This is a genomic window from Bradyrhizobium sp. S3.2.6 (assembly GCF_040546885.1).
Taxonomy (GTDB): domain Bacteria; phylum Pseudomonadota; class Alphaproteobacteria; order Rhizobiales; family Xanthobacteraceae; genus Bradyrhizobium; species Bradyrhizobium cytisi.
The window spans coordinates 390,931-448,601 of the sequence record NZ_JBEPOS010000001.1 but is presented as its reverse complement, the minus strand read 5'-3'; the positions used below and the strand labels follow the sequence as shown (position 1 = coordinate 448,601).

The following is a 57,671-nucleotide window of genomic DNA, read 5'->3' as shown; positions in this document are numbered from 1 at the left end:
CCGGGCTGTGTCCGACGATGGTCTCGCTCGAGGTCGCGCCATTGCGGAAACCCTGATGGCAGGAACTCTGCATGGCGCTCACAACGCAACCTTATCTCTCAAGAAAAGTTCTCAAATGATGACGACATCGGAACAGGATCGCTGGTCACGCGTGAAGAGCCGGCTGCGCTCGAACGTTGGCGAAGACGTCTATACGAGCTGGTTTGCGCGCATGGATCTCGAAGGCGTGCAGGAGGAGAGCGTGCGGCTCTCGGTCCCAACCCGCTTCCTGAAGAGCTGGATCCAGGCTCATTATGCCGAGCGCGTGCTGTCGTGCTGGCAGGCCGAGATGCCGGAAGTGCATCGCATCGATCTCACCGTTCGCTCCGCGGTGCGCCCCGTGGTGCAGTCGAAGGAAGCGCCGGCGCCGATCGAAGCGCGCCGTGCGCCTGCGCCCGAGCTACGCTCGACGGCGACCGCGCCGGTGTCCGCCAATCATGATGCGCTCGGCGGCTCGCCGCTCGATCCGCGCCTGACCTTTGCGAGCTTCGTCGTCGGTCGGTCCAACACGCTGGCGCACGCAGCCGCGCGTCAGGTCGCCGAGGGACGCCGCGGCGATCCCGTCATGTTCAACCCGCTCTACATCCATGCCGGCGTCGGCCTCGGCAAGACGCACCTCTTGCAGGCGGTGACCTGGGCCGGCAATTCCGGTAACGAGCGCAAGGTGCTCTATCTCACCGCGGAAAAATTCATGTACGGCTTCGTCGCCGCGTTGAAGACGCAGACGGCGCTCGCCTTCAAGGAAGCGCTGCGCGGCATCGACGTGCTCGTCATCGACGATCTCCAGTTTCTGCAGGGCAAGTCGACGCAGGCCGAGTTCTGTCACACGCTGAATGCGCTGATCGATGCCGGCCGTCAGGTCGTGATCGCGGCCGACCGTCCGCCGTCCGACCTCGAAAGCCTGGATGACCGCGTCCGCTCGCGTCTGGCCGGCGGTCTCGTGGTCGAGATGGGCTCGCTCGGCGAAGAGCTGCGCCACGGCATTCTCAAGTCGCGCGTCGCAGCCGCCCGCACCCATCACGCGACCTTCGAGGTGCCTGAGGAGGTGCTGACCTATCTGGCGCGCGCCATCACCCATAACGGCCGCGACCTCGAAGGCGCCATCAACCGCCTGCTGGCGCACTCGAAGCTCAACAACCGGCCGGTGACGCTGGAGATGGCGGAGCACGAGGTGCGCGACCTGATCCGGCCGCAGGAGCCGAAGCGGATCAAGATCGAGGACATCCAGCGCGTGGTGGCACGGCAGTATAATGTCAGCCGCTCCGACCTCTTGTCCTCGCGCCGGACCGCCAATGTGGTGCGTCCGCGCCAGGTGGCGATGTACCTCGCCAAGACGCTGACCCTGCGCTCGCTCCCCGAGATCGGCCGCCGCTTCGGTGGCCGGGACCACACCACGGTGCTGCACGCCGTGCGCAAGATCGAGGCACTGGTTTCCAAGGACAATGCGCTGTCCGAGGAGGTCGAGTCGCTCAAGCGCCAGCTTCAGGAATAAACGCCTAGGTACCCCTCTCTCCACCTCCCGCCGCCCCGGCCATGCCTGGGCGGCGGTCGCGTTTTTGCCTGTAAATCGTGGGGAACTGCCCCCCGATCCCTTGAATCCCGGGGCCATCCGCGCCACCTTGCGCGACCCTGACGGCTTTGGTCATATCGGCTGGATGATCCGGCTTTCCGGGGTCTTCGGTGCCGCGGCGCGCTTTCCTCCGCCCGGCTTTTTCCTTCTTTTGGGGATCGGGCGAGTAGTGCAATGAAGGTTACGGTCGAACGCGCGCAACTCCTGAAGTCGCTGGGCCATGTCCATCGCGTGGTCGAGCGCCGCAACACGATTCCGATCCTGGGCAACGTGCTGGTGCGCGCCGAGAACGCGAAATTGTCGCTGAAGGCAACCGACCTCGACCTCGAGGTCACGGAGACGCTGCCTGCGGAAACCGCCACGGCCGGCTCGACCACCGTGCCGGCGCACATGTTCTACGACATCGTGCGCAAGCTGCCGGATGGCTCGCAGATCGTGCTGGAAGCCGACGGCGACCGCGCGGTGCTGGCGATCCGCGCCGGCCGCTCGCGCTTCACGCTGCAGACCCTGCCGGAGAACGACTTCCCGGATCTCGCCACCGGCGAGCTGTCGCATTCGTTCTCGCTCGCCGCCAAGGACGTCAAGCGGCTGATCGACCGCACCCAGTTCGCGATCTCGACGGAAGAGACGCGCTATTATCTCAACGGCATCTATCTGCACGCCGCAGGCTCCGCGAACGCCGCGACCCTGCGCGGCGTTGCCACCGACGGCCACCGCCTCGCCCAGCTTGACCTGATCCAGCCCAAGGGCGCCGAGGGCATGCCCGGCGTGATCGTGCCGCGCAAGACCGTCGGCGAGGTGCAGCGCCTGATCGAGGACAACGAGGCCGAGGTCACGATCGAGCTGTCGCCCGCCAAGATCCGCTTCACCATCGGTAACGTGGTGCTGACCTCGAAGCTGATCGACGGCACCTTCCCCGATTACGGCCGCGTCATCCCGCAAGGCAACGACAAGGAGCTCGTCGTCGACAAGAAGGATTTCGAGAACGCGGTCGACCGCGTCTCGACCATCTCGAGCGAGCGCGGCCGCGCGGTGAAGCTGTCGCTGTCGCCGGGCAAGCTGGTGCTCTCGGTGACCAATCCGGATTCCGGCAGCGCCACCGAAGAGCTCGAGGTCGAGTACGCCTCCGACGCGCTCGATATCGGCTTCAACTCCCGCTATTTGCTCGACATCGCAGCCCAGATCGAAGGCAACGTCGCCACGCTCAAGCTCGCCGACCCGGGCTCGCCCACCCTGGTGCAGGACAAGGACGACAAGAGCGCGCTGTATGTGCTGATGCCGATGCGGGTGTGAGGGGCTACCAGCCTCTTCACGCATTGACTACATCCGTCATGGCCGGGCACAGCCGTCCGAAGGGCGGCGCCGCTGACGCGCGCCAATGACAAAGACCGCATGACCCCCTCGCGCATTCATCGCCTGACACTGACGCATTTTCGCAATTATCGGGCGGCGGGGCTCGAGACGGCGGCTGACATGGTGGCGCTGGTCGGGCCGAACGGGGCGGGCAAGACCAATTGCATCGAGGCGATCTCGTTCCTGTCGCCCGGACGCGGCTTGAGGCGCGCCACGCTGGAGGACGTCGCCGACAACCAGGGCGACGGCTCCTGGGCGGTGTCCGTGCAAGCCGAGGGCGCGCTGGGGCTGGCCACGCTCGGCACCGGCATTGACGCACCGCGACCCGACACCGCGGTCAGCCGGCGCTGCCGCATCGACCGCGAGCCGGTGAATTCGGCCGCCGCCTTCGGCGACCATATCCGCATGGTATGGCTGACGCCGGCGATGGACGGGCTGTTCATGGGCGCTGCTTCCGAGCGGCGGCGCTTCTTCGACCGCCTGGTGCTCGCGATCGACAGCGAGCATTCCAGCCGCATCAACGCGCTCGAACGTTCGCTGCGCTCGCGCAACCGCCTGCTCGAGACGCGCAATTATGACGACCATTGGTGTGACGCGATCGAGCGGGAGACCGCCGAGCTTGCGGTCGCGGTCGCCGCAACGCGCGGCCAGACCGCGGCGCGGCTGACCGGCATGCTGAACGCGCGCGCACAACAATCGGCGTTTCCGTCGGCGCAGATCGCGCTCGACGGCTGGATGGAGAACGCGCTGCTGACCGAGACCGCGACCTCGGTCGAGGACCGCTACCGCCAGATCCTGCGCGACAACCGCCCGCGCGATGCGATTGCCGGCCGCACCACCGACGGCCCGCACCTCACCGATCTCCAGGTCATCTATGCGCCGAAGAACATGCCGGCGCGCGACGCCTCGACCGGCGAGCAGAAGGCGCTCCTGATCGGCCTCGTGCTGGCGCATGCAACGCTGGTCGCCGAGATGACCGGCATTGTGCCGCTGCTCCTGCTCGACGAGGTCGTCGCCCATCTCGATCCGAACCGCCGCGCCGCGCTGTTCGACGAGCTGCGCAAGCTCGGTGCGCAGGTGTGGCTGACCGGCGCCGACCCGGCCGCCTTTGCCGGAATCGGCGCCGGCAGCGAAGTCTTTGACGTCGAGAGCGGACACGTTTCCGCGCGGCGATAGCTGCGTCGTTGAACCCGAACATTTCCCGTCGCGACTAGCTCCCTGAGGCCGCACCGACGGTGTCGCAGCCGTTGCAATCGCGGCGATCTCACAGCGCGCGATGTCCTTGAGGGTGACCATGCGGACGGTAAGGCTCGGGGTGAAAGCTCCGGCACGATGGCGGGCGTTTGCGTGCGGCCTCGCCTTCCTCGCAAGCTGCCTGCTCGCGGCCACCGCCAGCGCCTGGATGCCGCATGTCTCAGTGCTGTTCTCGCCCGGGCTCACGCCGGATCCCGAGGCCCGGCTGCCCGCACCGACCCGTTACAGCTACCGGGGAATCCACACCACCGTCGTGCAGGGCGTTGCAACGCCGCTCCGCACCAAGTTAGAGGCGACCGTGCCCGCCGAGCTCGGCAACGTGCTCGCCTTCTACCGCAGCGAGCTCGGAAAGCTCGGCTGGCAGGAACAGCGCGATGGCGCGGTGGTCTCCGCCGATCACGTCCAGCTCGCCTTCGTCTCCCCGGTCGGGCCCGGCATGCTGGCGCTCGACCGCAAGGACAGCAGCACCAGCGTCGATCTCGTGCAGAAGAACGCATCTGTCGCGACCAGCGCGAACGTCATGCCCGAGCCCGGCCAGGCGAAGCTGGTGTTCTCCAATATCAGCGGGACCGACGCCGAACTCACGATCAACGACCAGACCGTAAAGCGCGCCGCCGGCACCCGTGCGGTGTCGCTGGATCTGCCACCCGGCAAATATTCCTACGAACTGGGTGTGCCCGGCCATCCGGCCACCACGCACGTCCTTAACCTCGTCGCTGGCGACACCTGGGAGCTCACGATCGGGCGTGACGGCGAGGCATGGTCACCGCTCCTGCTGTATTGATCCCTGCATCATCCTGATCGGGAGCGCCTCGGAACCAGCTCTCGTTCCCCCCGCAAAATCCACGTCTTTCGGGCTCCCAAAACACCCCTCGAATCGGGCTTTTCGCGAGCCCCCAAATCGGCCTTCGCGCGCCTTGAAAACCGGCCCAAAAATCCTATCTCATCAAAGGGTTGCCACAGGATACTTTGCGCTAGGCGCAATTGGTCTTTCATGGCACAAATAGCCTGCAAATCAGCGCCTTTTGCGCGGCTGATTCGGGCGACATCTCGAAGGCCTCTCATGACAGAACCTGCTCGGCAGACGCCTGCCGAAAACGAGCTCTCAAATCCAAGCGATTACGGGGCGGAATCGATCCGCGTGCTCAAGGGGCTCGATGCCGTCCGCAAGCGCCCCGGCATGTATATCGGCGACACCGATGACGGCTCGGGCCTGCACCACATGGTGTACGAGGTCGTCGATAACGCGATCGACGAAGCGTTGGCGGGCCACGCCTCGCGCGTCGACGTCGTGCTCAATGCCGACAATTCCGTCACCGTGCGCGACGACGGCCGCGGCATTCCTGTAGACATCCACAAGGGCGAAGGCATCTCCGCGGCCGAGGTCATCATGACCCAGCTGCACGCCGGCGGAAAATTCGACCAGAACTCCTACAAGGTCTCCGGCGGCCTGCATGGCGTCGGCGTCTCCGTCGTCAACGCGCTGTCGAGCAAGCTCGGCTTGCGCATCTGGCGCGACAACAAGGAGCACTACATCGAGTTCGCCCATGGCGACGCGGTGGCACCGCTGGCCGTCGTCGGCGATGCGCCCGGCAAGCGCGGCACCGAGGTGACGTTCCAGGCCTCCCCCAACACCTTCAAGAACATCGAGTATGATTTCGCCACGCTCGAGCACCGGTTGCGCGAGCTCGCCTTCCTCAATTCCGGCGTCAACATCGCACTTTCCGACATGCGTCATGCGGTCGAGAAGCGTGAGGAGATGCACTATTCCGGCGGCGTCGAGGAATTCGTCAAATATCTCGACCGCAACAAGAAGGCGATCGTGCCGGCACCGATCATGGTGCGCGCGGAGGCCAACGGCATCGGCGTCGAGGCCGCATTGTGGTGGAACGACAGCTACCATGAGAACGTGCTGTGCTTCACCAACAACATCCCGCAGCGTGACGGCGGCACCCATCTCGCCGGCTTCCGCGGCGCACTGACGCGCCAGGTCAACGGCTATGCTGAGGCCAATGCGAAGAAGGAAAAGATCGCGCTGACCGGCGACGATTGCCGTGAAGGCCTCACCGCCGTGCTGTCGGTGAAGGTGCCGGACCCGAAGTTTTCGTCGCAGACCAAGGATAAGCTGGTGTCCTCGGAAGTGCGTCCCGTGGTCGAGAACGTGCTCAACGAGGCGCTCCAGGCTTGGTTCGAGGAGCATCCGTCTGAAGCCAAGATGATCGTCGGCAAGGTGATCCAGGCCGCCGCCGCCCGCGAAGCCGCGCGAAAAGCGCGCGAGCTGACCCGCAAGAGCCCGCTCTCGGTCTCCTCGCTGCCCGGCAAGCTCGCCGACTGCCAGGAAAAGGATCCGGCGAAATCCGAGCTCTTCATCGTCGAGGGCGACTCGGCAGGCGGCAGCGCCAAGCAGGGCCGCAACCGCGAATTCCAGGCGGTGCTGCCGCTGCGCGGCAAGATCCTCAACGTGGAACGCGTGCGTCCCGACAAGATGCTGCACAGCGAGCAGATCGGCACGCTGATCACCGCGCTCGGCACCGGCATCAGCGACGAGTTCTCGATCGAGAAGCTGCGCTATCACAAGATCATCGTGATGACGGACGCCGACGTCGACGGCGCCCACATCCGCACCCTGCTGCTGACCTTCTTCTACCGGCAGATGCGCGACATCATCGACGGCGGTTACCTCTATATCGCACAGCCGCCGCTCTATAAGGTTTCGCGTGGCAAGTCCGAGCAATATCTGAAGGACGAGCGGGCGCTCGAAGATTATCTGATCGACACCGGCCTCGACGACTGCGTGTTCATTCCCGGCGTCGGCGGCGACCGCACCGGCCGCGATTTGCGTTCGCTGGTCGACGATGCCCGGACTGTCCGCAGCGTCCTCCGCAATTTGCACAGCCGCTACAATCGCAAGGTGATCGAGCAGGCCGCGATTACCGGCGTGCTGAACAAGGCGATCTACGGCGATCCCGAGAAGGCTGCCGCAGCCGCGCAATACATCGCCGGCCGCCTGGACAATCAGTCCGAGGAGGTCGAGCGCGGCTGGCTCGGCCAGTACGTCGAAGGTCAGGGTTTCCAGTTCGAGCGCACGGTGCGCGGCGTCAGGGAAGCCGCCGTCATCGACGACGCCTTCCTGGGCTCGGTCGAAGCCCGCAAGCTCGACGAATACACCGTGAAGCTTCAGGACGTTTATGCCCGCCCCGGCAAGCTGCGGCGCAAGGACGTCGAGCACATGGTCTACGGCCCGGTCGACCTGTTCGAGGCGGTCACCGACGCCGGCCGCAAGGGCGTCACGCTGCAGCGCTACAAAGGGCTGGGCGAGATGAACCCGGAGCAGCTCTGGGAAACAACGCTGGATATCAATGCGCGCTCGCTGCTGCAGGTGAAGGTCAAGGAGGTCGACGAGGCCGACGACATCTTCACCAAGCTGATGGGCGACGTGGTCGAACCGCGCCGCGATTTCATCCAGGAACATTCGCTGAGCGCGACGATCGATATCTAGGACCGGTTGCGCGCCTGGGAAGCCTGCCGCTCACGACTGCAACAGAACATGGTCCACAGTGTCCGTGCGCCCGATCTTCGAGACGCCGGCCTTGGCTCTTCGGGATGAGATCCCGTTTTGCGGCGACATGCTGGACAGTCTCGGCTGCCGTGCCGGAGTTGAACGGCCCATCAGCACCCTATTTCAGCCCGAGGGGTACCGATATCGGCGGGTTCGCAAACGTCGTTGAAAGACTGCGCAGGAGCTCCGTGGCATCGTTCCGCTCAAGTCCCGCTCGCGAGCAAACATAGGCGTTGAGGGCCGGTAATGGCGGCAAATAATACTCTTTCGCCTCTACCAGATCGCCAGGCGCGATCGATAAAGGAACGGCTCCCAGCCCTATCCCGGCTCTCACTGCCGTCATGCGCGCCTGATAATCCGGACTATAAAATACAATCCGATACGAGAGCCCTGCCTTTACGAGCGGACGGATCATGTAGTCGTCTTCAGGGAGGGTCACCAACGGGATTGGGTCGCCCGGTCTGATGACAAAGCCATTTGCACGAATCCAGACCAGCGGCACGCTGAACTGGTGGACAATCGTGTCCCTGAATTCGTGGTCCGAGTCCGGCGCAAAAACGCAGGCGATGTCAATGTAACCTTCCAAAAGGCCTTTCCTGATCGCGCTCGAATGATCAGCATGGACGAATATATTGGATAGAGCATCCGGAGGCCTGTCGTGCATGAAGCGTTCAACGAACGCGGTGCTAAGGCCGAGCCGCAGCGCAGTCGGCCCACCTTCCTTGCCCCCGAGTTGCAGCACCTGGTCGTTGGCATCCAGAATCTTACGAGCTTGAATCAAGACTAGCTTGCCCAGCTCCGTCGGCGTTGCGCCACTCGAGCTCTTCTGGAAAACTGCACCTCCGATCAGATTCTGCAAACGCTTTACCTGAGAGCTGACAGCCGGTTGCGAGAGCCCAAGACGCTCGCCAGCCTTGCTCAGGCTGCCAAGCTCTGTGATTGCGACAACCGTGCGCATAATCTCAATCGGGATAATGGTACCGTTCTTGCTTGACATTCTCCCCACCAGCGTGCGCTTGATCATCGCCAAGGGACTGATCGACTAAACAGCGGTCCTGGTTGATTACGATCAAGGGAAAATCTTTTTAGCGGACAAAGCGCCGGCGTCGGACACGACAGCGCATAGCTCGTCCAATCCGTCATTATCCCATGCTGCGACACATGCGCCGACGCGCAAAATGCATATCAAAGCAGCCGTCGGTAACCGCTTTGAGCTTTATGAGCTCGCGCGTCAGGAGCGCAACCGAGCCAAACGCGATCTGCCCAATGGTTGAATACGTTGCAAACGTCGGTTTAGAAACATCGCAAGCTTCCTTGCGCGCTCTATCCTAAGTTTCAATCTTGAGCTTGGCAAGTTCCCGCCGATCCAATTCGAGACTGCTACCCTGTCGTACCCCCATTCAAACAGTGTCTCCCGTGCAGCGCTGACGTTTGGCTTTGCTCGAACTCCCGTCGGCTGATCTTACCTGGTTCACTCACACAAGTTGCCGCCGGATTGCGAACCCTCACGCCAGTTCCGCCGCAGCGCGCTGCATGCTCGAGGCAATGTCGTCGGTGACCGCGCTCTGCTCCTCGACCACCGCGGTGGTATTCGCGACATACTCACTGACGTGTCCGATGGCGGATCGGATCGCTGTCATCGCGGTCGCGACGTCACCGGAGACGACATTGAGAGATTCGATTGAGCTTCCGCTAGAATTCGGCGCACCTATGCGCCTGATCCGGTTCAGCAGGTTACGCACAGTCCCGCGGCTCACGTCTAATTGACGAGCACTGCGCCGTCACAGCGGACGCCCGTGACCCAGACGTCGGCCTGGCCGACTCGCACACCAAGCGTTGACAAGGTCGAGGCGATGAGCTGATCGATTGACGTAGTCGCCCCCGACAGGATCCCGGCCACCGTCGATGTCAAACCCGGGATCGGAAGACCTGCGCCATTGATGCTGAGCGACAGGTCGCCCAACAGGCTCGACGTCAAGGACGACGCAAAGTTCTGGGTCGAGACCGTCTTTGCCAGCTGAGACTGGATGTCGACATAAGTGAAGGTCACCGGCGTCGCCGACGTATTTCCCATCGCCGCGTGCGCTCGGCCGGATACGTTCAGCCCGCCTACGCCAACCAGCACGGCTGGCGGAGGATTGGGCTTGCTGGTGACGTTCGTCATGTCAGCCATGGAAACATTGCCGATCCAGGCATCGACAATGCCCGGCGTCACGCCGAGCCTGACCGTCGAATTGCTGACGTCCGGATGGCTGCAGGAGATGGCATCGAGCGTTGCCGTTCCCTGGGCGATCTCGATGTAAATCGGAAGATTGAGAGCGGGGACGAGACCACTTCCTCCGAGCTGGACCGTGAGCAGGATTCTGGTTTGAGCAGTATGCACGCTCGCGCCCTGTGTCCCAAGCGTGACCCATCCCGATCCGACCGGTCTCTCCCCGATCGTCACAACCAGGCTTGCGTTCAAGACGCCGGGAAGCCCGAGATTGACTGACGTTGCGATTTGATGAGTACCGTTGGCCACTTCGGCAATCGCCGAGACGAGACTGTAGACCGAGAGGCTGACGCCGACTTTGGGTTTCTGGCCCACCGTGAGGCCGTTATATGGCCCCAGGTCAATCAGTGAGGCGAGGCTGAGCTTGTTCGAGAGACTCGATACCGCTTGCGAAATAGTCGACAGGGCAATTGTCGCCGAGCTTGCGCCGTTGGCGGCCTGTTGTGCAGCAAGCGCCGCTGCGATGGCATCGGACATCTTGACGTTGCCCGTCAAAAGGCTGTCGTAGGTCACTCCCGTCAGGTTCACGCGTGTCGCAAGGGCCGCCAGGAAATCGAAGGCATCGATCTTGGCATTGATCAGCGACTGATAATCCATCGCAGATAGCGAGAGGCTGGTGCCGAGCATGCCGCCAAGAATGGCGTTCAAGAGACCGCCATTGATCGATGCCAGCCGCGAGCCGATCGCGAATGACGCGAGAGCGGTGCTGGACGCCGTCGCCGTCGTATTGATCGTGAAGTTGCTGCTGCCGGTAAAGTAGCGCGCGAAGTAAAGCGGCGTCTGAGTATTCAGGGTGACCCGCGCAGCGTTCGCCACGCCGGTCGCTGGCGTTACAAAGCGGGCCTGTGGCGTCACCGCCGAATTCGGCGTGTAGGTGCCGAGGTTCACCGCGACAAGCGAATTGGCAGGAAAATTGTTCTTCACGACGGTTGCGGCCGCCGCATTATAGGCATTGGTGAGATTGCTCGCCGCGACGACCGCGGCAAGATCGGCGGCGCTCTGCGCCTTTCGCCTGTCGGCGAAGATCGCGCCGACGTCGACGGCAAGGGCGGTGCAGCCGATGACCAGCGTCATCAAACCCGCGCCCATGATCGTGAAGTTGCCCGAAATGTCGGCACGAAAGCGATCAATGAGCGATTTGTGCCGCATCTCAAAAGCCTCCGTATGGGATCACTGCCGACCGGGTGATCGGAAATGGCAGGCGTGGCGTGAATGGAAGCGCAAATATGAAGTCGGAAGACGCGTCGTACTGCACCGTTACGATGTAGATATTTGCGTCCGCGCCCGATGGCGCTGCAGTCACGTTGACCTTTGTTGCGTCCAGCAGAGGATAACTTCCAAGGTTCGTCGTGACGTAGGAAGTGGCGAGGCTGTTGCGCTCGCTGTCATTCAAGCCGGCGATCGATGTTCGTGCCGCCTCGGCTGCGAGTTGCTGAACACCGTGGACCATCGTGAGATAGGATCCGAATACCACGATACCGAAGATGATCGTCAGGAACACCGGAAGCAGCATTGCGAATTCGACCGCCGATGCACCACTCTCATTTCGCATGAAACGCATTAGAGGAGCCCCTGCTGTACGAACTTCTCCATAGTTTGCCCGATGCCTGTCTTACAAAGCGTATAGGTGACGCAAGCTTAGGTTGAGGGGTTCATAAATGTTGATGGTGCCATAAGATTCGGCTCGTGACCGGCCCCTGACCCGATCGCGGTCACCTATGCCGGGCAAGGCTCATCGTTCTAATTTGCCCTCTAGGGGCGCCACCGGATCCGATCCGTTCTCCTGCTGGGCGCAACATCCGGTCGATTTCCGCAACAAATGAGCCGCAGACGGCGGGGCACAAAATTGATATTGGCGGCAATTCCCTATAGTTTCCGCCATGATAGCGGCCCAGCCCAACTGAAACAGGAAGCGAGAACCCAAGTGGCGCCCATCCAATATATCGTCGAGGGCGGTCACCGGCTCTCGGGCTCGATCGAGCCGGCCGGCAACAAGAATTCGGCGCTGCCGATCATCGCGGCCGCACTGCTCACCGAGCATCCGGTGACGCTGGAGAACGTGCCGCGGATCCGCGACACCGAGACCCTGGTCGAGCTGGTCCGCTCGGTCGGCGCGGCCGCAGAATGGACTGCCCGCAACACTCTTCACATCCACGCCAAGAGCATCCGCGCCGCCGATCTCGATCCCGAGCTCTGCGTCCGCATCCGCGCCTCGATCCTGCTCGCAGGCCCCCTGCTCGCCCGCTGTGGCGAGGTGATGCTGCCGCCGCCCGGCGGCGACATCATCGGCCGGCGCCGGCTCGACACCCATATGCTCGCGTTGGAGCAACTCGGTGCCAAGGTCACCGCGACCGACCGGCTGGAATTCCGCGCGCCAAAGCTCACCGGCGCCGACGTGTTCCTGGACGAGCCGAGCGTCACCGCGACCGAGAATGCGCTGGTTGCCGCAGTCGCGGCTGACGGCGTCACCCATTTGCGCAACGCCGCCTCCGAGCCGCATGTGCAGGACCTCGCCAACTTCCTGGTCGCGCTGGGAGCGAAGATCGAGGGCATCGGCACCAACACCATGATCGTTCATGGCCCGGCGACGCTGGGGGAAGCGACCTACAGGATCCAGCCCGACCATATCGAGGTCGGCTCGCTGATCGGTCTCGCCGCCGTGACGCGCTCGCCCCTGCGAATTGTCCGTGCCGGCGTCGAGCATCTGCGCTCGATCCGCATGGGTTTCGAGCGGCTCGGCATCGTCTGCCGCATCGAGGGCGACGACCTCATCGTGCCGTCGAACCAGACGCTGAAGATCCAGGACGATTTCGGCGGCCACGTGCCGAAGCTGGAGGACCAGCCCTGGCCGGCTTTCCCCGCCGATCTGATGTCGATCGCGATCGTCACCGCCACGCAGTGCGAAGGCGTGATCCTGATGTTCGAGAAGATGTTCGAGTCGCGGATGTTCTTCGTCGACAAGCTGATCGGGATGGGCGCGCGTATCGTGCTATGCGATCCGCATCGCGCCATCATCGCGGGGCCGAGCCGGCTGCACGGCGCGACGCTGAGCTCGCCCGACATCCGCGCCGGCATGGCGATGCTGCTCGCCGCCGTCTGTGCCGAGGGCACCTCCACCATCAACAACGCCGACCAGATCGAGCGCGGCTATGAGCGCATCGACGAACGGCTGAACGCGCTGGGCGCGAAGATCCGGCGCGTGCCGGAACGGAAGGGGTGAGGCTCTTTCAATCTGGCACTGGTCTCGTGCCCCGGACGCAGCGCAGCACGTCAGTGATGCGCTGCTGAGCCGGGGCCCATGTCACGGAGATCAGCGCCTGTGGCTTCTGGGTCCCGGCTCGCGCTTCGCGCGTCCGGGACACGAGAGCCATGTTTTCGTCGCCCTGCGATGCTACTGGATAGCCATGCTCGACACTGTTCAACCTCATTCGCAGCCGCAAGCCGGCGCGCAAAGCCATCTCGCGGCGGAGTTCGTCGAGACGTTGCGGCTGGCCGTGCCGATGATGCTGACGCAGCTCGGGCAGATCGCGATGATCACCAGCGATCTCGCGCTGATCGGCAGGCTCGGCGAGGATGCAGTCGCCGCTGCGGCACTTGCGCACACCGTCTATTTCGTCAGCTTCACCTTCGGGCTGGGATTGATGGCCGCGGTGTCGCCGCTGGCCGCGCAGGCGTTCGGCGCCGGCGACGTCAGGCGCATCCGCCTGTCCTTGCGCGTCGGCCTCTGGGTCGCGCTGCTGATCTCGCTGCCGATGATGGCCTCGCCGCTCTATGGCGAGCGCATCCTGATTGCGCTCGGACAGGCGCCGCATTCGGCGAACCTCGCCCAGCGCTATCTGAATGGCCTTGCCTGGGGCATCGCGCCGGCACTCGGCTTCATCGCGCTGCGCAGCATGATGAGCGCGGTGAACCGGCCGCAAGCGCCGCTGTGGATCACGCTCGCGGCGATCCCCGCGAATTTCGCGCTGGTCTACTGCCTGATCCATGGCCTGTTCGGCCTGCCCGAGCTCGGCCTGTTCGGCGCGGGACTGGCGACGACGCTCGTCAATCTCGGCACCTTCATTGCGGCGCTCGCCATCGCGGCGTGGCGCAAGCCGTTCGCCGACTATCATCCGCTGGCCCATCTGTGGCGGATCGACTGGCCCTTGATGCGTCAGCTGATCGTGATCGGCGCGCCGATCTCGTTCTCCCTCCTGCTGGAATACGGCCTGTTCTCTTCGGCCGCGCTCTTGATGGGGCTGATCTCGACCACTGCGCTGGCCGCGCACCAGATCGCCCTCCAGGTCACGGCCGTGCTGTTCATGGTCCCGCTCGGCATCGGCATGGCCGCGACGGTGCGGGTCGGTCATGCCTATGGCCGTAACGAGCCGGCCGGCGTCCGACGCGCGGGCCTCGTCGCAGCCGTGCTCGGGATCGCGTTCGTCGCAGGCCTGACCGTTGCCATCATCCTCGGCCGCTATGAGCTGGGGCGGCTGTTCCTCGGCAGCAGCGAGGCCAGCGCCCCGACCGTCGAGCTCACCGCAACACTTTTGCTGGTCGGCGCAACCTTCTTCATCGCCGATGCGCTGCAGACCATCATGGGTGGTGCGCTGCGCGGCATCAACGACACAAGGATGACATTGGTGTTCGCGGCGATCGGCTATTGGTGCGTCGGCTTCCCGATTGCCTGGGCGCTGGCCTTCCACGCCGGCCTCGGCGCGGTCGGCGTCTGGATCGGACTGTCGATCGGATCGTTCGTCTATGCCGGCCTGTTGATCTTGCGATTCCGGATGTTGACGCACAAGATTGCGGGATGACCAGACCCGTTCGCGAAGTCGCCCCGAATGTCGATGCCGGCAAGGGAGGATTTTGGAGCCGGAGCGATGACGCCGTCGGTCGAGCTGTTCTGCTCCTTGGCGGTCCCTTCAGCTGTCTCGACACAGCCGCTTGTCAAGTTCGCACCGGCTGCCCGATCCCCAGCAAGTTACCTTCGCTATCGCGGAACCAGACGCCCCGCTCCCCAACCCCCTTGCTGGGATAATTCCCGGCAATCTCTGCAATTCCATTGACGGTCTTCAAGCCGGGCAGGTCGTACTCCTCGAACTCGACTCCCCGCGCGCGAAGCTCGCGCACCGTTGCCTCGATATCCTCGACCTCCCATCCCATCTGCGTGTGCGTGCCGGATTGTGTTCCGGCCGAGACGAACAGCGCAAACTCGCTCCCCCCGCAGACATAGCGAAGCCCGCCCGCACGCTCTTCAACCGGCTCGAGCCCGAGTTTCTCGGAGTAGAACGCCCGCGCGCGGTTCAGGTCCTTGGCCGGAAGCCGGGTTGCCACCTTCGCGTTTCCTAACATGCTCTCTCCTTCCTTCATTACGCATTGCTCACGCTCTATTCCGCGACGCGCGCGGGCTTGTCACCCGCGGCCTCCGACCATTCGCCGATGACGCGGTCGAGATCGCAGAGGTTCTGGTGCATCTGCTCCAGCGAGAAGCCGAGCGCGAAGAAGCGCTCCGCGGTGTCGCCGGCATGGCCGCGGATCAGCCCGTCCTGGCGCACGGCCGCGACGGCCTCCGAATAGTGCTGAAGCGCGACGTGCACGGGATGGATCGGCGGCGCGCCGCCGCCCTCGCGCAGGGCTTCGGCCGCGGATTTGAGGAAGCGCAGGATCGCCGCGCTGACTTCGGCCAGCGGGCCGGCGAGCCTGACCTGCACCTCGACCGGCAGCGGCACCACGGTGGCGCGGCCGATCATCACGACGTCGTGGCGCAGCCGCAGAATCGTACGCAGCAGCGGGCCGGTGTCGGGACCGCTCGACAGCCGCGCCGAACGCTCGCGCTCGGCCTCCGCGCCGATCGCATTCATGCCCACCATGGCGGTGCCGATGCCATCCTGGATCCGATGCAGCGCATCGTTGTCGCGGCCGCGGGTGAGGCCCGCGAGCAGCTCCGTAAAAGCCTCAGCAATCAGCTCGAGCAGTTTTGCCGCGCTGGCGCGGATCTGCCGCACCGCGCGCGACGGCAACACCAGGAACGAGACCAGCAGTCCGGTGATGGCGCCGACCGAAACCTCGCTGACGCGATCGATCGCCGATGCCAGCGGATCGGCATGATGCATGGTCGGGACCAGCAGCACGATCACCGCGGTCACGGTGGCGGTGCTCAGGGTCGGATAGATCGACGCGATGAAGGCCAGCGGCGCGACCGCCAGCACCAGCAGCCCCAGCAGGCCGGCTTCGCTGGAATAGGGGATCGTGATCGCGATGGCGCCGCCATAGATGGCGCCGCCGATGGTGCCGAGCATGTAGTCGCGCGTCGCCTTCAGCGAACGGCCGACGCTCATCTGGGTCACGATCAGCGAGGTCAGCACCGCCCAGAGCGGCAGCAACAGATGCAGCGCGGTCGCGATCGCATAGGCGGCCGTCGCCGCCACCGTGACCCGGAGCGCCAGCCCCAATTGCGTCCGCCGCGACCGGATGCGGTCGAACAGCTCCTTTGCGCCTGCCATCGTCGAATGTCCCGATCCTCGTTGACCAGCCAGAAGCATAGCTGATGCCCGCGGCTCCAAGGCCGCTTGAAAGGCAAAATCAGCCCGCCTAATTTGCCGGCCAAAACGAGGAAACACGATGGCTCACGAAACCGCAACGCTCGCCGCCTACGTCGCCGACCTGAAATTCGCGGATATTCCGGCGGAGGTGCTGGATCGCGCCAAGGTGCTGACGCTGGATTTCCTCGGCAGCGCCATCCGGGCGCGGAGCGAGGCGGAATCGACCCCATCGATCTTGAAGATGCTGGAAGCGCTCGCGCTCGACACCAAGGGCTCTTCCACCGTGTTCGGCGACAGCAAGACCTGGACACCGGCGGTGGCGGCGCTGCTCAACGGCGCGCTCGGCCATTCCCTCGACTTCGACGATACCCATGCCGATTCCTCGCTGCATCCGAGCGCGCCGGTGGTTCCGGCCGCGTTTGCCGTCGGCGAGATGGTCGGCGCCTCCGGGCGCGACGTGCTGACCGCGATCGTGGCGGGCTACGAGGTCTGCTGCCGTCTCGGTAACGCGCTCGACCCGACCTCACATTATGCGCGCGGCTTCCATCCGACCGCGACTGCCGGCACCTATGGCGCGGCCGCTGCGGCTGGCAAGCTGTTCGGACTCTCCGAGACGCAGATCATCGCCGCCTTCGGCGTCGCCGGCAGCCAGGCGGCGGGCTCGCTGCAATTCCTGATGAGTGGCGCCTGGAACAAGCGCTACCAGGTCGGCGCCGCCGCGATGAACGGCGTGATCGCCGCGACGCTGGCGCGCAACGATTTCGTCGGCGCGACGGAATCGATCGAAGGCAAGCACGGCCTGCTCGCCGGCTACACCGACGACGCGCATCCCGACAAGGCGGTGGCCGGGCTCGGCAAGAGCTATGAGACCATGAAGATCGGCGTGAAACCGTATCCGAGCTGCCGCTACACCCATGCCGCGATCGACGCGCTGATCGCGATGCGGCGCGAGCACAATCTGACGCCCGACCAGGTCAAGCGCGTCGAGATCGGCTTGCACCGCAACGGCATCACCCTGACCGGCGATGCCGCGACCAAACGGCACCCCACCTCGATCGTCGGCGGCCAGTTCTCGATGTTCTTCACCGGCGCGCTAGCGCTCGACCAGGGCTCGTTCGGCTGGGACGATTACAGCCGTCTCGGCGACGCCGCGATCGACGCGCTCGCCGACAAGTTCGACGTGGTGCAGGACGACCGGCTCGAGGTCGGCCGCACCCATCCCTTTGGCGCCCGCGTCAGCATCACCACCGATGACGGCGTGCACGAGCGCCTCTACGCCGATCCTTCCGGAGAGCCGACATCGTTCCCGGATGCGCAGGCGATGCAGCAAAAATTCCTGACGCTGGCGCGGCCCGTGCTGAATGCGCGGGCCGACAAATTCGCTGACGCCATCATGACGCTGGAGCGGTTCGATCGCGTGGCGAAGGCGACGGAATTGGGGCGGCAGTAGCCGCCTAGTTCGCCCCCGCCAGCTTCCCCTTCTCGCGGGTTGTCGCCACCACGTCCCGCACCAGATCGAACACGCCATCGGCTTCTGGCGGCGCGTTCGGCGAACGGCCGAGGCGCACGATCACCAGCCGCTCCGACGGGATCACGATCGTGTACTGCCCGATCGTGCCCTTGGCGAAGAAGGCATCGCGCGGCCAGCCATGCTTGATTCGAAACTTTGCGCCAAAGCTGTCGCCCTGGTTGGTCCAGAAGCCGGCGCCGATGCCGACCCACGCGTTTGGCGTGGCAGTCGCGGAATAGTTCACCCAGCCCTCGGGGAGGATGCGCTTGCCGCCAGCGACGCCGTCGTTGAGATAGAGCTGGCCGAAGCGCGCCCAGTCGCGCGCGGATGCCAGCATCTCACCGGAGCCCTCGATCGTGCCGGCACCGTCGAGCTGAAGCGTGACGTTGTTCATGCCGAGCGGGGCAAACAATTCGCGGCGCGCGAAGGCAAGCGCATCCGCGGGCTTGCCGCCGGCGGCGTTGCGGATCAGATGCGCGAGAATGATGGTGTTGCCGTCGTGATAATTCCACACTGTGCCCGGCGCGGTCGCGAGCGGCGCGCGCTCGGCAAAGCTGGCCATATCGTCTTCGGCGTATTTCATGGCATTAACCGGCTCGAGCGCGGAGCCGAGCCAGGCCTCCAACGAGCTTCCGAGCGCAATGCCGGCGGTGTGACGCAGCAACTGATCGACGGTGATGACATGCCGCGGATCGTCCGGATTTTGCCAGGCGGCAATTGGCGCGGGCCCGTCGAGCTTCAACTTGCCCTGGCGCACGAGAATGCCTGTCAGCGCCGACATCACCGACTTCGTCATGGAGAAGCCGAGCAGCTGCGTCTCCGGCCCGACACCGTCAGCATAGCGCTCGGCAACGATGCGCCCGGCCTTCATGACGACGATCGCGCGGGTGCGGCGATAAGGCGGTTGTGCGGGCTCGGCGAAGGCGCGGTCGAGCGCGGCGGATAGCCCCTGGCTTTGCGGCGGCACCAGTCCCGGACCGGCGATCTCGGGGAGCAACGCCGGCTGCTTGTCGTCAGGCGGCACCGCGACGTCGACGAGCCCCTGGTCGTGCTCGAGCGTGCAGCCGAGCCCCTCGCGATAGACGGCATGGCTGCGGCCGATGCCGAACAACGTCACGGTGACATCCTTGCGGGCGCGATCGACCCGAACATCCATCGCCCAGGTCAGGAGACCCGCACCCGGCATCGCATCGGTGGTCTCGGCGAGGTCGCGCATGGGGTCGAGGCCGGAGACGAACGTCTCCGAGCAGAGCGTGTCGGCGATGAAGCCGGTGGCAACCTTCGGCACGTCGCGGGCCCGCGCCGCGCCGAGGGCGAGGCCGGCAAAGGCGATGGCGGTGGCGGTGGCGGTGGTAGCGAGGATGATCTTGCGGCAGCGGGTCACGGGCTTTCTCCTGCTTCGGGGCGAATGGCGGAGAAGGAGCCGGATGCGGGCGAAGCGTGCTCGCCGGATTTGAAATACGACCTCGTCGAAACTGACCGGCGCTAGCCGAACTTGAAATTCTAATATGATTCCAACGAGATAATAATCTAGACCGCATCAACCTTGAGCCGCCGATACTCCGTCGGCGTCACGCCCGTGACCGCCTTGAAGGCGCGATTGAAGGGGCCGAGCGACTGGAAGCCGGCGTCCATCGCGATGGTGATGACGGGAACCTCAGCCTGGGTGGGATCGGCGAGCGCGGCCTTGGCCTCCTCGATCCGGTGATTGTTCAGAAACACATTGAAGTTGCGATAGCCGAGCCGCTGGTTGATCAGCCGGCGCAGCCGGTATTCCGGAATTTTCAACCGGCCCGCCAGCGCGCCGATGGTGATGTTCTCCTGACGATAGACCCGCTCGTCCGCCATCAGCCGCATCAGGGCGTCGATGAGCTTTTGATCGGCGGCGTCATCGGCCGCAGGCTGACTGAAAACAATCGGCGGTGCGGGCTCCGTCGCGGCCGGAAACAGATCCGCCCCGTCAACCCGCATCATGGCATAGACGATCGCCGCGACGGTGCAGGCGAGCACCCCGGCATTGATGGTTTCGGCGACATCGCCGACGTGGTGCCCGGCGACGGCGATCTGGAGCACCGCGTTCAGCCCGCCATAGAGCGCGGTTGCGCAGACGATGAAGACTCGAGCGCTGCGGCGGCGCTCGACCAGGTCGGCCGGCCAGGAGGCGATCGTCTGCCCGATCGCAAGCGCAATGAATCCGAGCACGATCAGATTGACCACCGTCACCGAGAACCGCACATGGCCACTGGGTGCAATCCAGACGCAGCCCGCGAAGCTGAAGGCCGTCACCAGCGCCCAGACCGATCCGTGCCACCAGCGGAGGCGAAACTCGTCGTCGAACAGGGAGCGTGTGAACAGCCAGAACACCACCATGGTGCCGGTCGACAATGCGATCAACGGTGCATGCCAGAGCGGGATCCGCGACGTGACATCCAACGAATAGCTCACAGCATGCGCGGCCGCGCCCAGCGCGAAGGCCGCGCCGAGGCGGGCGGCCAGCACATTGCGGAAGTCGGCGAGCAATGACGCCGCCAGCACCAGCAGCAACGCAACGCTGGCGGCGCGAAAGGCGAGATCGATTGCGGCAAGTGTCATCGGGCGATGCGATCGGGCGCGGTTGAAACCAGCCAAACATCGTTCGTTGCGCCAGCTTTTTCAAGGACCATCCTCATCTACAGATGTCATCGCCCGCGAAGGCGGGCGAACCAGTACTCCGAGGCGGCAATCATTGAACCGAGAAGCCTCGGCGTACTGGATTCCCCGCCTTCGCGGGGAATGACAGCGAGTTTGTGGAACAGCCTTTGTCGCGACGGCGATGCGAAATTCTGCTACCATCGCGTCCAAGAAAGTCAAAAGGAGTCCACCATGAGCTGGCAACCCTCCAACGATCCCGTGCTCGGCGATCCCATGTCCTGCGACGCGCTCGATCTCGTCATCGTGCCGCGCACCCGCGATCTCGGCGACGGATTCTCGGTGCGGCGCGCATTGCCGCATGGCAAGCGGCAGATGGTCGGGCCGTTCATCTTCTTCGATCATTTCGGCCCGGTGCAGTTCGTCTCCGGCAAGGGCATGGACGTACGGCCGCATCCGCATATCGGGCTTGCCACCGTCACCTATCTGTTCGACGGCGCGATCATGCATCGCGACAGCGAGGGCAATGTGCAGGAGATCGCGCCGGGTGCGATGAATTTGATGACGGCAGGCCGCGGCATCGCGCATTCCGAGCGCACGCCGGATGCGCAGCGCGCCTCGGGCCAGCAGATGCTCGGCCTGCAAAGCTGGATTGCGCTGCCGGCCGGCTCCGAAGAGATCGATCCCACGTTTCAGCATTATGCGGCCGGCGAGCTGCCGATGATCTCCGAGCGCGATTTTACCGCGCGGGTGATCGCCGGATCCGCCTTCGGCATCGCCTCCCCGGTGAAAATGGTCTCGCCCTGGTTCTACACCGAGGTCACGGCTGTTGCGGGTGCTAGTGTGCCGCTCGATCCCGACCATGAGGAGCGCGCGATCTACGTGGTTGACGGCGAGGTCGAGATCGCGAACGAGCGCTACGAAGGGCCACGGCTGCTGATTTTCCGCCCCGGCGACCGCATTACCGTGAAGGCGCTCAGGGCCACGCGGATGATGTTTCTCGGCGGCGATGCATTGGAGGGCCCGCGCCACATCTGGTGGAATTTCGTCTCCTCCAGCAAGGAGCGGATCGAGCAGGCCAAGCAGGACTGGAAAACCGGCCGCTTCACCGCGGTTCCGCAGGAACATGAGTTCATTCCGCTGCCGGAATAGGCTAATCCGGTTTCCGTCGGGCGCGGCCGGATGTGCTCCTGAAAGCCAAGTCTGCAAAAAGCCAAGTCTGCCCTGAAAGCTAAGTCTGCGAAAGCTTTGCGATGACCACGATGCTCTCCAGCGACCTGCCCCTAACCAAGATCGGGCGTGGCAAGGTGCGCGATATCTACGCCGTCGACGACGACCGCCTGCTGCTGCTGACCACCGACCGCATCAGCGCCTTCGACGTCGTGATGGGCGAGACCATCCCGATGAAGGGCGCGGTGCTGACCCAGATCAGCGCGTTCTGGTTCAACAAGCTCGAAGGCGTGGTGCCGCATCACATGATCAGCGCCGACACCGACGAGATCATCGCAGCCGTGCCGGCGCTTAAAGCCCATCGCGCCGAGATTCTCGGCCGCGCCATGCTGTCCCGCCGCACCACCGTGTTCCCGATCGAATGCGTGATCCGCGGCTATCTCTCCGGCTCGGCCTGGAAGGAATATGCCGGCTCCGGCACGCTGGCGGGCGAAAAACTGAAGGCCGGCCTGGTCGAGAGCGAGAAGCTCGAGCCCTCGATCTTCAGCCCCGCAACCAAGGCCGAGACCGGCCATGACGAGAACATCACCATCGCCAAAATGCGTGAGGTCGTCGGCAACGAGGTCGCCTACACGCTCGAAAGCATGACCCGCGCGATCTACACTCTCGGCGAAGAGCTGGCGCGCGAGCAGGGCATCATCATCGCCGACACCAAGTTCGAGTTCGGCCGCGACAAGGACGGCCGCATCATCCTGATCGACGAAGTCATGACGCCGGACAGTTCGCGGTTCTGGGCCGTCGACGCCTACAAGCCCGGCCAGCCGCAAGCGAGCTTCGACAAGCAGCCATTGCGCGACTATCTCGACGTCGAGCGCCGCGCCGGCCGCTGGAACGGCGACGCCCCGCCACCGCCGCTGCCCGCGAGCGTGGTGGATGCAACCAGCAAGCGGTATCTGGAAGCGTATCGGCGGGTGACAGGACGAGAGCTGAAGATTTAGCTCCGTCATTGCGAGGAGCTCTTGCGACGAAGCAAATCCAGACTGCCGCCGCGAGGAGACTCTGGATTGCTTCGCTACGCTCGCAACGACGCGGAAGGGCTGCTGCGCCCCTCCAGCACTGTCAACCTAGCTCCATCACCGCCGTCATATGATCGCCTATTCACACGCCGTAGGCCGCATCCTCTCCGGATGCCCGAAAACTGTCGGCTATCTCATACTTGCAAGAATTCTGTTGCGCTAGGCTCGCAGTCGTCTACCTCTCCGGGCGGGTATTTTCATGAGCGAGTGTGACGGCGTGACAGATCCTGCAATTGGCTTCGATCCGGTCACCGGGGTCAGTCCGTCCGTCAAGCGTGCGCTGAATGATATGCTGGGCGGGGGTGCTGCAAGCATCCTCACCCTCACGTTCGGGCTGTCCTATGCGCTGCTGATCTTCGCCGGTCCGCTCTCGCCCTATCTGTCCTACGGCATCGCTGCGACCTTCATCAGCTCCGCGGTGCTTGCCGCCGTGATCGGGCTCGGCAGCTCCCTGCCCTTCGCAATTGCCGCCCCCGACAGCTCGACCGCGGCCGTAACAGGAATTCTGGCGGCCTCGCTGGTCGAGCATATCGAAGCGGCCAATCTGTCGGCACCGCTGCTCTCGCCGGTCCTGATCACGCTCGGCCTGTCGACGGTGCTCACGGGAATCGTGCTGTGCGGGCTGGGCCTGACGCGGATGGGCCGCGCCATCCGCTACGTGCCCTATCCCGTGGTCGGCGGCTTTCTCGGCGCCACCGGACTTCTCATCGCCCTCGGTGCGATCAGGGTCATCACCGGTTATCCGGTGCAGCTCACGACGCTGCCGCGCTTCGCCAACGGCACCACGCTGCTGGAAATCGGCGCCGCCTGCGCCATGGCGCTGGTGCTGTATCTGACCTGGCACCGCTCGCGGACTCCATTCGGGCTGCCGATCATCCTGGTCGGCGGCGTGCTCACGGCACATCTGGCGTTCTGGATCTCGGGTGTCTCGCTCGACCAGGCACGGAGCATGGGCTGGACCTTTCAGCCGCCGCCGCAGGCCGCATTCATGCTGCCCTGGCACGCCGACGACCTCGCCCGCTATCCCTGGTTTGCCGTGCCGGACCTGCTCGGCAATCTCGTCGCAGTCATCTTCGTCACCGCGTCGAGCACGCTGTTCAACACCACCGGCATCGAGGTCGCCGTGCACCGCGAGGCCAATCTCGAGCGCGAGCTGAACGTCACGGGCGCGGCCAACATCCTTAGCGGCGTGCTCGGCGGCTACACCGGCTGCAGCTCGATCAGCCGCTCGATCCTCAATTTATCCAGCGGGGGCCGCGGCCGGCTCTCCGGCCTCACCGCCTCGGCGCTGTCGCTGCTGATGCTCGCGATCGCGCCAGAGCTGCTCGGCTTCATTCCGAAATTCGTGCTCGGCGGCCTGCTGCTCTATCTCGGCGCCGACCAGCTGCACAAATGGATCATCGAGTCGCGCAAGCGGCTTTCGAAGCTCGAATATCTGTCGCTGGTCGCCATTATCGTCATCATCGTGGCCTGGGGTTTCGTGCCGGGCATCCTGATCGGCGTCATCATCGGCTGCGCGACCTTCGCCTTCAGCGCGGCGAGGGTCGAATCGATCAAGTACAGTTTTGACGGCTCCGAATATCGCTCCTCGCTCGACCGCTCGCGCGACGACCAGGAGGTGCTGCTGGCCCATGGCGGCAAGATCCAGGGGCTCAACCTCCAGAGCTATCTGTTCTTCGGCTCCGCCAACCGGCTCTACCAGCACGTCAAGCAATTGCTCCAGCAGCGCCCGGAGTGCCGCTATCTGCTGTTCGACTTCAAGCTCGTCACCGGCGTCGACTCCTCCGCCGCCTACAGTTTTGCCCAGATCAAGCGCAGCGCAGGCGATCTCGGCGTCGAGCTGATCCTGGTGCATCTGTCGGCGGCGGCCGAGAAGGTGCTGCGCGCCAGCGACTTCGTCGGCGAAGGCGTCACCATCATCGGCGAGCTCGATCACGCGCTCGAATGGTGCGAGAACGAGCTGATCTCGCAGCACCAGGGTCTGGCGCAGGAAGAGGCGAGCCTGCGCGACTGGTTCGCCCGCATTCTCGACAGCGAGGACGACGCCGATGAGCTGATCCGCCGCTGCCAGCGCATCGAGGTCGAGGCCGGCGAGGTTATCGTGCAGGCCGGCGATCCCGCCGATTCCATGCACTTCATCCTCGACGGCCGCGTCGGCATCATGATCCCCGCCGACGACGACCGCACCACGCGCGTGCGCAGCCTGGGGCGCTACACCACGATCGGCGAGATGGGCCTGGTGTCACAGACGCCGCGCAGCGCCACCATCCAGGCCGAGGTCGACAGCGTGCTCTACGTGCTGAACACTCACCAGTTCGACGCGATCAGGAAAGAAGACCCCGCGCTCAGCCACAAGCTGCTGACCTATTTCGTGTCGGTGATGGCGGAGCGGCTGACGTTCGCAAATAGGACGATCGCAGTGCTGCGGCGGTGATCAATACGTAACCCAGAAGGTCGTCATGCCCGGGCTTGTCCCGGGCATCCACGTTCTTTGTACCGCGGGACAGGACGTGGATGGCCGGGACATGCCCGGCCATGACGAGGAGGAAGCAGCAACTGCCTCACACCCCCGCCATCATCACGTATTTGATCTCGACATATTCTTCCATGCCGTGACGCGAGCCTTCGCGCCCCAGGCCGCTTTCCTTGACGCCGCCGAAGGGCGCGACTTCCGTCGTGATCAGGCCGGTGTTGACGCCGACCATGCCGGATTCCAGCGCTTCGGCGACGCGCCAGACGCGGCCGATATCGCGGGAGTAGAAGTAGGACGCGAGGCCAAACGGCGAGGCGTTGCACATCGCGATCACGTCGGCCTCGTCCTTGAAGCGGATCACCGGCGCGAGCGGGCCGAAGGTTTCCTCCTGCGCCACCAACGAGTCCGCCTTGACGTCGGCAAGCACGGTCGGCTCGAAGAAGGAACGTCCAAGCTCGCTGCGCTTGCCGCCGGTCACGACCTTGGCGCCGCGCTTGACGGCATCGGCAATGTGACGCTCGACCTTGTCGATCGCCTTCATGTTGATCAGCGGCCCTTGCGTCACGCCGCTCTCGGTGCCGTCGCCGATCTTCATCGCCACGACCTTCGCCGACAACTTCTTGACGAACTCGTCATAGATCTTGTCCTGGGCGTAGATGCGATTGGCGCAGACGCAGGTCTGGCCCATGTTGCGGTATTTCGAGACGATCGCGCCTTCGACCGCCGCGTCGATGTCGGCGTCGTCGAACACCACGAACGGCGCGTTGCCGCCGAGCTCGAGCCCGAGCCGCTTCACGCCGACGGAAGCCTGCTGGTAGAGGATCTTGCCGACCGCGGTCGAGCCGGTGAAACCGACGAAGCGCACGGCCGGATGCTCGCACAGCACCTTGCCGATCGGCGGCGCGTCACCGGTGATGATGTTGAGCACGCCCTTGGGGATGCCGGCCTTCTCGGCGAGCACGGCCAGCGCCAGGGCCGAGAGTGGCGTCTCGTTGGCGGGCTTGAGCACCACGGTGCAGCCCGCGGCCAGCGCCGGCGACACCTTTCGGGTGATCATGGAGTTCGGGAAGTTCCATGGCGTGATCGCGCCGCAGACGCCGATCGGCTGCTTGATCGCGAGCAGCCGTGCATCGGGCCGTTGCGTCGGGATGGTCTCGCCATAGACGCGGCGGGCTTCCTCTGCGAAGAACTCGATATAGGCGGCGCCGATATCGACCTCGCCGAGCGCTTCTGAAAGCGGCTTGCCCTGCTCGGAGGTGAGGATCAGCGCGAGGTCCTCGCGGTTGGCGGTGATCAGCTCGAACCATTTGCGCAAAATATTGGAGCGCTGCTTGGCGGTGTGCTTGGCCCAGGCCGGGAAGGCGCGCTGAGCGGCTTCAACCGCCTTGGTGGTGTCGTCCGCGCCGAGCTGCGGGACTTTCGCGATCTCGACGCCGGTCGCCGGATTGTTCACGGCAAAGCCCGGCGTGCCGACCCAGGCGCCATCGATGTAGCAGGCCTCCTTCAGGAGCGAAGGGTCCTTCAACCGGTCACGCAGGGTGGCGGTGGCGTGCTGGGCGCGTGCTGCGGCGGGCGGCGTCATGGCGTTACTCCTCGAACGATCATTTGGGGGCGATCGGATCGGCCGGAATATAGGGACAGACGGCGCGCAATGCACCGTCCCGCAACGCACATCTGCCGGGAGCTAAACTCGGAGCGGGAAGGTTACGCCGCGCCGCTCATATAGGTCTCGCGCCGGCCGATCATGCGCTCGGCGGCGGCCTTGGCGCCGGCTTTCGAGGAGGTCGCACAGGTGCGATATTCGAGATCGGGCGCATCGGAGGTGTCGCGGCGGCCGAACCAGGATTTAGAGCCGACCGGCAGCAGGGCCAGCGCCTGCGCCAGATTGTCGACCGCGCCGAAGGAATAGAGCGCACCGGTGCCGGCGGTGCGGACCTCGTAGATGCCGGGCGAAATCGGAGCTTCGAGATTGTCGCCCCGTCCGGGACGGGGATAACGCTTCCATTCGCTCCAGGTCGAAATCATCTCGGGTCCTCTCGCGGCCGGTAGACAGCCGCCAAATTTGCATCAAGTCTTAACGTCAGCTGCCGATCGGGCCTTAAGCTGAGCGCCGCAACGCACAAAATGTTTCAAGTGCTCCAAACGTTCGAAACATATCGCCTGAGCCTATCCATGGTCACGGCGAAGTGCGGCCTTCCACCGCAGATTGTGAAGAAGTGTTGCAGATCAGTCGTCCCGCGCCGGGCCGGGACCGTCAAGTCACGACATCGCGACCGCAAGGTGGTTATGGCCACGCTTGCCGCGCAGCGGATGCGGGAGGACAATCGATCGCTTCCAACAATAATCAAACCGGAGGAAACGCGCATGCAAGGCAAAGCTGAGATCGACGGGATTCTGAGCAAGACAAGCGACGCCAAGGAAATCCCCGGCGTTGTCGCGATCGCCGCAAGCGGTACTGAGGTCCTGTATCAGGGCGCGTTCGGCAAGCGCGATCTGTCCAAGCCCGATGCGATGACCGCGGACAGCGTGTTCTGGATCGCCTCGATGACGAAGGCGGTGACGAGTGCCGGCGCGATGCAGCTGGTCGAGCAGGGCAAGCTCTCGCTCGATGCGCCGATCGGATCGCTGCTGCCAGATCTCGCGCAGCCGCAGGTGCTGGAAGGCTTTGATGCCAAGGGCGAGCCAAAACTGCGGCCGGCGAAGAGCGCCATCACGCTGCGCCAGCTGATGACCCACACCGCCGGCTTCGCCTACAACATGTGGAACGGCGATCTCGCGGTCTATCTCGAGAAGACCGGCATCCCCGCCATCACCACCTGCCAGAATGCCGCGCTGAAGACGCCTGTTATGACCGATCCCGGCACGCGGTGGGAATACGGCACCAATATCGATTTCGCCGGCAAAGCCGTGGAAGCCGTCACCGGCAAGCGTCTCGATGCGTATCTGCGCGACAATCTGTTCGCACCACTCGGCATGTCCGACACCGGCTTCAAGATCACCGACGACATGCGCAAGCGCCTGGTCGGCATGCATGCCCGCGGCGAGGACGGCCAGCTCGCCGCGATCCCGTTCGAGCTCGAGCAAGAGCCGGAATTCCACATGGGTGGCGGCGGGCTCTATTCGACCGCGGGTGATTACATCAAGTTCACCCAGATGATCCTGAACAAGGGCCGCGGCAACGGCAACCAGGTGCTGAAGGCCGAGACGATCGCCATGATGGGGCAGAACCAGATGGGCGATCTCAACATGACCAAGATGACCACGGCGGCGCCGATCTACACCAATGACGTCGATCTCTATCCGGACCAGGTGAAGAAATGGGGCCTCAGCTTCATGATCAACACCGCCAAGACCGTAGAGGGCCGCAGCGCAGGCAGCCTCGCCTGGGCTGGCCTCGCCAACACCTACTATTGGATCGACCCCGCGCGCGACGTCACGGGCGTGATCCTGATGCAGCTGCTGCCGTTTGCGGACGCAAAATGCCTGCAGGCGTTCGCGGGATTCGAACGTGGCGTCTATGCCGGGCTCGATGCGGGGAGCGGACAGAAGGCGGCCTGAGGGGCTGAGAACTCTCACCAAACGTCATGGCCGGGCTCGTCCCGGCCATCCACGCCTTGCCTTGCTGCACGGAGAACGTGGATGCCCGGGACAAGCCCGGGCATGACGACTGAGAAAGATCACGCCGACCATCTTTGACGAGAGGATTTCGATTTGGCGGATAAAAGTGACAGTTACGTTTGCGGCATTTCGGATACGCCGCTGCTCGGCGACACCATCGGGCGCAGTCTCGACCACGCCGTGCGGCGCTGGGGCACGCGCGAGGCGCTGGTCTCGCCCAGCCACGGCGTGCGATGGACCTGGATTGAATTCGCCGAACGCGTCGACGCGCTCGCCGCGGGCTTTCTCGCGCTCGGCCTCGAGCGCGGTGAGCGGATCGGCATCTGGTCGCTGAACCGTCCGGAATGGACACTGACCCAGTTCGCCGCCGCCAAGGCCGGCCTGATCCTGGTCACGATCAATCCGGCCTACCGGCTCAGCGAGCTGGAGTTCGCGTTGAAGAAAGTCGGCTGCGCAGCGATCGTCACCGCGACGGCATTCAAGACCAGCCAATACATCGAGATGCTCAACACGCTGCTGCCGGAGCTGGCGAGCGCCAAGCCAGGACAGCTGCGGGCGGCACGGCTGCCAGCCTTACGGATGGTGATCCAGATCGGCGGGCCGTCAGCACCCGGCACGATCCCCTTCGAGGACGTCGCGCGCATGGGTGGCGCCGGGCATCGCGAGCAGCTTGCCGCGCTCGGCGCGGCGCTTCAGTTCGACGATCCCGTCAACATCCAGTTCACCAGCGGCACCACGGGATCGCCCAAGGGCGTGACGCTGACTCACCACAACATCCTCAACAACGGCTATTTCACCGGCCGCGCGATGCGCCTGACCGAGCAGGACCGCATCTGCATTCCCGTGCCGCTCTACCATTGCTTCGGAATGGTGATGGGCAACCTCGCATCCGTCACGCTCGGCACGACCATGGTCTATCCCGGCGAGGGCTTTGATCCGCTGGCGACGCTGCGCGCGGTCGAGCAGGAGAAGTGCACCGCGCTTTACGGCGTGCCGACCATGTTCATCGCGGAGCTCGACCATCCCGAATTCGCGAGGTTCAACCTGAAATCACTCCGCACCGGCATCATGGCCGGCGCGCCCTGCCCGATCGAGGTGATGAAGCGCGTCAACACCGAGATGAACATGCGCGAGGTCACGATCGCCTATGGCATGACCGAGACCAGCCCCGTCAGCTTCCAGAGCGCAACAGACGACCCGCTCGAGCGGCGCGTCTCCACCGTCGGGCGGATTCATCCGCATGTCGAAGTGAAGGTCGTCGATCTCGAAGGCCGGATCGTCAAGCGCGGCGAACGCGGCGAGCTCTGCACCCGCGGCTACAGCGTCATGCTGGGCTATTGGGAGGAGAAGGAAAAGACCGGCGATGTGCTCGACGCCAACGGCTGGATGCACACCGGCGATCTCGCCACCATCGACGACGAGGGCTATTGCAACATCGTCGGCCGCATCAAGGATCTGGTGATCCGCGGCGGCGAGAACCTCTATCCGCGCGAGATCGAGGAGTTTTTGTACCGTCACCCGAAGATCCAGGACGTGCAGATTTTCGGCGTGGCCGACACCCGTTATGGCGAGGAGCTCTGCGCCTGGATCCGTGTCCGGTCCGGCGAGACACTGACGGCAGAGGAGGTCCGCGCTTTCTGCGATGGCCAGATCGCCCACAACAAGATCCCGCGCTATGTGGAGTTCGTCGACGAATTTCCGATGACCGTGACCGGAAAGATCCAGAAATTCGTGATGCGCGAGGCGGTCGAGCAGCGGCTGGGGCTGAAGGCGGCGAAGACGGCGTGATGCGGTGAGTGCTCTCACCACACCAACACTGTCATTCCCCGCGAAAGCGGGGAATCCAGTACGCCGTGGTTTCTCCGTATTCCACTAGCGTCTCTGGAATACTGGGTCGCCCGGTCGAGCCGTGCGACGACAGCGGAGAGTGAGGCTCGCAATGACGGAGAGAGAGACGACGACTAAACCGTCAGCCCGCGCTGCTGCGCCAGCTCCTTCAGCGACACCTGCGGACGGGCGCCGATGTGCTGGATCACTTCGGCGGCGGCAAGCGCACCGAGCTCGCCGCACTGCTTGTGCGACAGATCGCGCGAGAGGCCGTACAGGAAGCCGGCCGCGAACAGATCGCCGGCGCCGGTGGTATCGACCAGCTGCTTGATCGGCGAGGCTGGAGCTGCGACGGCGTCGGTCGGCGTCACCACCACGCAGCCCTTCTCGCTGCGGGTGACTACGCCGAGCTTGACGTCGTTGCGCAGCTGCTTGAGCGCGGTGTCGAAGTCGGAGGTCTCGTAGAGCGAGCGTAGCTCGGATTCGTTGGCGAACACGATATCGGCAGTGCCGTTGCGCATCAGCCCCAGAAACTCGTCGCGGTAGCGGCCGACGCAGAAGGAGTCCGACAGCGTCAGCGCCACCTTGCGGCCGGCCTCGTGGGCGATTTTGGCGGCCTTGACGAAGGCTTCCTTGGCCCCCGGCGGATCCCAGAGATAGCCTTCGAGATAGACGATCTTGGCGGCCGCGATCTCGGCCGGATCGATATCGGCCGGCGACAAATCCTGCGCCGCGCCGAGATAGGTGTTCATGGTGCGCTCGCCGTCGCCGGTCACCAGGATGTAGGAGCAGCCGGTCGCAGGACCGTCCTTCGCGGCCGGCGTGTTGAAGCCGACGCCGGCGGCGCGGATGTCGTGGACATAGAGCTTGCCGATCTGGTCGTCCTTGACCTTGCCGACGTAAGCGGCACGCGCGCCCAGGCTGCCGATGCCGACGATGGTGTTGGCGGCCGACCCGCCGGAGACTTCCGTCGCCGGGCCCATGTCGGCATAGATCGCGGCCGCCCGCGCCTCGTCGATCAGTGACATGCTGCCCTTGGTCATGCCGTGCTTGGCCAAAAAGGCTTCATCGGTCCGGACCAGCACGTCGAACAGCGCGTTGCCGATGCCGAGAACGTCATATTTCACGTCAGCCATTCACCTTGATCCTGTTTGCCGGATTGCGATACCTGCGGAAATCCGCTTCCTGTCGGCCTGAAATCCGGCTCGCGGCCTATCACGACCGGACCCGCACGGGCAAGCAACGGTATTATAACGACCGATGATCCGCTCCTTCCTGACCGTCTCGACGGGAACACTGGCCTCGCGGCTGCTGGGCTTTGCCCGCGATTCCCTGATCGCGGCGCTGCTCGGCACCGGCGCCGTGGCGGATGCGTTTCTGGCCGCCTTCCAGCTCGTCAACGTGGTGCGGCGCCTGCTCAGCGAAGGGGCACTCAATGCAGCCCTGATCCCGGCCTGGCTGCGCGTCCGTGACCGCGATGGCGAAGAGGCCGCCTCCGCGTTTGCGGGACGCGTGCTCGGCGCGGTCAGCGCGGCCCTGATCGTGATCTCCATCGTGATCGCGCTGCTGATGCCGCTGATCATCACGATCATCGCGCCGGGATTCGTCGGCAGCCACAGGCTCGATCTCGCCGTGCAGTACGCGCGGCTGATGCTGCCTTATCTCGCCTTTGCCGGCCCGGTCACGGTGCTGATGGGGCTGCTGAACGCGCAAGGGAGATTTGCGCTCACGGCGTTCTCGCCGCTGCTGTTCAACATCGCACTGATCGTGACAATCGCCGCGCTGCTGCTGGGGCACGCCGATGCGTCGCTCGCCGCGTGGATGCTGGCGGCAACCGTCGGCATTGCCGGCCTGCTGCAGCTCCTGATGCTGCTGTCGCAACGAAGCGCGCATCTCGCGACACCGTTGCGCGCAAGCTTCGACAAGGAGATGCGCGGCTTCTTTGCCAAGGCGATCCCCGGCATGATCGCAAGCTCCGGGCCGCAATGGCTGATGGTGGCCGGCGCGATCATCGCCTCGGCGACGCCGTCGGCCGTGTCCTGGCTCTATTTCGCCAACCGCCTGATCGAGCTGCCGCTCGGCATTGTCGGCGTCGCCATGGGCACGGTGCTGGTGCCAGAGCTGACGCGGGCGGTGGGGAGCGGCGATCGCGACGCGGTCGCGCATGCGGAATCGCGCGCACTGGAGCTCGCGACCGGGCTCGCGCTGCCCGCCACGCTCGGCCTCGCCGTGTTGGCCGAACCGATCGTGCGGCTGTTGTTCGAGCACGGCGCGTTCGGCACGGAGGACAGCGCGGCCACCGCTCGCGCGTTGATGTGGTTGGCGCTCGGGCTGCCGGCGCATGTGCTGATCAAGGCGCTGTCACCGGCCTTCTTTGCTCGCGGCGACACGATGACGCCGCTGCTCGCCACGGCCAAAGGCTTTGTGGTTGCGGTCTTGCTCGCCGTCCTGCTCGGCCATTTCTTCGGCGCGAGCGGGATCGCTGCAAGCATCGCGGCGGGCGCCTGGAGCAGCGCATTCTCGCTGCTCCGCAACGGCACCAGCGAATTCGGCTTCTCGGTCGACGCTGCCGGCCGCAAGCGGCTGCCGCGGATCGTGCTTGCGGCCGCCGCCATGGGCGCCCTGCTCTGGCTGACGACGGGGCTGATGCCGGTGGAGGCCCACGGCCTGATCCGCTTCATTGTGCTGGGCTTGCAGATCGGCGCCGGAATTGCCGTCTACGGCCTGCTCCTGCAAATCCTCGGCGCGGCGTCCTGGCGCGAGGCGGTCAACGCCCTGAAGCGGCCCGCCTAGCCAGCCCCTGGCGGGCAAAGCCATCGAATTACCCTTGACGGGGCAGCCCCGCTGTTGGAAACGACGGCCCGAATACCTCCAGGAACTCTTGCCATGCCATTCGTTGAACGGGTCTTTTCGGGCGTCCAGCCGACAGGCAATCTGCACCTCGGCAATTACCTCGGCGCGATCGTCAACTTCGTGAAGATGCAGGAAACCCACAACTGCATCTATTGCGTCGTCGACATGCACGCGATCACGCAAGGCCTGGACGTCTGGGGCGGCCCGGCCGAGCTCGCACGCAACACCCGCGAGGTGACCGCGGCGTTCATCGCCAGCGGCATCGACCCGACGAAGCACATCGTATTCAACCAGAGCCAGGTCTCCGGCCACGCCGAGCTCGCCTGGATCTTCAACTGCGTCGCGCGCATGGGCTGGCTCGGCCGCATGACCCAGTTCAAGGAGAAGGCCGGCAAGGACCGCGAGAACGCCTCGGTCGGGCTGTTCGACTATCCCGTGCTGATGGCCGCCGACATTCTGCTGTACCGCGCCACCCACGTTCCGGTCGGTGAGGACCAGAAGCAGCATCTCGAGCTCTCGCGCGACATCGCCCAGAAGTTCAACAACGACTTCGGCGATTCCATTCGCAGCCACGGCGGCAATGACGGCCTGTTCTTCCCGCTGCCGGAACCCCTGATCACGGGCCCGGCGACGCGCGTGATGAGCTTGCGCGACGGCACCAAGAAGATGTCGAAGTCGGATGCATCGGACAATTCGCGCATCAATCTGACCGACGACGCCGACACCATCGCGCAGAAGATCCGCAAGGCGAAGACCGATCCGGAGCCCTTGCCGAGCGAAGAGAAGGGCCTGGAAGCACGTCCCGAGGCCGACAATCTCGTCGGCATTTTCGCCGCGCTCTCCGGCCGTCCCAAGGCCAGCGTGCTCGGCGAGTTCGGCGGCGGCCAGTTCTCCAGCTTCAAGAACGCGCTGGCGGAGCTGTGCGTAACGAAGCTCGCGCCGATCGCCGGCGAAATGAAGCGCCTGGTCGCCGACCCCAGCCATATCGAGACCATCCTGAACGATGGTTCCGATCGGGCCCGTGCCCTCGCCGAGGAGACCATGAACCTCTCCAAGGACATCGTCGGCTTCGTCCGCCGCCGCTGAAGATTGCGGTTGCTAGCTTGGGCCTGCGCCATGGCGCGGGCCGCTTCGCCTCTCCCCAAGCGGGAGCGAGTGTGGCAGCATGCCCGCCTGTGCACATTCCGGGATAGGCATGACCAGCAAGCGACTTTGCTTCGAGCCGGGTCACAAGCCCAAATGTCTCGTCATCGTCGACGACACCGCCGAATGGGATCGCGCGGTCTATTACGCCAGCCGCTGGGCGATCCGCGCCGGCGGCGGCGTGGTGATGCTGCGCATCATCGAGATCGAGGACCAGAGCCAGCAATGGCTGGGCGTCGCCGACATCATGCGCGCCGAGGCGCATGAAGCGGCGGAGGCCGCGCTCGACCGCGCCGCCGGCCGCGCCAACGGCATCGCCGCGATCACGCCGGAACGGCTCATCCGCGAGGGCGCCGCGATGGAGCAGCTGCTCGCGGTGATCGACGAAGACCCTGATATCGCCATGCTCGTCCTCGCCGCCAGCCCGGGCGCGGAAGGGCCGGGACCGTGGGTGGCGCTGCTCACCCATGTGCTCGGCACGTTCCCGGTGCCGGTGACCGTCATTTCCGGCGCGCTGAGCGACCGAAGCGTGGATTCGCTGTCCTAGCCTTCCGAGGAGGTTCAGCGAACGCCATAACCCGCTGAAATGACAGCGAAACGATCCTCCCCACCCCCTTGACCGTGCGTTTGCCGTCGCCATCTGCTACTGGATAGAGCACGCGCCGGCCTTGAACCGGCGACGTCCGGAGAAAACCATGTTCATTCAGACCGAAGCCACCCCCAATCCCGCCACGCTCAAATTCATTCCCGGCCGCGTCGTGGTCGACGGCGGCCCGATGGAATTTTCGAGCCGCGAAACCGCTGCGCGCTCGCCGCTCGCCGAAAAGCTGTTCGAGGTGCCCGGCGTCACCGGCGTGTTCTATGGATCGGACTTCATCACCGTGACCAAGGCGAACGGTGAATGGCAGCAGCTCAAGCCCGCGATCCTCGGCGCCATCATGGAGCACTACATGTCCGGCGCGCCGCTGCTCGCGGACGGTGCGGCCACCAGCGACGCCGATCTCGACGACGAGGACGAGTTCTTCGACGAGTCCGATGCCGAGACGGTCGACATGATCAAGGATCTGATCGAGACCCGCGTGCGGCCCGCAGTCGCCAATGACGGCGGCGACATCACCTTCCGCGGCTTCAAGGACGGCATCGTCTATCTCAACATGAAGGGCGCCTGCTCCGGCTGCCCGTCATCGACCGCGACGCTTCAGCACGGCATCCAGAATTTGCTGAAGCACTTCGTGCCTGACGTGGTCGAAGTCCGGCCGATGTGAGCGAGGTGCCGTAGGGTGGGCAAAAGCGAAGCGTGCCTACCTTCTTTTCTTGGAGACAAGTTGGTGGGCACGGCGCAAGAGCGCCTTTGCCCACCCTACGAAGTGCGGCAATATCGGGGGACTACGAAGAGTGAATGACGAATGGCGGATAGGCGTCTGGTTCGCTAAACTGCTCCCTATTCGCCACTCGCCATTCGCTTTTTCATGCTGATCCTCGCCATCGATACTGCGCTCGAAGCATGCGCGGCTGCCGTTCTCGACACCGACGCCGGTGAGCTCCTCGCGCAGGAGCAGCTGCTCATGAAGCGCGGCCATGCCGAGGCGCTGATGCCGATGATCGCGCGCGTGATGCAGTCGGCCGATCTCGCTTTCACGGCGCTCGACCGCATCGCGGTCACGGTCGGCCCCGGCAGCTTCACCGGCTTGCGGGTCGGCATTTCGGCAGCACGCGGTCTCGCGCTCGCGGCCAAGCGGCCGGCTGTCGGTCTCACCACCTTGTCGGCCTATGCGGCCGCCATTGTCGGCCAGAGCGGACCTGCGCCGGTGATCTCGGCGATCGATGCGCGGCACGACCACGTCTATTTCCAGATCGTCGCCGGTGACGGCAGTTTGCTGGTCCGGCCGGCCGTCGCTCCCATCGACGAGGCGATCGCGGCCTCGCAATTCGGCGCGCCGCATCTGGTCGGCAATGCCGCGAAAATTCTCGCCGAGCGCTGGCCGAAGGATGCGCCGCAACCTGTTTCGGTCGACGCGCAGCCCGCGCCCGACATCAGCTGGGTCGCCTGGCTCGGCGCTGCGGCAAATCCCGACACCAATCCGGCGCGGCCGTTCTATCTGAAGGCGCCCGATGCAAAGCCGGCGGCCCAGCCGCTGCTCGCGGCTCAAGCCGCAACGTCATGACGAGATGGTTTTCGGAATGGTGGCGCGGCGGCACCGCCGCCGTCGAACCGGCATCAGCGCGCGACGCGGCGCGGCTGGCGCAGCTCCATGGCGCCTCCTTTGCGCAGGGCTGGGGCGAAAGCGAGTTCGAGACCATGCTCAGCGAGCGCAACACGCTCGTCCACCGCTTGCGCCTGGGGCGCCAGACGATCGGCTTTGCAGTGTCGCGGATCGGCGCGGACGAAGCCGAAATCCTCTCGGTCGCGGTCGACCAGTCCCATCGCGGCCGCGGTCTCTCCCGCACGCTGCTGATGACCCATCTCGGTCACCTCGCAGGGCGAGGCGTGCGCACGATCTTTCTGGAGGTCGAGGAGAACAATCAGCCGGCGCGACGGCTCTATGCGCGATGCGGATTCGTGGTGGTCGGGCGCCGCGAACGCTACTATAAGCAGGCCAACGGGGAACAATTGAACGCACTTCTGATGCGACGTGACTTGTCCTAATATCGATGGCAGAAAGCGCCCCGTCAGGCAGATATCACATGACTGGACTTAAACCTTCTTCCGCATCCAAGGCGTCCGGCATCGAGGGGCGCTGTGCCGCCACCGGCATGCGCATGACCGAGCAGCGCCGCGTCATCGCCCGCGTGCTTGCGGAGGCGGTCGATCACCCCGACGTCGAGGAATTGTACCGGCGCTGTGTCGCCGTCGACGACAAGATCTCGATCTCGACCGTCTATCGCACCGTCAAGCTGTTCGAGGATGCCGGCATCATCGAACGCCACGACTTCCGCGAGGGCCGCGCGCGCTATGAGACGATGCGCGACAGCCATCACGACCACCTCATCAATCTGCGCGACGGCAAGGTGATCGAGTTCACCTCCGAAGAGATCGAGAAGCTTCAGGCGGAGATCGCCCGCAAGCTCGGCTACAAGCTGGTCGACCACCGGCTCGAGCTCTATTGCGTTCCGCTCGACGACGACACGCCGACGTCTTGATCTAGTGGCCGTTGACCTCATCATCTTCGATTGCGACGGCGTGCTCGTGGACAGCGAGGCGATCTCCTGTCGCACCCATGCCGACGTGCTGACCCGGCACGGCTATCCGATCACATCGGAGCAGGTGTCCGAGCGCTTCCTTGGCCGCTCGACAAAACAGGCCAATCTCGAGATCGAAACCGAACTCGGCCGCAAGCTGCCAGAGGCCTATCACGGCGATCTGCAGGACGAGCTGTTTCGCGCATTCGAAGCCGACCTCGAAGCGATCCGCGGCATCCACGACGTGCTCGACGTCGTGACGCAACGTGTCTGCGTTGCATCGAGCGGTTCGCATCCGCGCATGCGGGTGAGTCTCGGAAGCACTGGGCTCTATGAACGCCTCGCACCGAACATCTTCTCGTCCTCGCAGGTGACAAACGGCAAGCCCGCACCGGACCTGTTCCTGTTTGCTGCGAAGGAAATGGGCGTCCCGCCCCAGCGCTGTGTCGTGATCGAGGACAGCCTTGCCGGCATCGCCGGCGCGCGCGCGGCCCGGATGAAAGTGTTCGGCTTTTACGGTGGCAGCCATTGCGGGGCCGGCCATGCCGAGACCCTGCGCCAGGCGGGTGCCGACTTGACCTTCTCGGACATGCATCAATTACCTGAGCTGGTCCGCCGGATCGAAGTGGACGCGCTGACGGGCTGATTTCGTCCTCTCGGCGTCATTTCGGGGCAATGCGCCAGCATCGAACCCGGAATCACGTGCCAAAACCTCTGGATTCCGGGTTCGCGACTGCGTCGCGCCCAGGAATGACAGCCGAAAAGCCCCCCAATCGCTGGATTTTCGGCTCTCCAGCCTATATCTGATGGGCGTCCTCCACCTCAATTCCGGGTTCCATGAAGCCGCCGCGCAAGCTGCACATCAAATCATATGGCTGCCAGATGAACGTCTACGATGCCCAGCGCATGGTGGACACGCTGGCTCCGGAAGGATTCGTGGAGACGGCGAATGCCGAGGAGGCCGACCTCGTCATCCTCAACACCTGCCACATCCGCGAGAAGGCTTCTGAAAAGGTCTATTCCGAGCTCGGCCGGCTGCGCGTCGCCAAGGACGAGGCCGCGCGCGAGGGCCGTGCCATGCAGATTGCGGTGGCAGGCTGCGTCGCGCAGGCCGAAGGCGAGGAGATCGTGCGCCGCGCGCCGGCGGTCGACGTCGTGGTCGGTCCGCAGAGCTATCATCATCTGCCCGAGTTGCTGAAGCGGGCCGGGAGCGAAGGCCGCGCGATCGAGACCGAGTTTCCCGCCGCGGACAAATTCGGCTTCCTCGCCCAGCCCAGGCCCGATGCGATCCGCGCGCGCGGCATTTCCGCTTTCGTCACGGTGCAGGAAGGCTGCGACAAGTTCTGCACCTTCTGCGTCGTGCCCTACACACGCGGCGCCGAGGTCTCACGTCCGGTGGCAAAGATCATCGACGACGTGAAGCGCCTTGCCGACAACGGCGTTCGTGAGCTCACGCTGATCGGCCAGAACGTCAACGCCTATCACGGCGACGGGCCTGACGGAAAAAGCTGGGGGCTCGGCCAATTGCTGGAGCGTCTGGCCGGGATTCCCGGCATCGCGCGGCTACGCTACTCGACCAGCCACCCCCGCGACGTCGATGACAGCTTGATTGCGGCCCATCGCGATCTCGATGCGCTGATGCCGTTCGTGCACCTGCCGGTGCAGTCGGGCTCGGACCGAATCCTGGCCGCCATGAACCGGAAACATACCGCCAATGATTATCTTGATGTCATCGACCGTTTCCGGTCGGCGCGCCAAGACATTGCTTTTTCATCAGATTTTATCGTCGGCTTCCCCGGCGAGAGCGAGCAAGATTTTCTCGCGACCCTCGCGCTTGTCACGCAAATCGGCTACGCTGCAGCATATTCGTTCAAATACTCCGCCCGGCCGGGAACGCCGGCCGCGGATATGCAGGAGACGGTGCCCCCCGCCGAGATGGACCAGCGATTGGAGCGGCTCCAGGAATTGATCGACAGCCAGCAATCGGCCTTCAACAAGGCTGCGGTTGGCTCAACAGTCGACGTGCTGTTCGAACGTCCGGCGCGCAAGGACGGCCAGATCGTCGGCCGCACCGCCTTCCTTCAGCCTGCACATGTGATGGCCTCGCCCGACATCATCGGACAAATCCTGCCGGTGCGGATCGACAGCCTCGAGCGCTACAGTTTCCTCGGCGAGCTCGCCACGCAACGCACGCGCGAGCCCGCTTTATCATCCATCGCTACGGGAGCCTGAACCCTTGCCAAAAAGCGCATCGGATTCGTCTGCTATCGCTCCCAGCCGCAAATTTGACCGCGACATGCAAGTTCCGCCCGAGACCCAGGTCGTCATCGACTTCGACGACAACCGCGCCGCATCCGCGCTGGTCGGCCCCTATGGCCAGAACCTGGCGCAGATCGAGCGGAGGCTCGGCGTCGTGGTGGACTCCAAGGGCAATCACATCACGATCGGCGGCACCCGCGACGGCTGCGACGCGGCACGCCGGGTGCTGGAGACGCTCTACGCGCACGCCGTGAAGGGGCAGGATGTCGACCAGGGTGAGGTCGAAGGCGCGATCCGCGCCGTGATCGCCCAGGGCTCCCTGTTCGAGTTCGACGCCAAGTCGGCAAAGTCGGCCTTCGACAGCATCAACTTGCGCAAGCGCCCGGTGCGCGCGCGAACGGCCGCGCAGGACTCCTACATCCGCGCGCTGAAGCGCCATGAGCTTGTGTTCGGCATCGGCCCCGCCGGCACCGGCAAGACCTGGCTCGCGGTCGCGCATGCCGCGCAATTGTTCGAGCGCAAGGAGGTCGACAAGATCATCCTGTCACGTCCGGCGGTCGAAGCCGGCGAGCGGCTCGGCTTCCTGCCCGGCGATCTCCGCGAGAAGGTCGATCCGTATTTGCGCCCGATCTACGACGCGCTCTACGACCTCATGGACGCACGCATCGTCGAGCGCGCGCTGCAGACCGGCGAGATCGAGATCGCGCCGCTCGCCTTCATGCGCGGCCGCACGCTGACCAACGCCGCGATCATCCTGGACGAAGCCCAGAACACGACGTCGATGCAGATGAAGATGTTTCTGACCCGTCTCGGCGAGAACAGCCGCATGATCGTGACCGGCGATCCCTCGCAGATCGATTTGCCGAACGGCCAGACCTCGGGGCTCGCCGAGGCAACCCGTCTGCTGAGCGGCGTCGAAGGCATTGCGCAAGTTCATTTCAAAGCCGAGGACGTGATCCGCCACGAGCTCGTGGCACGAATCGTCTCCGCCTACGAAGGGTTGCCGCAGCGGCCGCCCGCCGGCAACAAATCCTGACGAGACAACAGCGGGACCACACGGGCGCAGATCCAGCGCCTTATCGTTCCGAACAAACCCATGTCACATCCCAACCTTCCCATGACTGAGGTCCTCGTCGTCGCCGATTGCTGGCAGGGCGAGCCTGACGCCGAAACCGTGATCCAGCGCGCCGTCGCGGCTGCCGCCGCATCCGTCGACGAAGATGTCGCCGACGCAGAAGTGGCCGTGATGCTGACCGATGATGCCGGCATCCGCACGCTCAACGGCAACTGGCGCGGCATCGATAAGCCGACCAACGTGCTGTCGTTCCCCGCGCTCCAGCCGGAAGGCGAATGGAAGCCGGGCGATGCGCCGCGCATGCTCGGCGACATCGCGATCGCCTACGAGACCATGCGGCGCGAGGCGGACGAGGAACATAAGCCACTCGATCATCATTTGAGTCATCTCGCCGTGCATGGTTTCCTGCACTTGATCGGCTACGATCACGAGAACGACGGCGACGCGGAAGAAATGGAAGCGCTCGAAACCGAGATTCTGGCTCACCTCGGCATCCCCGATCCCTATGCAGACCGCGCAGGGACGCACTGAGATGCCGGATTCAGAGCCTATTCACGACAATCCGCGCAACACGGCCAACCTGCCGGCCGTGGTCGCGCCCGGCGAGGTCATGCGCCCGACGGCGGACGGCTGGCTGCTGCGTGCCATCCGCACGCTGTTCGGCTGGAAGGCCGGCTCGGTGCGCGACGATCTCCAGGTCGTGCTCGATGCGACGACGCCCGACGACACCGGCTTCTCCGCGGTCGAGCGCACCATGCTGCGCAACATCCTCGGCCTGCACGAGCGCCGCATCGCCGACGTCATGGTGCATCGCGCCGACATCATCGCGGTGAAGCGCGACATCCCGCTCGGCGAATTGATGGACCGCTTCGAGAGCGCGGGCCATTCACGCCTCGTGGTCTACAACGAGACGCTCGACGATCCCGTCGGCATCGTCCACATCCGCGATTTGCTCGCTTTCATGACAGCGCGTGCGCGCGTGCCGCAGGCCACCAAGACCAAGCGCAAGAAGCCGCTGCCGGCCGGGCTCGATTTGCGCGCCGTCGACCTCGCGCTGCCGCTGCACGACGCGCGCATCATCCGCAAGCTGCTCTATGTGCCGCCGTCGATGCGGGCAATCGACCTGCTCGCGCAGATGCAGGCGACGCGCATTCACCTGGCGCTGGTCGTCGACGAATATGGCGGCAGTGACGGGCTGGTTTCGCTCGAGGACATCGTCGAGCAGATCGTCGGCGAAATCGACGACGAGCACGACAGCGACGAGCCGCCGTCGATCGTACGGCTGCCCGACAACGCTTTCATCGCCGATGCCCGCGCCAGCCTCGACGACGTGCGCACCGTGATCGGCGAGGACTTCGTCACCGGCGAGGCCGGCGAGGAGGTGGAGACGCTGGGCGGCTATCTCGTCAGCTTCGTCGGGCGCCTGCCGGTGCGCGGCGAGGTGATCTCGGGCCCCGGCAATTACGAGGTCGAGGTGCTCGATGCCGATCCGCGCCGCGTCAAGCGGCTGCGCATCTCGACGCGGAAGGAACGCCCCGCGCCGCGCACCCAGCGCGAGACCCGCCGCCGCGAGGCCGCGCCGGAGAACGGTCAGCCGCAGTCGGGCGACACGCCGACCCCGCCGCCTGGCGACGGGACCGGCCCGCAGTGAGCGCATTCCAGCGACTTCGGCAAATTGCGCTTGCCATCATCCTGACCTGGGGGTGGAAGCGCGCGCTGCTTGCGATGGCGTGCGGTGCGCTGTCGGTGCTGGCGCTGGCCCCGTTCAACGCCTGGCCGGTGCTGTTCGTCACCTTCCCCGTGATGGTCTGGCTGATCGATGGCGCCGGGGCCGGACGGTATGGCGGCGTCCCCGCCGCAGCGCTGACCGGCTACTGGTTCGGGCTCGGCTATTTCGTGCCCGGTCTCTACTGGATCGGCTACGCCTTCTTCGTCGATGCCGATGTGTTCGCCTGGCTGACGCCGTTCGCCGTGCTGGGCTTGCCGGCCTATCTCTCCATTTTCGCGGCGATCGGTTTCGCGCTGGCCCGCCTGCTCTGGACCAAGGATGCCACCCGGATTCTCGCGCTCGCCGCGAGCCTCACGGTCGGCGAATGGTTGCGCGGGCACGTGCTAACCGGCTTTCCCTGGAACGCATTCGGCTATGCGCTGTCGGAGCCGTTGGCGCTGGCGCAGACGGCCTCGCTGATCGGCCAGTGGGGCATGACGTTCCTCACGGTTGCGATCTTCGCAAGCCCCGCGGTGCTGATCGACCGCACGCGCGACCGCAGCCTGGCCTGGCGCGTGCCGGCCGGGGCCATTGCGCTGCTGGTCGTCATGGGCATCTTCGGCGCCATCCGCATGTCGCTGCATCCGACCACGATGGTTGCGGGTGCCAGGCTGCGCCTGATGCAGCCAAACCTCCAGCAGGACCAAAAATTCAACTACTCCGCCAAGGCGGAGGTGATGAAGAAATATCTCGCGCTGTCGGACCGCGCCTCCGGACCGCAATCAACCGGCGTGAGCGCCGCCACGATCTTGATCTGGCCGGAATCCGCCTTTCCGTTCTTCCTGACCCGCGAAGCCGACGCGATGGCGCAAATCGCCGAACTGCTGCCCAAGGGCACGGTGCTGATCACCGGATCGGTCCGCGCTCCCGATCTGCCGCCGGGCACGCCGATCACGCGGGCCTACAATTCGATCTACGTGATCGACCACGACGGCAGCGTGCTGGCGGTCTACGACAAGCTGCACCTCGTTCCGTTCGGCGAATTTCTTCCCTACCAGGGTTTGATGGAGAAGATCGGCTTCGAGCAACTGACGCGGATGCGCGGCGGCTTCATTCCCGGCACGGTGCGGCACGTGCTGCCGGTGCCGGGCGCACCGCCCGCGCTGCCATTGATCTGCTACGAGGCGATCTTCCCCGGCGAAGTCGGGACGCGCGATGAGCGCCCGGGCTGGATGGTGAACCTTACCAATGACGGCTGGTTCGGCATCTCGACCGGTCCGTACCAGCATCTGGAGCAGGCGCGGATGCGCGCCATCGAGCTCGGACTGCCGCTGGTCCGCTCCGCAAATACCGGCGTATCGGCAGTGATCGATCCGATGGGCCGCACAGTGGCCAGCCTCGGTCTCGGCATCGAAGGCATTTTGGATGCAAGTCTGCCCACCGCAATCCCGCCCACTATCTATGCGAGAGTCGGCGACATCCCCGCAGCCATGCTCGTCGCGCTGGCTGTAATTCTGGCGGTACGGCGACGTGTTGCCAAACGGCACCCGTGATCACACCGTCGCCAGCGGTTTTCGGTCGACGTGGCCGGAAACCTTTGACAACCGTAGTCCCACGGTTGACAGACTGCAGGCGGGCTCCCCATTCTGCACCCGCTGCATAAGACAGCGGTGCATTGCTAAATTTCTCCGCAATGTTTCCCCAATCAGGGTGAAATTTTGGCGTCGCTGTCACCTGAGGCAATACTTCTATTGCGCCGACGGTGGTGTTTGGAGGGCTGAGGAAATGTCGAAAGCGCCCAACCCTGTTGACAAATATGTCGGCAGTCGCGTGCGTATGCGCCGCATCATGTTGGGCATGAGTCAGGAAAAGCTCGGTGAAGCTTTGGGGCTGACTTTCCAGCAGGTTCAGAAGTACGAGAAGGGCACGAACAGGGTCGGCGCAAGCCGAATCCAGCAGATCGCCGAGATTCTGCAGGTGCCGGTGTCGTTCCTTTTCGAGGGCGGACCGAGCGGCGTCGCCGGCCCCGATGGCTTCGCGGAAGGTGCATCGCCCTCTTATGTCTCCGACTTCCTCGCGACCTCGGAAGGGCTCGCGCTGACCAAGGCGTTCACCCGAATCACCGATTCGAAGCTGCGCCGTTCGATCGTCGATCTCGTCGAGCAGATCGCCGCCCGCGAAGGCCCGGACAAGCGCTGACGCGCCAACTCATTCCAGTTTGAGACTGCGCCAAATCTGGCCTATGTCGTCATTTGCGGTTGCGCTTTGCATCGCCTCCGCCGAGATGATGCGATTCGAAGGTACAGATATTTTCATGGCGAGCTCCAATTCGTTCGATTCCCAAACTATTCTCGCTGGTATCCGCCGCTGGGTCGAGATCGAGACGCCGACGGAAGTGCCCGAGCAGGTCAACAAGCTGACCTCGATGGTTGCCGACCACTATCGCGACCTGCCTGTCACGCTCGAACGCGTCGCCGGCGTCGATGGCTACGGCGATCATCTCGTGGTGCGTTCGACCTGGGGCCAGGACCGGCCCGGTATCCTGGTGCTCAGCCATCTCGACACCGTTCATCCCATGGGCTTCATCGAACGTCTGCCTTTCAAGGTCGAGGGCGACAGCGCGTTCGGTCCCGGCATCTACGACATGAAGGGCGGTGCCTACATCGCCTATCATGCCTTTCGCGAGCTTTGCGTTGCGCCCGATCGTCCGCCGCTCGGCATCACCCACCTGTTCACCTCCGACGAGGAGATCGGCAGCCCGACCTCGCGCGGGCTCATCGAGGCGGAAGGGCGCAAGGCCAGATACGTGCTGGTGACGGAGCCGGCGCGCGACGGCGGCAAGATCGTCACCGGACGCAAGGGCGTCGGGCGATTCAAGATTTACATCAAGGGCGTGCCCGCACATGCCGGCTCGCGGCCCGAAGACGGCCGCAGCGCAGTGCGCGAGCTCGCCATCGTCATCCAGACGCTGGAAGGGATGAACGATCTGAAGCGCGGCGTCACCGTCAACGTCGGCGTGGTGCGCGGCGGCACGCGGCCCAACGTCACGCCGGAAGAGGCCTATGCCGAAGTCGATTTGCGCGTGCCCGGTATCAACGATGCGGAGGAGTTCGCCGGCAGGATCCTCGGACTGACATCGAGGACCGACGGCGTGACCGTCACCGTCACCGGCGAGCTCAACCGTCCTCCTTACGAGAAGGGCAACGCGGGCGCGTCGCTGTACGAGCACGCCAAGACGCTGGCCGCAGAGATCGGCTTCGAGCTGATCGACACCCACACCGGCGGCGGCTCCGACGGCAATTTCACTGCGCCGCATACCGGCACGCTTGACGGGCTCGGCGTCGACGGCAAGGGCGCACACACCCATTATGAGCAGCTCTACGTCTCCTCGCTCGAACCGCGCGCGCGGCTGCTCCATCGCCTGTACCAGACACTGCGATGAGCGAGCGCAAATCAGATCCCGATCGTGCGGACGGCGAGCGCGCCTTCTTCGGGCGGCGCAAGGGCCACAAGCTCAGGCAGCACCAGGCCGAGCTGGTCGATCATCTGCTGCCGCATCTTTCGCTCGACATCACGACGCAGAGGCCGGCGAGCGTCGCCGAGATCTTCGGTCCCGCAACCAAAGACGTACGGCTCGAGATCGGCTTCGGCGGCGGCGAGCATCTCGCCGCGGAAGCGCAGAACTTCACGACGACGGGCTTCATCGGCTGCGAGCCCTATGTCAACGGCATGGCAAAGATCCTCGCGCAGATCGAGACCGCCAACATCGCCAACATCCGCCTGTTTGCCGGCGATGCCGCCGAACTGCTGGCCTGGCTGCCGGACGCGTCGCTGTCGCGGATCGATCTGATCCACCCCGATCCCTGGCCGAAGCGGCGACACTGGAAGCGGCGCTTCGTTCAGGACCGGACGATCGTCGCGATGGCGCGCGTGCTGAAGGTAGGCGGTGAATTCCGTTTCGTCTGCGATATCGACGACTACTGCGCCTGGACGCTGTCGCATCTTGCGCGCGCGCCGGATTTTCAGTGGCTTGCGGAACGCGCCGATGATTTTCGTCAGCCCTGGGCCGGCTACACCATGACGCGCTATGGACGAAAAGCCGCGCGCGAAGGGCGCAAGGCGGCGTATTTGCGATTTCGCAAAAGCTAGATCGTTCGCCGGTTGCGCCAGAAATTCACGACGCGCTCGGCGGTCGCTGGCATCAGACGCGTGAAATTTATCCGCGCCTGCTCCAGATCGGCATCGGCCGGCATGCGATGCGGCCCGTACCACATCAGGACCAGCGCGCGCACCGTGGGCCAGCCGAGATTCAGGACACGGCCGAGGATCAGGATCGGATCGTAGCGGTCGCCCGCAATCAGGCGATCGAGCATCGTAAGCCTGACGCCGGCCATCGCCGAGAGTGTGGCGACCGATTCCTCGTATTTGTTCGCCTTGGCAAAGCCAAGCAGCGCGCTTTCGCCGAGATGGCCGCCGCGATGCAGGCCAAGCACCGTGCGTTGCGCAGCGGAGAAATCGCGCCGCAGGCCGGGCGGCAGCGCGGCTTCCTCGATCGAAGCCATGGCGCGCTTGATCTCGACCTGGCGCGTCGGATTGACCACGCTGGAGAGGCGACGGCGAATGACATCGAGCGTGCCGTCCAGGAGCTCTTTGAGGTGCTCGCCGGAGAGATCTTCGCGCTGGCCGATCTTGAGCGTCAGCACGCCATCCTGGCGCGCGCGCTTGATCAGCTCCGAATATCCACCCGACGAAAAGATCGCACCGGCGTTACCGGCGGCACGACGCACGACGTCGCGATCGCCGCGCTCGACCAGCACGTCGGTGATCTCAGGCGACAGGGTCGGCCGTTCCGTCATCGCCAGCAGATGGCCCTGGCCCTTCAGTCGCGCGATCTCGACGAGCGCGGCTTCATCGAGCACAGGCGAACGGCGCAGTACCGGGCCCGCCACCAGGATTTCGTTTTCACGCGCGAGCTGGCCGACCAGATGAGGCGGCGCATTATCAAGCAGCGAGAAGCGCTCGGCGAGATCGACGCGCGAGGCAAGCTCGGCGTGCGGGACGAGATCGATCAGGAGATTGTCGAAGAGATCGACGAGCTCGGGACGGAGTTTTGACGCGTCCTGAAAGAACAGTGCGGCGATGGCGCTCGCGATCTCGCCACGACGCCGGGGATCACCGCGTTTGACGATATCGTCCAGTCCGGGAATGAGCGACGTGGCAACGGTCATGGAACGCAACTCGAATCTGGCACGCCGTGGGCGCGCCATAGGCTCAAGCCGCCCCACAACCGGGAAATTTAGGCCCGCTTCATGAAGGAAGCGTTGCCCGCGGGGGCCTGCCGGGGCGCAAAAAGCCCGCATCCCGCTGCGATGGGCCTTGTCCGGGCGGGCGGAAAGGGCTATATCAGCGCCAATTCATCTTCTCATACGATCCGCGTAGTGAGAGTGGGCCCGAAAGGACCCGCTCTTTTTTATTACCTGAACGCGGCTTGGCGGAAGATGCCGGCCCGACGGAGTGTCGGGAAAGTTCCGAAGCGGGCTTTGACGTTTTAACCAAGCCTTAACCATCGAGACTATCGAGCGCCTTGACCCCTGATATGACCGAACCGAACACTGGTTCCAACGAGGCCGAGTTGCTGGCCGAGCCGAGGCTCGTGGTCGAGCCGGGCGCGGCGGCGCGGGTGTCTGCGGTCGCAGCGCCGGTGCTCGAAGGCATGGGTTACCGCCTGGTACGGATCCGCATTTCCGGCGAAGCCGGCTGCACCGTGCAGATCATGGCCGAGCGGCCGGACGGCTCGATGCAGCTCGAGGATTGCGAAGCGATCTCGCGGGCATTGTCGCCCGTGCTTGACGTCGCCGACCCCATCGATCGCGCCTATCGGCTGGAAATCTCCTCACCAGGGATCGACCGTCCGCTGGTGCGCCGCTCCGATTTCGAGCGCTATTCCGGCTATCTGGTGAAGATCGAGATGGCGGTCGCCCATGAGGGACGCAAGCGGTTCCGTGGCACGCTCGGTGCCGTCGAAGGCGACCGCGTGCACCTGCGTCGCGACGACGCCAAGCCGAACGAGGATGTCGACGTGCTCCTGACCATGGAGGATATCGGCGAGGCGCGGCTGGTGCTGACCGATGAGCTGATCGCGGAATCCATGCGCCGCGGCAAGGCCGAGGAGCGCAAGATGCGCCGCGATCTCGGCATCGCGCCGCCGCAGGCACCGCACGCAGAGATCAGTGCGAAGACCACCAAGAACACCAAGCCGAAAAAGAAGCCGGCCCCGACCAATACGAAGAAACATCGCCTTGCCGCCGAACGCGCGCGGCGCGGCGAGATCGAGCCTGACGAAGGAGACTAGCCATGGCAGTCAGCGCCAATCGACTTGAATTGCTCCAGATCGCCGACGCCGTCGCCCGCGAGAAATCGATCGATCGCGGCATCGTCATCGCGGCGATGGAGGATGCCATCGCCAAGGCGGCGCGAGCCCGTTACGGCAGCGAGACTGACGTTCACGCCGAGATCGACCCGAAGAAGGGCGAGCTGCGGCTGTCGCGCCATATGCTGGTGGTCGACACGGTCGAAAACCACTCCAACCAGATCTCGCTGGTCGACGCGCAGCGCGCCAACCCCGGCGCCCAGGTCGGCGACACCATCGCCGACACCCTGCCGCCGCTCGAATACGGCCGCATCGCCGCGCAGTCGGCCAAGCAGGTGATCGTGCAGAAGGTGCGCGAGGCCGAGCGCGACCGGCAATACCAGGAATTCAAGGACCGCATCGGCGACATCGTCAACGGCGTCGTCAAGCGCGTCGAATATGGCAGCGTGATCGTCGATCTCGGCCGCGGCGAAGCCATCATCCGCCGCGACGAGATGCTGCCGCGCGAAGTGTTCCGCAACGGCGACCGCGTCCGCGCCTATATCTTCGACGTCCGCCGCGAGACCCGCGGTCCGCAGATCTTCCTGTCCCGCACCCATCCGCAGTTCATGGCAAAACTGTTCGCGCAGGAAGTGCCTGAGATCTATGACGGCATCGTCGAGATCAAGGCGGTCGCCCGCGATCCGGGCTCGCGCGCGAAAATCGGCGTGATTTCCCGCGATTCCTCGGTCGATCCGGTCGGCGCCTGCGTTGGTATGCGCGGCTCGCGCGTGCAGGCCGTCGTGAACGAATTGCAGGGCGAGAAGATCGACATCATTCCCTGGTCGCCCGACATCGCGACCTTCGTGGTCAACGCGCTGGCGCCGGCTGAAGTCTCCAAGGTCGTCATCGACGAGGACCGCGAGCGCATCGAGGTCGTGGTGCCCGACACCAACAACCAGCTTTCGCTCGCCATCGGCCGCCGCGGCCAGAATGTCCGCCTTGCCTCGCAGCTCACCGGCTGGGACATCGACATCCTGACCGAGCAGGAGGAATCGGAGCGCCGCCAGGCCGACTTCGAGAACTCCACCCGCGTCTTCATGGAATCGCTCAATGTCGACGAGGTGGTCGGCCAGCTGCTCGCGTCCGAAGGCTTCACCTCGGTCGAGGAGCTCGCGATGGTGGACCTCAAGGAACTTGCCGGGATCGAGGGTTTCGACGAAGAGACCGCGCAGGAGCTCCAGAACCGCGCCCGCGAATATCTCGATCAGCAGGAAGCCGAGATCGAGGCCCGCCGCAAGGAACTCGGCGTCGAGGACGCCGTGAAGGACGTGCCCGGCGTCACCTCGAAGATGCTGGTGAAGTTCGGCGAGAACGACATCAAGTCGGTCGATGACCTCGCCGGCTGCGCCACTGACGATCTGGTCGGCTGGACCGAGCGCAAGGAAGGCGGCGAGCAGACCAAGTTCGCCGGCGCGCTCGACGGCCTCGGCGTCTCCCGCGACGATGCGGAAGCCATGATCATGCAGGCCCGCGTTCAGGCCGGCTGGATCACCGAGTCTGACCTCGCCAAGCCGGCCGAAGAGGCTGAGGCGACCGAAGATCAGCCGGCTTAAAGGCGAAGGAGGATGTCGCCCGGATGCTTGCCAGCACTGACAACGAACTCGACCATGGACCGCGGACCGAAAGGTCCGCGACCATGCGCATGTGCGCTGTCAGCCGCGAGGTCCGGCCGATCGACGAGCTGATCCGCTTCGTCATATCGCCGCAAGGCGACATAGTTCCCGATCTCAAGCGCAAATTGCCCGGACGGGGCATGTGGGTCACGGCATCGCGACAGGTGGTTGCGGAAGCCGTCCGTCGTCACCAATTTACCAGAGCCTTCAAGCGCGACCTGCGCATTCCCCAGACGCTTCCCGACGACATCGATGCGCTCCTGGTTCGAAGCGTGACCGAAGCCCTTGGGATTGCCGCCAAGGCGGGCCAGATCGTTGCAGGTTTCGGCAAGGTCGAAAGCGCCCTGCGGGAAGGCACTGTCGAGGTCCTGATCCACGCCAGCGACGGGGCCGCGGACGGAATCCGCAAATTGGACATGCTGGCACGTCAAAATGCCGGAAATCGCGGTGCCAAGCCTCAGATTCCGGTCGTCACGGCCCTGAAATCGGTAGAATTGGATTTGGCACTTACCCGGTCAAATGTGATACATGCTGCCCTGCTCGCGGGCCCGGCGAGCAAGTCATTCCTGTCACGTAGCCAGATGCTGGTCCGATACCGGATGGCGGACGCTGACAAGATTGCCGAAAAGCCCGGCCAGGATTTCTGAAGATAACGACGAACCCGATAAGACGGTGCGGCAACGCACAACACTGATAAATCAGGATTAGGACTGCTGAATGGTTGATACCAAGACCCCAGACGACAAGAAGCTGAGCGTTCCGAGCAAGACGCTATCGCTCAAGCCGCGCGTCGAAACGGGCACTGTCCGCCAGAGCTTCAGCCATGGCCGCAGCAAGCAGGTCGTGGTCGAGAAGCGCGGCAAGCGCCGCATCGACGGCAGCCCTGAGCCGCAGGCCCCGACGGTTGTCGCGAAGCCGGCGCCCGCCGCGCCTGCGCCCGCCCCTTCACGCCCGGCGCCGCCGCGCAACGCCGGCTCCGGCGTGGTGCTGCGTACGCTGACCGAGGACGAACGCTCCGCCCGTGCCAGCGCGCTCGCTGACGCCAAGGTTCGCGAAGTCGAAGAGCGCCGGCAGGCCGAGGAAGAGGCCCAGCGCCGCACGGTTCGCGAGGCCGCCGAGCGCGCCGAGCGCGACGCCGCCGAATCCCGCCGCAAGGCCGAGGAAGAGCGCCACCGTCACGAGGACGAGGCCAAGCGCAAGGCCGAGACCGAAGCCAAGAAGCGCTTTGGCGAAGGCGAGCAGCCGGCTGCCGCGCGTCCCGCAGCGGCCACCCCGGCGACCAGCGCTCCGCGCTCCGCGCCGACCACGACGCGACCGGGAGCGACGGCGACCACTCGCCCGGCAACGACCACGACGCGACCGGGCATCCCGGCAGCTCGTGCGCCCGGTGTTGCGGCCGGACCGGACGAAGATGACGGTCCGCGCCAGATCCGTCGCGGTCCCGGCGGCGCCGCGCGTCCTGTGGTGGCGCCCAAGCCGACCCATAAACCTGGCCCGCAGAAGGAGCGCGGCCGCCTGACCGTCGTCACGGCGCTCAACGCCGACGAGGTGCGCGAGCGCTCGATCGCCTCGTTCCGCCGCCGCACCCAGCGCCTGAAGGGCCACGTCTCGAATGAGCCGAAGGAGAAGCTGATCCGCGAGGTGATCATTCCCGAAGCGATCACCATCCAGGAACTCGCCAACCGCATGGCCGAGCGCGCGGTCGATGTCATCCGCATGCTGATGAAGCAGGGCGCGATGCACAAGATCACCGACGTGATCGACGCCGACACCGCGCAGCTGATCGCCGAAGAGCTCGGCCATACCGTCAAGCGTGTCGCCGCGTCCGACGTCGAAGAAGGCCTGTTCGACCAGGTCGACGATTCCTCCGACACCGAGACGCGGTCGCCTGTAGTGACCGTGATGGGCCACGTCGACCACGGCAAGACCTCGCTGCTCGACGCGCTCCGCCATGCCAACGTGGTGTCCGGCGAAGCCGGCGGCATCACCCAGCACATCGGCGCCTATCAGGTGCTGTCGCCCGAGAGCGGCAAGAAGATCACCTTCATCGACACGCCCGGCCACGCCGCGTTCACCGCGATGCGCGCCCGCGGCGCCAAGGTCACCGACATCGTCGTGCTGGTGGTCGCGGCCGATGACGGCGTCATGCCGCAGACCGTCGAAGCCATCAACCACGCCAAGGCGGCGCGGGTGCCGATCATCGTTGCCATCAACAAGATCGACAAGCCCGATGCCAGGCCCGAGCGCGTGCGCACCGAGCTGCTCCAGCACGAAGTGCAGGTGGAATCGTTCGGCGGCGACGTCGTCGACGTCGAAGTGTCCGCCAAGAACAAGACCAATCTCGACAAGCTGCTCGAGATGATCGCGCTCCAGGCCGACATCCTCGACCTGAAGACCAATTCGGAGCGTCCGGCCGAAGGCACCGTGATCGAGGCCAAGCTCGACCGCGGCCGTGGTCCGGTCGCGACCGTGCTGGTCCAGCGCGGCACGCTCCGGGTCGGCGACATCATCGTCGCCGGCGCCGAGATGGGTCGCGTCCGCGCGCTGATCTCGGACCAGGGCGAGACGGTGCAGGAAGCCGGTCCGTCGGTGCCGGTCGAGGTGCTCGGCTTCAACGGTCCGCCGGAAGCCGGTGATCGTCTCGCGGTGGTCGAGAACGAAGCCCGCGCCCGTCAGGTCACCAGCTACCGCGCGCACCAGAAGCGCGAGAACGCGGCGGCCTCGATCTCCGGCATGCGCGGCTCGCTCGAGCAGATGATGTCGCAGTTGAAGACGGCGGGTCGCAAGGAATTCCCGCTGATCATCAAGGCCGACGTGCAGGGCTCGCTGGAAGCGATCCTCGGCTCGCTGGAAAAGCTCGGCACCGACGAAGTCGCCGCCCGCATCCTGCATGCAGGCGTCGGCGGCATCTCGGAATCCGACGTGACGCTCGCCGAAGGATTCAACGCCGCGATCATCGGCTTCTCGGTTCGTGCGAACAAGGAGGCGGCTGCGGCCGCCAAGCGCAACGGCATCGAGATCCGCTACTACAACATCATCTACGACCTCGTGGACGACGTGAAGAAGGCGATGAGCGGCCTGCTCGCGCCGACCTTGCGCGAGACCATGCTGGGCAATGCTTCGATCCTGGAGATCTTCAACATCTCCAAGGTCGGCAAGGTTGCCGGCTGCCGCGTCACCGACGGCACCGTGGAACGCGGCGCCAATGTGCGCCTGATCCGCGACAACGTCGTCGTGCACGAAGGCAAGCTGTCGACGCTGAAGCGCTTCAAGGACGAAGTGAAGGAAGTCCAGTCCGGTCAGGAATGCGGCATGGCCTTCGAAAACTATCACGACATGCGTGCCGGTGACGTGATCGAGTGTTATCGCGTGGAGACGATCCAGCGCTCCCTGTAAGTCCAAATCTTACCGAAGCGGCCGGATCTTTTTGAGCTGAAATTGCGGGAGTGAGATGGCCGGATTTTTTCCGGCCATCCACGCCTCATTCGTTCCAACAGGACAAATGACAATGCTCGTGTCCCAAACGCGGGCACGACGAGGTGATTTTCGACGATGCCGCGCCATCATCAGAAGAAAAGTTCCGCGCCCGGCGGCTCGCAGCGTCAGCTGCGCGTCGGCGAGCAGGTTCGCCACGCGATAGCCGAGATTCTGGCGCAAGGCGGTGTGCATGATGCGGACCTCGAAGGTCACATCATCACCGTGCCGGAGGTGCGGATGTCGCCCGACCTGAAGCTCGCGACAATTTACGTGATGCCGCTTGGTGGCCGCGACACCGAGCTCGTCATCGCTGCGCTCGATCGCAACAAGAAATTCCTGCGCGGCGAAGTCGCGCGGCGCGTTAACCTGAAATTTGCACCTGACCTTCGCTTCCGCGTCGACGAGCGATTCGACGAAGCGGAACGGATCGAGAAGCTTTTGCGAACACCTGCGGTGCAGAAGGACCTGGAACAGGATCCGGACTCGGATCGGGAAGAAGAACAATGATGATGGACCCGGCTCACAGCACGATCGGCAGCGAAGAGGCCGATACGCGCGACCTGCAGAAAAATAATTTTGCAGATGCCGATGCTCAGCCGCATCAGGAAGCGCGTCGCGTCAATAACGATCCGCGCGCGGGCAAGCAGAAGGGCAATCAGCCGCGCCGCGACCGGCGCGACGTGCACGGCTGGGTCGTGCTCGACAAGCCGATCGGGATGACCTCGACGCAGGCCGTTGCCGTGCTCAAGCGTCTGTTCAACGCCAAGCGCGCAGGCCACGCCGGCACGCTCGACCCGCTCGCCTCCGGCGGTCTTCCAATTGCGCTCGGCGAAGCCACCAAGACGGTTCCCTTCGTCATGGACGGTCGCAAGCGCTACCGCTTCACAGTGTGCTGGGGTGAGGAGCGCGACACGGACGATATCGAAGGCAAGGTCACCGCGACCTCGGACCAGCGCCCGACCCGCGAGGCCATCGAAGCCCTGCTGCCCCGCTTCACCGGTGTGATCGAGCAGGTCCCGCCGCGCTATTCGGCGATCAAGGTCCAGGGCGAGCGGGCCTACGATCTGGCACGCGACGGCCAGGTCGTGGAGCTGGCGCCCCGCCCGGTCGAGATTCACCATTTAACCCTTGTGGATCAGCCAGATAGCGATCGGGCCGTGTTCGAGGCCGAGTGTGGCAAGGGAACCTATGTCCGCGCGCTCGCCCGCGACATGGGCCGGATTCTCGGCACTTTCGGCCATATCTGCGCGCTGCGGCGGACCCTGGTCGGCCCGTTTGGCGAAAACGACATGATTCCGCTGGATCAGCTTGAGGCTTTATGCGATAGAGCCGCGTCCGGCGAGGGAAGCCTCGCCGACGCGCTGATGCCCGTTGAGACCGCGCTGGACGACATCCCGGCACTGGCCGTCACTCGGGCTGATGCGGCAAGGCTCCATCGGGGCCAGGCCGTTTTGTTGCGCGGACGGGATGCGCCCACTAGTAGCGGCACAGTCTATGTCACGGTAGCAGGCCGTCTTTTGGCGCTTGCTGAAGTTGGCAATGGCGAAATCATCCCCAAGCGTGTGTTCAACCTGACCGGCTTGACTGCCTCAACCGGTCGCAACGAGAGAAATTGACGATGTCGATTGCCGCAGAACGCAAAGCGGAAGTCATCAAGACGAATGCCAACAAGGCCGGCGACACCGGCTCGCCAGAGGTTCAGGTCGCGATCCTGTCGGAACGCATCACCAACCTGACCAACCATTTCAAGACCCACGTGAAGGACAACCATTCGCGTCGCGGTCTCTTGAAGCTGGTCTCGACTCGCCGTTCGCTCCTCGACTATCTCAAGAAGCGGGACGAGGCGCGTTACAAGGCGCTGCTCGAGAAGCACAACATTCGTCGTTAAGAGTTCTTGCGCGCGCCACCGGCGCGCGTTTTTGCGCGTGATTTCGAGCGAAAGCGCTTATTTCAAGGTTTTTGATCGAGGCTCACGCGTACGTCCGGTGCGGGCCAATGCTGCTTCGCATCGGGGCATGATGAACGAAGACCGCGGTCCGGTGTTCGCGAGCGTGCCGACTGACAGTCCAGCAGCAATCCGGCGGCTGGGCGCAACGGGCAAGGTGCCCGTATGACCCGAAAGGATGGACGCCATCCGACATCCGAAAACCATGGCAGGATCGCAGGACGCTGATCGCCCGCTCCGATCAGCGTCCTGCAATCTTGACATGGTTTTTGTTTTTCGAGCCGTCCCTTCTTTCGAGAACCCATGAAAGAAGACCTCTATGTTCAATAAGCATTCCGTCGAGATCGACTGGGGCGGACGCCCTCTCAAGCTCGAAACCGGCAAGATCGCACGCCAGGCCGACGGCGCCGTCGTCGCCACCTATGGCGAGACCGTGGTGCTCGCCACCGTCGTCGCCGCGAAGTCGCCGCGTGAAGGCGTCGACTTCCTGCCGCTGACCGTCGACTACCAGGAAAAGACCTACGCAGCGGGCCGCATTCCCGGCGGCTATTTCAAGCGCGAGGGCCGTCCGACCGAAAAGGAGACGCTGGTCTCCCGCCTGATCGACCGTCCGATCCGTCCGCTGTTCGTCGACGGCTGGCGCAACGAGACCCAGGTGATCGTCACCGTGCTGTCGCACGATATGGAGAACGATCCCGACATCGTCGCGCTGGTGGCGTCCTCGGCCGCGCTGACCCTGTCCGGCGCCCCCTTCAAGGGCCCGATCGGCGCTGCCCGTGTCGGCTTCGCCAATGACGAGTTCATCCTCAACCCGACGCTCGACGAGATGGTCGACACCCAGCTCGACCTGGTCGTCGCCGGCACCGCCGACGCCGTGCTGATGGTGGAATCGGAAGCCAAGGAGCTGAACGAAGACATCATGCTCGGCGCCGTGATGTTCGGTCACCGCCACTTCCAGCCGGTCATCAACGCGATCATCGAGCTCGCCGAGAAAGCCGCCAAGGAGCCGCGCGAAGTCACCGTCATCGACAATGCCGCGCTCGAGAAGGAAATGCTCGGCCTCGTCGAGCAGGAGCTGCGCGCCGCCTACGCCATTCCGGTCAAGCAGGATCGCTACGCCGCGGTCGGCAAGG

50 protein-coding genes (1 of these 50 running past the window's edge) are annotated in these 57,671 nt (G+C 64.7%); 37 read left to right on the top strand and 13 right to left on the bottom strand.

Annotated features, from left to right (window positions below; translation table 11 throughout):
• Positions 1 to 118 precede the first annotated feature (118 nt).
• From dnaA to gyrB, 5 genes are all read left to right on the top strand, one after another.
• Entirely contained in the window at positions 119 to 1,531 is a 1,413-nt protein-coding gene (dnaA, locus tag ABID58_RS02140) for a chromosomal replication initiator protein DnaA (RefSeq protein ID WP_354031667.1), read from the top strand.
• 252 nt (positions 1,532 to 1,783) lie between these two features.
• A complete protein-coding gene (gene dnaN / locus ABID58_RS02135; RefSeq protein ID WP_354031351.1) occupies positions 1,784 to 2,902 on the top strand; it encodes a DNA polymerase III subunit beta in 1,119 nt (372 codons plus the stop codon).
• 99 nt (positions 2,903 to 3,001) lie between these two features.
• Entirely contained in the window at positions 3,002 to 4,138 is a 1,137-nt protein-coding gene (gene recF / locus ABID58_RS02130) for a DNA replication/repair protein RecF (RefSeq protein ID WP_354031350.1), read from the top strand.
• A 118-nt stretch (positions 4,139 to 4,256) separates the two neighbouring features.
• A complete protein-coding gene (locus ABID58_RS02125; protein ID WP_354031349.1) occupies positions 4,257 to 5,000 on the top strand; it encodes a hypothetical protein in 744 nt (247 codons plus the stop codon).
• A 279-nt stretch (positions 5,001 to 5,279) separates the two neighbouring features.
• Entirely contained in the window at positions 5,280 to 7,715 is a 2,436-nt protein-coding gene (gyrB, locus tag ABID58_RS02120) for a DNA topoisomerase (ATP-hydrolyzing) subunit B (protein ID WP_148750899.1), read from the top strand.
• Between the two features lie 178 nt (positions 7,716 to 7,893).
• Here the strand turns inward: gyrB and ABID58_RS02115 are convergent, their stop codons facing one another.
• The 4 genes from ABID58_RS02115 to ABID58_RS02100 form a co-directional block, all read right to left on the bottom strand.
• On the bottom strand, positions 7,894 to 8,799 hold the full coding sequence (locus ABID58_RS02115; protein WP_354031666.1) for a LysR family transcriptional regulator: 906 nt from the start codon (positions 8,797 to 8,799) through the stop codon (positions 7,894 to 7,896).
• Between the two features lie 481 nt (positions 8,800 to 9,280).
• A complete protein-coding gene (locus ABID58_RS02110; protein ID WP_354031348.1) occupies positions 9,281 to 9,415 on the bottom strand; it encodes a hypothetical protein in 135 nt (44 codons plus the stop codon).
• A 119-nt stretch (positions 9,416 to 9,534) separates the two neighbouring features.
• Complete coding sequence (locus tag ABID58_RS02105) at positions 9,535 to 11,196, bottom strand: pilus assembly protein TadG-related protein (protein WP_354031347.1); 1,662 nt, start codon at positions 11,194 to 11,196, stop codon at positions 9,535 to 9,537.
• A 1-nt stretch (position 11,197) separates the two neighbouring features.
• On the bottom strand, positions 11,198 to 11,608 hold the full coding sequence (locus tag ABID58_RS02100) for a TadE/TadG family type IV pilus assembly protein (protein ID WP_354031346.1): 411 nt from the start codon (positions 11,606 to 11,608) through the stop codon (positions 11,198 to 11,200).
• A 363-nt stretch (positions 11,609 to 11,971) separates the two neighbouring features.
• Here ABID58_RS02100 and murA point away from each other — a divergent pair, with 363 nt between their 5' ends.
• Positions 11,972 to 13,267: a UDP-N-acetylglucosamine 1-carboxyvinyltransferase gene (gene murA, locus ABID58_RS02095; protein WP_354031345.1), complete on the top strand. Its 1,296-nt coding sequence runs from the start codon at positions 11,972 to 11,974 to the stop codon at positions 13,265 to 13,267.
• 184 nt (positions 13,268 to 13,451) lie between these two features.
• The gene (locus ABID58_RS02090) at positions 13,452 to 14,843 is read left to right on the top strand and encodes an MATE family efflux transporter (protein WP_354031344.1); all 1,392 of its coding nucleotides are present in this window, start codon (positions 13,452 to 13,454) and stop codon (positions 14,841 to 14,843) included.
• 133 nt (positions 14,844 to 14,976) lie between these two features.
• Here the strand turns inward: ABID58_RS02090 and ABID58_RS02085 are convergent, their stop codons facing one another.
• Positions 14,977 to 15,381 carry a VOC family protein gene (locus ABID58_RS02085; protein WP_148750904.1) on the bottom strand — a complete coding sequence of 135 codons (405 nt, stop codon included), beginning with the start codon at positions 15,379 to 15,381 and terminating at the stop codon, positions 14,977 to 14,979.
• Between the two features lie 35 nt (positions 15,382 to 15,416).
• Complete coding sequence (locus ABID58_RS02080; protein WP_354031343.1) at positions 15,417 to 16,532, bottom strand: FUSC family protein; 1,116 nt, start codon at positions 16,530 to 16,532, stop codon at positions 15,417 to 15,419.
• A gap of 118 nt (positions 16,533 to 16,650) precedes the next feature.
• On the opposite strand from ABID58_RS02080, the gene ABID58_RS02075 reads away from it, so the two are divergent.
• Positions 16,651 to 18,021 (top strand): MmgE/PrpD family protein, encoded by a 1,371-nt coding sequence (locus ABID58_RS02075; RefSeq protein WP_354031342.1) that lies wholly within the window; start codon positions 16,651 to 16,653, stop codon positions 18,019 to 18,021.
• 4 nt (positions 18,022 to 18,025) lie between these two features.
• Here the strand turns inward: ABID58_RS02075 and ABID58_RS02070 are convergent, their stop codons facing one another.
• Both ABID58_RS02070 and ABID58_RS02065 read right to left on the bottom strand, forming a co-directional pair.
• Positions 18,026 to 19,465, bottom strand: coding sequence for a serine hydrolase domain-containing protein (locus ABID58_RS02070; RefSeq protein WP_354031341.1), 1,440 nt, complete (start codon positions 19,463 to 19,465; stop codon positions 18,026 to 18,028).
• A 146-nt stretch (positions 19,466 to 19,611) separates the two neighbouring features.
• Complete coding sequence (locus tag ABID58_RS02065; RefSeq protein WP_354031340.1) at positions 19,612 to 20,673, bottom strand: helix-turn-helix domain-containing protein; 1,062 nt, start codon at positions 20,671 to 20,673, stop codon at positions 19,612 to 19,614.
• A 270-nt stretch (positions 20,674 to 20,943) separates the two neighbouring features.
• Between ABID58_RS02065 and ABID58_RS02060 the strand changes: the two genes are divergently transcribed.
• From ABID58_RS02060 to ABID58_RS02050, 3 genes are all read left to right on the top strand, one after another.
• A complete protein-coding gene (locus ABID58_RS02060) occupies positions 20,944 to 21,861 on the top strand; it encodes a pirin family protein (RefSeq protein ID WP_354031339.1) in 918 nt (305 codons plus the stop codon).
• Positions 21,862 to 21,962: 101 nt separating this feature from the next.
• Positions 21,963 to 22,877, top strand: a complete 915-nt coding sequence (locus ABID58_RS02055; RefSeq protein ID WP_354031338.1) for a phosphoribosylaminoimidazolesuccinocarboxamide synthase — start codon at positions 21,963 to 21,965, stop codon at positions 22,875 to 22,877.
• A gap of 295 nt (positions 22,878 to 23,172) precedes the next feature.
• Positions 23,173 to 25,389 carry a SulP family inorganic anion transporter gene (locus tag ABID58_RS02050; RefSeq protein ID WP_354031337.1) on the top strand — a complete coding sequence of 739 codons (2,217 nt, stop codon included), beginning with the start codon at positions 23,173 to 23,175 and terminating at the stop codon, positions 25,387 to 25,389.
• A gap of 127 nt (positions 25,390 to 25,516) precedes the next feature.
• Here ABID58_RS02050 and ABID58_RS02045 read toward each other — a convergent pair whose 3' ends face one another.
• Positions 25,517 to 27,010, bottom strand: coding sequence for an NAD-dependent succinate-semialdehyde dehydrogenase (locus ABID58_RS02045; RefSeq protein WP_354031336.1), 1,494 nt, complete (start codon positions 27,008 to 27,010; stop codon positions 25,517 to 25,519).
• Between the two features lie 122 nt (positions 27,011 to 27,132).
• A complete protein-coding gene (locus tag ABID58_RS02040; protein ID WP_148750910.1) occupies positions 27,133 to 27,453 on the bottom strand; it encodes a hypothetical protein in 321 nt (106 codons plus the stop codon).
• A gap of 339 nt (positions 27,454 to 27,792) precedes the next feature.
• On the opposite strand from ABID58_RS02040, the gene ABID58_RS02035 reads away from it, so the two are divergent.
• The gene (locus ABID58_RS02035; protein WP_354031335.1) at positions 27,793 to 28,986 is read left to right on the top strand and encodes a serine hydrolase domain-containing protein; all 1,194 of its coding nucleotides are present in this window, start codon (positions 27,793 to 27,795) and stop codon (positions 28,984 to 28,986) included.
• Positions 28,987 to 29,139: 153 nt separating this feature from the next.
• Positions 29,140 to 30,834: an AMP-binding protein gene (locus tag ABID58_RS02030; protein WP_354031334.1), complete on the top strand. Its 1,695-nt coding sequence runs from the start codon at positions 29,140 to 29,142 to the stop codon at positions 30,832 to 30,834.
• A gap of 173 nt (positions 30,835 to 31,007) precedes the next feature.
• On the opposite strand, the gene ABID58_RS02025 is transcribed toward ABID58_RS02030, so the two are convergent.
• Positions 31,008 to 32,009: an adenosine kinase gene (locus ABID58_RS02025; RefSeq protein WP_354031333.1), complete on the bottom strand. Its 1,002-nt coding sequence runs from the start codon at positions 32,007 to 32,009 to the stop codon at positions 31,008 to 31,010.
• A 124-nt stretch (positions 32,010 to 32,133) separates the two neighbouring features.
• Between ABID58_RS02025 and murJ the strand changes: the two genes are divergently transcribed.
• From murJ to trmB, 16 genes are all read left to right on the top strand, one after another.
• Positions 32,134 to 33,666: a murein biosynthesis integral membrane protein MurJ gene (murJ, locus tag ABID58_RS02020; protein ID WP_354031332.1), complete on the top strand. Its 1,533-nt coding sequence runs from the start codon at positions 32,134 to 32,136 to the stop codon at positions 33,664 to 33,666.
• Positions 33,667 to 33,759: 93 nt separating this feature from the next.
• Positions 33,760 to 34,812: a tryptophan--tRNA ligase gene (gene trpS / locus ABID58_RS02015; protein WP_354031331.1), complete on the top strand. Its 1,053-nt coding sequence runs from the start codon at positions 33,760 to 33,762 to the stop codon at positions 34,810 to 34,812.
• A gap of 109 nt (positions 34,813 to 34,921) precedes the next feature.
• Entirely contained in the window at positions 34,922 to 35,416 is a 495-nt protein-coding gene (locus ABID58_RS02010) for a universal stress protein (RefSeq protein ID WP_354031330.1), read from the top strand.
• A gap of 148 nt (positions 35,417 to 35,564) precedes the next feature.
• Positions 35,565 to 36,134 (top strand): NifU family protein, encoded by a 570-nt coding sequence (locus tag ABID58_RS02005; protein WP_354031329.1) that lies wholly within the window; start codon positions 35,565 to 35,567, stop codon positions 36,132 to 36,134.
• A gap of 204 nt (positions 36,135 to 36,338) precedes the next feature.
• Entirely contained in the window at positions 36,339 to 37,034 is a 696-nt protein-coding gene (gene tsaB / locus ABID58_RS02000) for a tRNA (adenosine(37)-N6)-threonylcarbamoyltransferase complex dimerization subunit type 1 TsaB (RefSeq protein WP_354031328.1), read from the top strand.
• A complete protein-coding gene (gene rimI / locus ABID58_RS01995) occupies positions 37,031 to 37,516 on the top strand; it encodes a ribosomal protein S18-alanine N-acetyltransferase (RefSeq protein ID WP_148750918.1) in 486 nt (161 codons plus the stop codon). Before tsaB ends, rimI begins: the two co-directional genes overlap by 4 nt.
• A gap of 38 nt (positions 37,517 to 37,554) precedes the next feature.
• Positions 37,555 to 38,010: a Fur family transcriptional regulator gene (locus tag ABID58_RS01990; RefSeq protein ID WP_354031327.1), complete on the top strand. Its 456-nt coding sequence runs from the start codon at positions 37,555 to 37,557 to the stop codon at positions 38,008 to 38,010.
• A 4-nt stretch (positions 38,011 to 38,014) separates the two neighbouring features.
• Positions 38,015 to 38,695 (top strand): HAD family hydrolase, encoded by a 681-nt coding sequence (locus tag ABID58_RS01985; RefSeq protein WP_354031326.1) that lies wholly within the window; start codon positions 38,015 to 38,017, stop codon positions 38,693 to 38,695.
• Positions 38,696 to 38,886: 191 nt separating this feature from the next.
• On the top strand, positions 38,887 to 40,281 hold the full coding sequence (miaB, locus tag ABID58_RS01980) for a tRNA (N6-isopentenyl adenosine(37)-C2)-methylthiotransferase MiaB (RefSeq protein ID WP_354031325.1): 1,395 nt from the start codon (positions 38,887 to 38,889) through the stop codon (positions 40,279 to 40,281).
• A gap of 64 nt (positions 40,282 to 40,345) precedes the next feature.
• Entirely contained in the window at positions 40,346 to 41,344 is a 999-nt protein-coding gene (locus ABID58_RS01975; protein WP_027531542.1) for a PhoH family protein, read from the top strand.
• 81 nt (positions 41,345 to 41,425) lie between these two features.
• Entirely contained in the window at positions 41,426 to 41,914 is a 489-nt protein-coding gene (gene ybeY / locus ABID58_RS01970) for an rRNA maturation RNase YbeY (RefSeq protein ID WP_354031324.1), read from the top strand.
• A 1-nt stretch (position 41,915) separates the two neighbouring features.
• The gene (locus tag ABID58_RS01965; protein WP_354031323.1) at positions 41,916 to 43,034 is read left to right on the top strand and encodes a hemolysin family protein; all 1,119 of its coding nucleotides are present in this window, start codon (positions 41,916 to 41,918) and stop codon (positions 43,032 to 43,034) included.
• A complete protein-coding gene (lnt, locus tag ABID58_RS01960) occupies positions 43,031 to 44,644 on the top strand; it encodes an apolipoprotein N-acyltransferase (protein ID WP_354031322.1) in 1,614 nt (537 codons plus the stop codon). Before ABID58_RS01965 ends, lnt begins: the two co-directional genes overlap by 4 nt.
• 232 nt (positions 44,645 to 44,876) lie before the next feature.
• Positions 44,877 to 45,290 (top strand): helix-turn-helix domain-containing protein, encoded by a 414-nt coding sequence (locus tag ABID58_RS01955; RefSeq protein WP_148750925.1) that lies wholly within the window; start codon positions 44,877 to 44,879, stop codon positions 45,288 to 45,290.
• Between the two features lie 85 nt (positions 45,291 to 45,375).
• On the top strand, positions 45,376 to 46,533 hold the full coding sequence (locus tag ABID58_RS01950; RefSeq protein WP_354031665.1) for a M20 family metallopeptidase: 1,158 nt from the start codon (positions 45,376 to 45,378) through the stop codon (positions 46,531 to 46,533).
• Positions 46,530 to 47,240: a tRNA (guanosine(46)-N7)-methyltransferase TrmB gene (gene trmB / locus ABID58_RS01945; RefSeq protein ID WP_354031321.1), complete on the top strand. Its 711-nt coding sequence runs from the start codon at positions 46,530 to 46,532 to the stop codon at positions 47,238 to 47,240. Before ABID58_RS01950 ends, trmB begins: the two co-directional genes overlap by 4 nt.
• Here the strand turns inward: trmB and ABID58_RS01940 are convergent.
• On the bottom strand, positions 47,237 to 48,319 hold the full coding sequence (locus ABID58_RS01940; RefSeq protein WP_354031320.1) for a DUF2336 domain-containing protein: 1,083 nt from the start codon (positions 48,317 to 48,319) through the stop codon (positions 47,237 to 47,239). The genes trmB and ABID58_RS01940 overlap by 4 nt on opposite strands.
• Before the next feature lie 368 nt (positions 48,320 to 48,687).
• On the opposite strand from ABID58_RS01940, the gene rimP reads away from it, so the two are divergent.
• The 4 genes from rimP to infB all read left to right on the top strand — a co-directional run bounded on the left by rimP (position 48,688) and on the right by infB (position 54,512).
• Positions 48,688 to 49,443 (top strand): ribosome maturation factor RimP, encoded by a 756-nt coding sequence (gene rimP, locus ABID58_RS01935; protein ID WP_354031319.1) that lies wholly within the window; start codon positions 48,688 to 48,690, stop codon positions 49,441 to 49,443.
• Positions 49,444 to 49,445: 2 nt separating this feature from the next.
• Positions 49,446 to 51,056, top strand: a complete 1,611-nt coding sequence (gene nusA / locus ABID58_RS01930; protein ID WP_354031318.1) for a transcription termination factor NusA — start codon at positions 49,446 to 49,448, stop codon at positions 51,054 to 51,056.
• Positions 51,057 to 51,079: 23 nt separating this feature from the next.
• The gene (locus ABID58_RS01925; RefSeq protein ID WP_354031317.1) at positions 51,080 to 51,763 is read left to right on the top strand and encodes an RNA-binding protein; all 684 of its coding nucleotides are present in this window, start codon (positions 51,080 to 51,082) and stop codon (positions 51,761 to 51,763) included.
• A 70-nt stretch (positions 51,764 to 51,833) separates the two neighbouring features.
• Positions 51,834 to 54,512 (top strand): translation initiation factor IF-2, encoded by a 2,679-nt coding sequence (gene infB, locus ABID58_RS01920; protein WP_148750931.1) that lies wholly within the window; start codon positions 51,834 to 51,836, stop codon positions 54,510 to 54,512.
• Positions 54,513 to 54,521: 9 nt separating this feature from the next.
• Here the strand turns inward: infB and ABID58_RS01915 are convergent, their stop codons facing one another.
• The gene (locus ABID58_RS01915; protein WP_354031680.1) at positions 54,522 to 54,806 is read right to left on the bottom strand and encodes a hypothetical protein; all 285 of its coding nucleotides are present in this window, start codon (positions 54,804 to 54,806) and stop codon (positions 54,522 to 54,524) included.
• On the opposite strand from ABID58_RS01915, the gene rbfA reads away from it, so the two are divergent.
• The 4 genes from rbfA to pnp form a co-directional block, all read left to right on the top strand.
• On the top strand, positions 54,723 to 55,100 hold the full coding sequence (gene rbfA / locus ABID58_RS01910) for a 30S ribosome-binding factor RbfA (RefSeq protein ID WP_354031664.1): 378 nt from the start codon (positions 54,723 to 54,725) through the stop codon (positions 55,098 to 55,100). The two genes, ABID58_RS01915 and rbfA, sit on opposite strands and share 84 nt — an antisense overlap.
• A complete protein-coding gene (gene truB, locus ABID58_RS01905; RefSeq protein ID WP_354031316.1) occupies positions 55,097 to 56,209 on the top strand; it encodes a tRNA pseudouridine(55) synthase TruB in 1,113 nt (370 codons plus the stop codon). Before rbfA ends, truB begins: the two co-directional genes overlap by 4 nt.
• 2 nt (positions 56,210 to 56,211) lie before the next feature.
• The gene (gene rpsO / locus ABID58_RS01900; RefSeq protein ID WP_148750934.1) at positions 56,212 to 56,481 is read left to right on the top strand and encodes a 30S ribosomal protein S15; all 270 of its coding nucleotides are present in this window, start codon (positions 56,212 to 56,214) and stop codon (positions 56,479 to 56,481) included.
• Positions 56,482 to 56,857: 376 nt separating this feature from the next.
• Positions 56,858 to 57,671, top strand: partial view of a polyribonucleotide nucleotidyltransferase gene (gene pnp / locus ABID58_RS01895; protein WP_354031315.1) — the 5' portion only. It continues 1,343 nt past the right edge of the window; the window shows 814 of its 2,157 coding nt (coding positions 1–814); its start codon is at positions 56,858 to 56,860; the stop codon falls past the right edge of the window.

Bases quoted from the DNA above. Each gene is read 5' to 3' on its own strand.
- ABID58_RS02105 (WP_354031347.1), bottom strand. From the start codon at position 11,196: ATGCGGCACAAATCGCTCATTGATCGCTTTCGTGCCGACATTTCGGGC.
- miaB (WP_354031325.1), top strand. From the start codon at position 38,887: ATGAAGCCGCCGCGCAAGCTGCACATCAAATCATATGGCTGCCAGATG.
- murJ (WP_354031332.1), top strand. From the start codon at position 32,134: ATGATCCGCTCCTTCCTGACCGTCTCGACGGGAACACTGGCCTCGCGG.
- trpS (WP_354031331.1), top strand. From the start codon at position 33,760: ATGCCATTCGTTGAACGGGTCTTTTCGGGCGTCCAGCCGACAGGCAAT.
- ABID58_RS02035 (WP_354031335.1), top strand. From the start codon at position 27,793: ATGCAAGGCAAAGCTGAGATCGACGGGATTCTGAGCAAGACAAGCGAC.
- truB (WP_354031316.1), top strand. From the start codon at position 55,097: ATGATGATGGACCCGGCTCACAGCACGATCGGCAGCGAAGAGGCCGAT.
- ABID58_RS02100 (WP_354031346.1), bottom strand. From the start codon at position 11,608: ATGCGTTTCATGCGAAATGAGAGTGGTGCATCGGCGGTCGAATTCGCA.
- ABID58_RS02115 (WP_354031666.1), bottom strand. From the start codon at position 8,799: ATGATCAAGCGCACGCTGGTGGGGAGAATGTCAAGCAAGAACGGTACC.
- ABID58_RS01925 (WP_354031317.1), top strand. From the start codon at position 51,080: ATGCTTGCCAGCACTGACAACGAACTCGACCATGGACCGCGGACCGAA.
- ABID58_RS02005 (WP_354031329.1), top strand. From the start codon at position 35,565: ATGTTCATTCAGACCGAAGCCACCCCCAATCCCGCCACGCTCAAATTC.
- ABID58_RS01975 (WP_027531542.1), top strand. From the start codon at position 40,346: ATGCAAGTTCCGCCCGAGACCCAGGTCGTCATCGACTTCGACGACAAC.
- ABID58_RS02010 (WP_354031330.1), top strand. From the start codon at position 34,922: ATGACCAGCAAGCGACTTTGCTTCGAGCCGGGTCACAAGCCCAAATGT.
- dnaA (WP_354031667.1), top strand. From the start codon at position 119: ATGACGACATCGGAACAGGATCGCTGGTCACGCGTGAAGAGCCGGCTG.
- ABID58_RS02060 (WP_354031339.1), top strand. From the start codon at position 20,944: ATGAGCTGGCAACCCTCCAACGATCCCGTGCTCGGCGATCCCATGTCC.
- ABID58_RS01955 (WP_148750925.1), top strand. From the start codon at position 44,877: ATGTCGAAAGCGCCCAACCCTGTTGACAAATATGTCGGCAGTCGCGTG.
- ABID58_RS02045 (WP_354031336.1), bottom strand. From the start codon at position 27,010: ATGACGCCGCCCGCCGCAGCACGCGCCCAGCACGCCACCGCCACCCTG.
- ybeY (WP_354031324.1), top strand. From the start codon at position 41,426: ATGACTGAGGTCCTCGTCGTCGCCGATTGCTGGCAGGGCGAGCCTGAC.
- trmB (WP_354031321.1), top strand. From the start codon at position 46,530: ATGAGCGAGCGCAAATCAGATCCCGATCGTGCGGACGGCGAGCGCGCC.
- rimP (WP_354031319.1), top strand. From the start codon at position 48,688: ATGACCGAACCGAACACTGGTTCCAACGAGGCCGAGTTGCTGGCCGAG.
- ABID58_RS02075 (WP_354031342.1), top strand. From the start codon at position 16,651: ATGGCTCACGAAACCGCAACGCTCGCCGCCTACGTCGCCGACCTGAAA.
- ABID58_RS02040 (WP_148750910.1), bottom strand. From the start codon at position 27,453: ATGATTTCGACCTGGAGCGAATGGAAGCGTTATCCCCGTCCCGGACGG.
- ABID58_RS02065 (WP_354031340.1), bottom strand. From the start codon at position 20,673: ATGACACTTGCCGCAATCGATCTCGCCTTTCGCGCCGCCAGCGTTGCG.
- ABID58_RS02090 (WP_354031344.1), top strand. From the start codon at position 13,452: ATGCTCGACACTGTTCAACCTCATTCGCAGCCGCAAGCCGGCGCGCAA.
- ABID58_RS01950 (WP_354031665.1), top strand. From the start codon at position 45,376: ATGATGCGATTCGAAGGTACAGATATTTTCATGGCGAGCTCCAATTCG.
- tsaB (WP_354031328.1), top strand. From the start codon at position 36,339: ATGCTGATCCTCGCCATCGATACTGCGCTCGAAGCATGCGCGGCTGCC.
- ABID58_RS02085 (WP_148750904.1), bottom strand. From the start codon at position 15,381: ATGTTAGGAAACGCGAAGGTGGCAACCCGGCTTCCGGCCAAGGACCTG.
- ABID58_RS01965 (WP_354031323.1), top strand. From the start codon at position 41,916: ATGCCGGATTCAGAGCCTATTCACGACAATCCGCGCAACACGGCCAAC.
- ABID58_RS01940 (WP_354031320.1), bottom strand. From the start codon at position 48,319: ATGACCGTTGCCACGTCGCTCATTCCCGGACTGGACGATATCGTCAAA.
- ABID58_RS01990 (WP_354031327.1), top strand. From the start codon at position 37,555: ATGACTGGACTTAAACCTTCTTCCGCATCCAAGGCGTCCGGCATCGAG.
- rpsO (WP_148750934.1), top strand. From the start codon at position 56,212: ATGTCGATTGCCGCAGAACGCAAAGCGGAAGTCATCAAGACGAATGCC.
- ABID58_RS02110 (WP_354031348.1), bottom strand. From the start codon at position 9,415: ATGACAGCGATCCGATCCGCCATCGGACACGTCAGTGAGTATGTCGCG.
- recF (WP_354031350.1), top strand. From the start codon at position 3,002: ATGACCCCCTCGCGCATTCATCGCCTGACACTGACGCATTTTCGCAAT.
- ABID58_RS02125 (WP_354031349.1), top strand. From the start codon at position 4,257: ATGCGGACGGTAAGGCTCGGGGTGAAAGCTCCGGCACGATGGCGGGCG.
- gyrB (WP_148750899.1), top strand. From the start codon at position 5,280: ATGACAGAACCTGCTCGGCAGACGCCTGCCGAAAACGAGCTCTCAAAT.
- ABID58_RS02025 (WP_354031333.1), bottom strand. From the start codon at position 32,009: ATGGCTGACGTGAAATATGACGTTCTCGGCATCGGCAACGCGCTGTTC.
- rimI (WP_148750918.1), top strand. From the start codon at position 37,031: ATGACGAGATGGTTTTCGGAATGGTGGCGCGGCGGCACCGCCGCCGTC.
- infB (WP_148750931.1), top strand. From the start codon at position 51,834: ATGGTTGATACCAAGACCCCAGACGACAAGAAGCTGAGCGTTCCGAGC.
- dnaN (WP_354031351.1), top strand. From the start codon at position 1,784: ATGAAGGTTACGGTCGAACGCGCGCAACTCCTGAAGTCGCTGGGCCAT.
- ABID58_RS02080 (WP_354031343.1), bottom strand. From the start codon at position 16,532: ATGGCAGGCGCAAAGGAGCTGTTCGACCGCATCCGGTCGCGGCGGACG.
- ABID58_RS02055 (WP_354031338.1), top strand. From the start codon at position 21,963: ATGACCACGATGCTCTCCAGCGACCTGCCCCTAACCAAGATCGGGCGT.
- nusA (WP_354031318.1), top strand. From the start codon at position 49,446: ATGGCAGTCAGCGCCAATCGACTTGAATTGCTCCAGATCGCCGACGCC.